Annotated in this window: 53 protein-coding genes and 3 tRNA genes (2 of these 56 running past the window's edge); 19 read left to right on the top strand and 37 right to left on the bottom strand. The window is 64.1% G+C overall.

What is annotated here, in order from left to right:
- The 3 genes in view from AAA989_RS14150 to AAA989_RS14140 are tightly spaced (at most 1 nt apart) and all read right to left on the bottom strand, a layout consistent with a single transcriptional unit that may run on beyond the window.
- A protein-coding gene (locus AAA989_RS14150; RefSeq protein ID WP_338244638.1) for an error-prone DNA polymerase crosses the window boundary here: on the bottom strand, positions 1-1,563 show its start. Its footprint begins 1,959 nt before the window's first position; only the first 1,563 of its 3,522 coding nucleotides appear in the window; the start codon lies at positions 1,561-1,563; its stop codon lies off the left edge, out of view.
- A 1-nt stretch (position 1,564) separates the two neighbouring features.
- Positions 1,565-2,998, bottom strand: a complete 1,434-nt coding sequence (locus AAA989_RS14145; RefSeq protein WP_338244636.1) for a UdgX family uracil-DNA binding protein — start codon at positions 2,996-2,998, stop codon at positions 1,565-1,567.
- The gene (locus tag AAA989_RS14140; protein ID WP_338244635.1) at positions 2,995-4,239 is read right to left on the bottom strand and encodes a putative DNA modification/repair radical SAM protein; all 1,245 of its coding nucleotides are present in this window, start codon (positions 4,237-4,239) and stop codon (positions 2,995-2,997) included. The genes AAA989_RS14145 and AAA989_RS14140 overlap by 4 nt, the downstream gene beginning before the upstream one ends.
- Positions 4,240-4,394: 155 nt before the next feature.
- Between AAA989_RS14140 and AAA989_RS14135 the strand changes: the two genes are divergently transcribed.
- The 4 genes from AAA989_RS14135 (at position 4,395) to AAA989_RS14120 (ending at position 7,614) form a co-directional block, all read left to right on the top strand.
- Positions 4,395-4,793 carry a PilZ domain-containing protein gene (locus AAA989_RS14135; RefSeq protein ID WP_338244633.1) on the top strand — a complete coding sequence of 133 codons (399 nt, stop codon included), beginning with the start codon at positions 4,395-4,397 and terminating at the stop codon, positions 4,791-4,793.
- 99 nt (positions 4,794-4,892) lie between these two features.
- Positions 4,893-6,239: an MFS transporter gene (locus AAA989_RS14130; protein WP_338245558.1), complete on the top strand. Its 1,347-nt coding sequence runs from the start codon at positions 4,893-4,895 to the stop codon at positions 6,237-6,239.
- Positions 6,236-7,129 (top strand): TauD/TfdA dioxygenase family protein, encoded by an 894-nt coding sequence (locus AAA989_RS14125; RefSeq protein ID WP_338244631.1) that lies wholly within the window; start codon positions 6,236-6,238, stop codon positions 7,127-7,129. Before AAA989_RS14130 ends, AAA989_RS14125 begins: the two co-directional genes overlap by 4 nt.
- 98 nt (positions 7,130-7,227) lie before the next feature.
- Positions 7,228-7,614, top strand: coding sequence for a nuclear transport factor 2 family protein (locus AAA989_RS14120; protein WP_338244629.1), 387 nt, complete (start codon positions 7,228-7,230; stop codon positions 7,612-7,614).
- A gap of 64 nt (positions 7,615-7,678) precedes the next feature.
- Here the strand turns inward: AAA989_RS14120 and AAA989_RS14115 are convergent, their stop codons facing one another.
- Together AAA989_RS14115 and AAA989_RS14110 are read right to left on the bottom strand one after the other, a co-directional pair.
- Positions 7,679-9,304, bottom strand: a complete 1,626-nt coding sequence (locus tag AAA989_RS14115; RefSeq protein WP_338244628.1) for a DUF6504 family protein — start codon at positions 9,302-9,304, stop codon at positions 7,679-7,681.
- Complete coding sequence (locus AAA989_RS14110; protein ID WP_338244626.1) at positions 9,192-9,944, bottom strand: recA-like protein; 753 nt, start codon at positions 9,942-9,944, stop codon at positions 9,192-9,194. The genes AAA989_RS14115 and AAA989_RS14110 overlap by 113 nt, the downstream gene beginning before the upstream one ends.
- A gap of 103 nt (positions 9,945-10,047) precedes the next feature.
- Between AAA989_RS14110 and AAA989_RS14105 the strand changes: the two genes are divergently transcribed.
- A complete protein-coding gene (locus AAA989_RS14105) occupies positions 10,048-10,518 on the top strand; it encodes a pyridoxamine 5'-phosphate oxidase family protein (RefSeq protein WP_338244624.1) in 471 nt (156 codons plus the stop codon).
- Between the two features lie 70 nt (positions 10,519-10,588).
- Here the strand turns inward: AAA989_RS14105 and AAA989_RS14100 are convergent, their stop codons facing one another.
- Positions 10,589-12,007: a sodium-dependent transporter gene (locus AAA989_RS14100; protein WP_338244622.1), complete on the bottom strand. Its 1,419-nt coding sequence runs from the start codon at positions 12,005-12,007 to the stop codon at positions 10,589-10,591.
- Between the two features lie 176 nt (positions 12,008-12,183).
- Between AAA989_RS14100 and panB the strand changes: the two genes are divergently transcribed.
- Entirely contained in the window at positions 12,184-13,053 is an 870-nt protein-coding gene (gene panB / locus AAA989_RS14095) for a 3-methyl-2-oxobutanoate hydroxymethyltransferase (RefSeq protein ID WP_338244620.1), read from the top strand.
- A gap of 68 nt (positions 13,054-13,121) precedes the next feature.
- Complete coding sequence (locus AAA989_RS14090; RefSeq protein WP_338244618.1) at positions 13,122-14,198, top strand: DUF475 domain-containing protein; 1,077 nt, start codon at positions 13,122-13,124, stop codon at positions 14,196-14,198.
- Here AAA989_RS14090 and AAA989_RS14085 read toward each other — a convergent pair.
- The 9 genes from AAA989_RS14085 to efp all read right to left on the bottom strand — a co-directional run bounded on the left by AAA989_RS14085 (position 14,173) and on the right by efp (position 24,011).
- Entirely contained in the window at positions 14,173-15,144 is a 972-nt protein-coding gene (locus tag AAA989_RS14085) for a bile acid:sodium symporter family protein (protein ID WP_338244616.1), read from the bottom strand. The genes AAA989_RS14090 and AAA989_RS14085 overlap by 26 nt on opposite strands.
- 25 nt (positions 15,145-15,169) lie before the next feature.
- Positions 15,170-16,534, bottom strand: a complete 1,365-nt coding sequence (gene prsR / locus AAA989_RS14080; RefSeq protein WP_338244615.1) for a PEP-CTERM-box response regulator transcription factor — start codon at positions 16,532-16,534, stop codon at positions 15,170-15,172.
- Entirely contained in the window at positions 16,534-18,651 is a 2,118-nt protein-coding gene (gene prsK / locus AAA989_RS14075) for an XrtA/PEP-CTERM system histidine kinase PrsK (RefSeq protein WP_338244613.1), read from the bottom strand. Before prsK ends, prsR begins: the two co-directional genes overlap by 1 nt.
- The gene (locus tag AAA989_RS14070; RefSeq protein WP_338244610.1) at positions 18,648-20,033 is read right to left on the bottom strand and encodes a TIGR03013 family XrtA/PEP-CTERM system glycosyltransferase; all 1,386 of its coding nucleotides are present in this window, start codon (positions 20,031-20,033) and stop codon (positions 18,648-18,650) included. The genes prsK and AAA989_RS14070 overlap by 4 nt, the downstream gene beginning before the upstream one ends.
- Positions 20,034-20,140: 107 nt before the next feature.
- Positions 20,141-20,437: a hypothetical protein gene (locus AAA989_RS14065; protein WP_338244608.1), complete on the bottom strand. Its 297-nt coding sequence runs from the start codon at positions 20,435-20,437 to the stop codon at positions 20,141-20,143.
- 144 nt (positions 20,438-20,581) lie between these two features.
- Positions 20,582-22,342 (bottom strand): SLC13 family permease, encoded by a 1,761-nt coding sequence (locus tag AAA989_RS14060; RefSeq protein WP_338244606.1) that lies wholly within the window; start codon positions 22,340-22,342, stop codon positions 20,582-20,584.
- A 118-nt stretch (positions 22,343-22,460) separates the two neighbouring features.
- Positions 22,461-22,545, bottom strand: a tRNA-Leu gene (locus AAA989_RS14055).
- A gap of 77 nt (positions 22,546-22,622) precedes the next feature.
- Positions 22,623-23,441 (bottom strand): inositol monophosphatase family protein, encoded by an 819-nt coding sequence (locus tag AAA989_RS14050; RefSeq protein WP_338244604.1) that lies wholly within the window; start codon positions 23,439-23,441, stop codon positions 22,623-22,625.
- Positions 23,442-23,447: 6 nt separating this feature from the next.
- Positions 23,448-24,011 (bottom strand): elongation factor P, encoded by a 564-nt coding sequence (gene efp, locus AAA989_RS14045; RefSeq protein ID WP_338244602.1) that lies wholly within the window; start codon positions 24,009-24,011, stop codon positions 23,448-23,450.
- 132 nt (positions 24,012-24,143) lie between these two features.
- Between efp and AAA989_RS14040 the strand changes: the two genes are divergently transcribed.
- A complete protein-coding gene (locus AAA989_RS14040; protein ID WP_338244600.1) occupies positions 24,144-24,494 on the top strand; it encodes an elongation factor P in 351 nt (116 codons plus the stop codon).
- Here the strand turns inward: AAA989_RS14040 and AAA989_RS14035 are convergent.
- Entirely contained in the window at positions 24,491-25,162 is a 672-nt protein-coding gene (locus tag AAA989_RS14035) for a M23 family metallopeptidase (protein ID WP_338244599.1), read from the bottom strand. The two genes, AAA989_RS14040 and AAA989_RS14035, sit on opposite strands and share 4 nt — an antisense overlap.
- A 45-nt stretch (positions 25,163-25,207) precedes the next feature.
- A complete protein-coding gene (gene thiE, locus AAA989_RS14030; RefSeq protein ID WP_338244597.1) occupies positions 25,208-25,840 on the bottom strand; it encodes a thiamine phosphate synthase in 633 nt (210 codons plus the stop codon).
- 143 nt (positions 25,841-25,983) lie between these two features.
- Between thiE and AAA989_RS14025 the strand changes: the two genes are divergently transcribed.
- The gene (locus AAA989_RS14025) at positions 25,984-26,397 is read left to right on the top strand and encodes a hypothetical protein (RefSeq protein WP_338244595.1); all 414 of its coding nucleotides are present in this window, start codon (positions 25,984-25,986) and stop codon (positions 26,395-26,397) included.
- 4 nt (positions 26,398-26,401) lie between these two features.
- Here the strand turns inward: AAA989_RS14025 and AAA989_RS14020 are convergent, their stop codons facing one another.
- From AAA989_RS14020 to tkt, 6 genes are all read right to left on the bottom strand, one after another.
- Positions 26,402-27,289, bottom strand: coding sequence for a fructose bisphosphate aldolase (locus AAA989_RS14020; RefSeq protein WP_338244593.1), 888 nt, complete (start codon positions 27,287-27,289; stop codon positions 26,402-26,404).
- Positions 27,290-27,545: 256 nt separating this feature from the next.
- A complete protein-coding gene (locus tag AAA989_RS14015) occupies positions 27,546-28,187 on the bottom strand; it encodes a 2OG-Fe(II) oxygenase family protein (protein WP_338244591.1) in 642 nt (213 codons plus the stop codon).
- Positions 28,184-28,681 (bottom strand): GNAT family N-acetyltransferase, encoded by a 498-nt coding sequence (locus AAA989_RS14010; RefSeq protein ID WP_338244590.1) that lies wholly within the window; start codon positions 28,679-28,681, stop codon positions 28,184-28,186. Before AAA989_RS14010 ends, AAA989_RS14015 begins: the two co-directional genes overlap by 4 nt.
- Entirely contained in the window at positions 28,678-29,880 is a 1,203-nt protein-coding gene (locus AAA989_RS14005; RefSeq protein WP_338244589.1) for a phosphoglycerate kinase, read from the bottom strand. The genes AAA989_RS14010 and AAA989_RS14005 overlap by 4 nt, the downstream gene beginning before the upstream one ends.
- Positions 29,881-29,891: 11 nt before the next feature.
- Complete coding sequence (gene gap / locus AAA989_RS14000; RefSeq protein WP_338244587.1) at positions 29,892-30,899, bottom strand: type I glyceraldehyde-3-phosphate dehydrogenase; 1,008 nt, start codon at positions 30,897-30,899, stop codon at positions 29,892-29,894.
- A 15-nt stretch (positions 30,900-30,914) separates the two neighbouring features.
- Entirely contained in the window at positions 30,915-32,909 is a 1,995-nt protein-coding gene (gene tkt / locus AAA989_RS13995; RefSeq protein ID WP_338244586.1) for a transketolase, read from the bottom strand.
- Positions 32,910-33,059: 150 nt separating this feature from the next.
- Here tkt and AAA989_RS13990 point away from each other — a divergent pair, with 150 nt between their 5' ends.
- Both AAA989_RS13990 and AAA989_RS13985 read left to right on the top strand, forming a co-directional pair.
- Complete coding sequence (locus AAA989_RS13990; protein ID WP_338244584.1) at positions 33,060-33,308, top strand: hypothetical protein; 249 nt, start codon at positions 33,060-33,062, stop codon at positions 33,306-33,308.
- Positions 33,305-33,649: a cell division protein ZapA gene (locus AAA989_RS13985; RefSeq protein WP_338244582.1), complete on the top strand. Its 345-nt coding sequence runs from the start codon at positions 33,305-33,307 to the stop codon at positions 33,647-33,649. The genes AAA989_RS13990 and AAA989_RS13985 overlap by 4 nt, the downstream gene beginning before the upstream one ends.
- Before the next feature lie 332 nt (positions 33,650-33,981).
- Here the strand turns inward: AAA989_RS13985 and AAA989_RS13980 are convergent, their stop codons facing one another.
- Both AAA989_RS13980 and AAA989_RS13975 read right to left on the bottom strand, forming a co-directional pair.
- Positions 33,982-35,916 (bottom strand): M10 family metallopeptidase C-terminal domain-containing protein, encoded by a 1,935-nt coding sequence (locus AAA989_RS13980; protein WP_338244580.1) that lies wholly within the window; start codon positions 35,914-35,916, stop codon positions 33,982-33,984.
- 126 nt (positions 35,917-36,042) lie between these two features.
- Positions 36,043-36,285 carry a hypothetical protein gene (locus AAA989_RS13975; RefSeq protein ID WP_338244578.1) on the bottom strand — a complete coding sequence of 81 codons (243 nt, stop codon included), beginning with the start codon at positions 36,283-36,285 and terminating at the stop codon, positions 36,043-36,045.
- A gap of 254 nt (positions 36,286-36,539) precedes the next feature.
- Between AAA989_RS13975 and AAA989_RS13970 the strand changes: the two genes are divergently transcribed.
- From AAA989_RS13970 to AAA989_RS13955, 4 genes are all read left to right on the top strand, one after another.
- Positions 36,540-36,797, top strand: coding sequence for a hypothetical protein (locus AAA989_RS13970; protein ID WP_338244575.1), 258 nt, complete (start codon positions 36,540-36,542; stop codon positions 36,795-36,797).
- A 124-nt stretch (positions 36,798-36,921) separates the two neighbouring features.
- Entirely contained in the window at positions 36,922-37,506 is a 585-nt protein-coding gene (locus AAA989_RS13965; RefSeq protein WP_338244573.1) for a 5-formyltetrahydrofolate cyclo-ligase, read from the top strand.
- Entirely contained in the window at positions 37,506-37,721 is a 216-nt protein-coding gene (locus AAA989_RS13960) for a DUF2842 domain-containing protein (RefSeq protein ID WP_338244571.1), read from the top strand. The genes AAA989_RS13965 and AAA989_RS13960 overlap by 1 nt, the downstream gene beginning before the upstream one ends.
- Positions 37,722-37,734: 13 nt before the next feature.
- Complete coding sequence (locus AAA989_RS13955) at positions 37,735-38,520, top strand: DNA-formamidopyrimidine glycosylase family protein (RefSeq protein ID WP_338244569.1); 786 nt, start codon at positions 37,735-37,737, stop codon at positions 38,518-38,520.
- A gap of 17 nt (positions 38,521-38,537) precedes the next feature.
- On the opposite strand, the gene AAA989_RS13950 is transcribed toward AAA989_RS13955, so the two are convergent.
- The 6 genes from AAA989_RS13950 to AAA989_RS13925 form a co-directional block, all read right to left on the bottom strand.
- Positions 38,538-38,614 (bottom strand) — tRNA-Asp (locus tag AAA989_RS13950).
- A gap of 107 nt (positions 38,615-38,721) precedes the next feature.
- On the bottom strand, positions 38,722-40,053 hold the full coding sequence (locus AAA989_RS13945) for a dihydrolipoamide acetyltransferase family protein (RefSeq protein WP_338244567.1): 1,332 nt from the start codon (positions 40,051-40,053) through the stop codon (positions 38,722-38,724).
- 5 nt (positions 40,054-40,058) lie between these two features.
- A complete protein-coding gene (locus AAA989_RS13940; RefSeq protein WP_338245556.1) occupies positions 40,059-41,117 on the bottom strand; it encodes an alpha-ketoacid dehydrogenase subunit beta in 1,059 nt (352 codons plus the stop codon).
- A gap of 17 nt (positions 41,118-41,134) precedes the next feature.
- Positions 41,135-42,427, bottom strand: coding sequence for a thiamine pyrophosphate-dependent enzyme (locus AAA989_RS13935; protein ID WP_338244565.1), 1,293 nt, complete (start codon positions 42,425-42,427; stop codon positions 41,135-41,137).
- Between the two features lie 95 nt (positions 42,428-42,522).
- On the bottom strand, positions 42,523-43,470 hold the full coding sequence (gene thyA, locus AAA989_RS13930) for a thymidylate synthase (protein ID WP_338244564.1): 948 nt from the start codon (positions 43,468-43,470) through the stop codon (positions 42,523-42,525).
- 39 nt (positions 43,471-43,509) lie between these two features.
- On the bottom strand, positions 43,510-44,505 hold the full coding sequence (locus AAA989_RS13925) for an NAD-dependent epimerase/dehydratase family protein (RefSeq protein ID WP_338244562.1): 996 nt from the start codon (positions 44,503-44,505) through the stop codon (positions 43,510-43,512).
- 192 nt (positions 44,506-44,697) lie between these two features.
- Here AAA989_RS13925 and AAA989_RS13920 point away from each other — a divergent pair.
- From AAA989_RS13920 to AAA989_RS13905, 4 genes are all read left to right on the top strand, one after another.
- Positions 44,698-44,774: transfer RNA gene (locus AAA989_RS13920), tRNA-Pro, on the top strand.
- A gap of 142 nt (positions 44,775-44,916) precedes the next feature.
- The gene (purF, locus tag AAA989_RS13915) at positions 44,917-46,392 is read left to right on the top strand and encodes an amidophosphoribosyltransferase (RefSeq protein WP_338244560.1); all 1,476 of its coding nucleotides are present in this window, start codon (positions 44,917-44,919) and stop codon (positions 46,390-46,392) included.
- Complete coding sequence (locus AAA989_RS13910; RefSeq protein WP_338244558.1) at positions 46,393-47,124, top strand: SDR family NAD(P)-dependent oxidoreductase; 732 nt, start codon at positions 46,393-46,395, stop codon at positions 47,122-47,124.
- A 102-nt stretch (positions 47,125-47,226) separates the two neighbouring features.
- Positions 47,227-47,556 (top strand): PilZ domain-containing protein, encoded by a 330-nt coding sequence (locus AAA989_RS13905; RefSeq protein WP_338244556.1) that lies wholly within the window; start codon positions 47,227-47,229, stop codon positions 47,554-47,556.
- Between the two features lie 81 nt (positions 47,557-47,637).
- Here the strand turns inward: AAA989_RS13905 and AAA989_RS13900 are convergent, their stop codons facing one another.
- The 6 genes from AAA989_RS13900 to AAA989_RS13875 all read right to left on the bottom strand — a co-directional run.
- A complete protein-coding gene (locus AAA989_RS13900; RefSeq protein WP_338244554.1) occupies positions 47,638-50,220 on the bottom strand; it encodes a zinc-dependent metalloprotease in 2,583 nt (860 codons plus the stop codon).
- A gap of 99 nt (positions 50,221-50,319) precedes the next feature.
- Positions 50,320-51,588, bottom strand: a complete 1,269-nt coding sequence (wecC, locus tag AAA989_RS13895; protein WP_338244552.1) for a UDP-N-acetyl-D-mannosamine dehydrogenase — start codon at positions 51,586-51,588, stop codon at positions 50,320-50,322.
- Positions 51,585-52,739, bottom strand: a complete 1,155-nt coding sequence (gene wecB / locus AAA989_RS13890) for a non-hydrolyzing UDP-N-acetylglucosamine 2-epimerase (protein ID WP_338244550.1) — start codon at positions 52,737-52,739, stop codon at positions 51,585-51,587. The genes wecC and wecB overlap by 4 nt, the downstream gene beginning before the upstream one ends.
- A 68-nt stretch (positions 52,740-52,807) precedes the next feature.
- The gene (locus AAA989_RS13885; protein WP_338244548.1) at positions 52,808-54,049 is read right to left on the bottom strand and encodes a serine hydrolase domain-containing protein; all 1,242 of its coding nucleotides are present in this window, start codon (positions 54,047-54,049) and stop codon (positions 52,808-52,810) included.
- Positions 54,046-55,305, bottom strand: coding sequence for a class I SAM-dependent methyltransferase (locus AAA989_RS13880; RefSeq protein WP_338244547.1), 1,260 nt, complete (start codon positions 55,303-55,305; stop codon positions 54,046-54,048). Before AAA989_RS13880 ends, AAA989_RS13885 begins: the two co-directional genes overlap by 4 nt.
- A gap of 21 nt (positions 55,306-55,326) precedes the next feature.
- A protein-coding gene (locus AAA989_RS13875; RefSeq protein ID WP_338245554.1) for a cryptochrome/photolyase family protein crosses the window boundary here: on the bottom strand, positions 55,327-55,595 show its 3' portion. The gene runs 1,132 nt beyond the window's last position; the window shows 269 of its 1,401 coding nt (coding positions 1,133-1,401); its start codon lies beyond the right edge, outside the window; its stop codon occupies positions 55,327-55,329.

Here is a 55,595-nt window from a genome sequence, read left to right as displayed (position 1 = left end):
GAGGACACGCCTGAGGTGTGGATCGGTTACGTCCATACCCGTTTCGGCGGCGTGCTTCTCGCTCACTTCCTTTCCCCACCCGCCCCACACGGTGCGCGCGAGAGCGCTGGTCACGTCTTCCGACAGGCCCATCGCCTTGCCCACTTCGCGGATGGCCATGCGCGGGCGATAGTGGATGACGGTGGCCGTCAGGCCGGCACGATGGCGACCGTATTTCGCATAGATATGCTGGATCACTTCCTCGCGCCGCTCGTGCTCGAAATCGACATCGATATCGGGCGGCTCCTTGCGCTCTTCGGAGATGAAGCGATCGAACAGCAGCTGGTGCTTCGCCGGATCGACGCTGGTGATGCCGAGCACGTAGCACACCGCCGAATTGGCCGCGCTGCCGCGCCCCTGGCACAGGATCGGCGGATCCACCGAGCGGGCGTAGTCGACGATGTCCTTGATGGTGAGAAAATAGCGCGCCAGCTGCAGCTTGCCGATGAGGGCCAGTTCGCGCTCCAGCGTCCTCCTCACCGAATCCGGCAGGCCCTCGGGATAGCGGCGTTTCGCGCCTTTCCACGTCTCGCTTTCCAGGTAGGCCTGCGGGCTCATGCCGTCGGGATAGATTTCCTCCGGGTATTCGTACTTCAGTTCGTCCAGGCTGAAGTCGCAGGCATCGGCCACCTTGCGCGCCGCCGCGATGGCATGGGGCCAGCGCTCGAACAGGCGCTGCATCTCTTCGGGGCCTTTCAGGTGCCGTTCCGCATTGGCGTGCAACAGGTGCCCGGCGCGCGCCACCGTGGTCTTGTGGCGGATCGCCGTCATCACGTCCTGCAGGGGCCGCCGGTCGGGCGCGTGGTAATGCACGTCGTTGGTGGCGAGCAGCGACAGGCCATTCGCCCGTGCCAGCACGTCGAGCCGGTCGATCCGGGCCACGTCGTTCCCGACATAGAGGTAGCTGGCGGCCAGGTGCCCCAGGGTGGGCAGGCCCGTGGCGAGATGGGGCAGGATGGCCGGCAGCGGCCCGTTCACTTCCCCTTCGCGCGGATTGCCGTCCAGCGCGATGACATTGCTGGCCCAGCCGGGCACGGTGAACTGCTCATCGAAGCTGCGCGGGGGAACCAGCACCAGTTGCACGCCCTCGGAATGATCGGCGAGCATGGCAAGGCTGATCTCGCACACGCCCTTGTCCTGCCACTCCCCCTCCAGCGTGGCCATGCGGCCAGCCGATATCAGGGTGCACAGGCGGCCGTAGGCGGCGCGGTCGGTGGGATAGGCGAGGAAGGCCAAGCCTTCGACAGTCTCGATACGGCAGCCGATGACGGGACGCATCTTCAGCGTCTTGGCCTCGGTATGCACGCGCACCACCCCCGCCATCGAGTTGGCATCGGCGATACCGATGGCATCGTAGCCGAGGCTGCGCGCGGTGAGCACGAGGTCCACCGCATCCGACGCACCGCGCAGGAAACTGAAGCAGCTGACAAGGCCCAGCTCGACGAACGCAGCGCGCGGGGGCGCGTCTATGCTGTCAGGATCGAGCTCGATCGTGCGCTTGGGGAGAAGGTCGCTGTCGGGCACGTCAATCCGCCAACTCCGCCAACCGCTCCTTCACCGCCGCAAGGTCGGCCGCGAACAGCCGCTCTTGCTCGGCCTTGGCATCGCCGTCGAGGCGCAGGAGGTAGGAGGGGTGCGCGGTCACCCACAGTTCGCTGCCGTCGTCCAGCGCGATGGGTTCGCCGCGTGCCTTGGAAATGCTCACCGTCTTGCCCAGCATGGCGCGCGCCGCGCTGGCGCCCATGGCGAGCACGATCTTGGGCTTGACGATGGCCCGCTCTGCCTCGTGCCACCAGCGGCACACGTCGATCTCCTTGGCGGTGGGCGACTGGTGCAGGCGGCGCTTGCCGCGCTGGACATATTTGAAATGCTTCACCGCATTGGTGACGTAGGTTTGCTTGCGTTCGATGCCTGCCTGTTCCAGCGCGGCATCCAGCACCTGTCCGGCCGGGCCGACAAAGGGCTTTCCGGCCTGGTCCTCCTGGTCGCCGGGCTGTTCACCCACGATCATCAGGGCCGCGTCATCCGGCCCCTCTCCCATCACCGCCTGGTTATCCAGGGAGCCGATGGGGCACTTGCGACAGGCGTGGATGGCCTTGTCGATCGCCTCCAGCGTTTCCGGCCGGTCCTCGAATTCGAGTGCGCCTGCATCCACCATTTCGCTTTCCCGCTTCTGCGCGCCCGCCACCAGCTGCGGAATGAGGGCGGCTTCGGGCATGTTCTTCCAGTACTTTCGGGGCATTTCCTTCAGCATGGCCCCGACCTTCAAACGCGCGGGGTTGAAGATGGATGCATAATACTTGCGCCACAGATCCTCGGCGGGATCGCCCTGCGGCGCGTCGGACTTTTGCGCCGGACCGCTTTCCCGCAAGGTTTCGCCATCCCAGTGGATGCATCCCCTCGGCGTCAGGATGGACCAGTTCATGTTGGCAAAACGGCGCACGAAGAAACCCGCCTCTCGTCGCACGATGTGATGATCGGGTTCGAACCAGGCGACGTAATGCTCGTCCCCATCTTCCGTCTCGACCATGCGGAAGCGGACGAAGGCGTGCATCTTGTGCGCGTCGCGGCGCACGGCCTTGTCCATGTCTTCCAGCCGCCGGACCTGGCTGTCGGCCTTGTCCTCCATCCCCCGCGGGTTGGACTGAAGCCGCCAGAGCATGGCGTAGAGAAGGGAAAATCTTTCGGGGTCAGAATGATGGACGACATTCTTCGCAAGCGACAGGAAGCGCTTGCTGGCCCGGATTATCCTTGTCGCATCGTCCGGGACGGGCAGGCGGCGGTCGCCGTGGTTGAACAGCGAGCCATTGCCGCCCGGCACCACCCAGGCGACGCGGTCGGGCGGCACGTCGCACTGCACGAGCTGGCGCGCCCGATCCCGCCAGAAAGCGAAATCGTCCGGCTCGGGCATGTGCACCACGTAATAGGTGCCGAGCTTCACGTGTTGCAGCGCGGTCATGCCGCGAATAGCTCAAGCTGCTCCTGCCGAGGTGCCAGAAGGCTGCGCAGGTCGGCGCGGTCGGTGAGCAAGGTGGGGCGCCAGTCGGCCGCGCAGATGAACGGGCGGACCCTGGTGATCGAGACCGTCAGCCTGGCCACATCGTCCAGCCGCAACGTGCGGTGGCGGCGGCTCGCGAGGATCTGTCCTACCGCGCGCGTGCCCAGGCCCGGTACGCGCAACAGGTCCTCCCGCGAGGCGCGGTTCACATCGACCGGGAAACGCTCGCGGAATTTCAGCGCCCAGGCCAGCTTGGGATCGATGTCGAGCGGCAGGTTGCCATCCGCCTCGGTCGCCTGCATCACCTCCTGCGGCGCGAAGCCATAGAACCGCATCAGCCAGTCGGACTGATAGAGCCGGTGCTCGCGCATCAGCGGCGGACGCTTCAGCGGCAGCACCGCACTGGCATCGGGAATGGGCGAGAAGGCCGAATAGTACACGCGGCGCAGGCGGAAGCTGTCGTAGAGGCGGCTGGCCTTGCCCACGATATCGGCATCGGTCGCAGCATCGGCCCCGACGATCATCTGCGTGGACTGCCCGCCCGGCGCGAAGCGGGGGGCGTGCTTGAACCGCTTTCGCTCGTCATTCGACTGGCGGATCGCCATCTTCATGCCGCCCATCGCCCCTTCGATCTGGCGCGAGTTCTTGTCGGGCGCGAGGCGGGTGAGGCCGCTGTCGGTGGGCAGTTCGACATTGATCGACACGCGGTCGGCATAGAGGCCCGCCTGGTGCGCCAGTTCGGGATCAGCCTCCGGAATGGTTTTCAGATGGATGTAACCGCGAAAATCATGCTCCTCGCGAAGGATGCGAGCCGTCTCCACCAGCAGTTCCATCGTGTGGTTGGAGCTCTTGATGATGCCGGAGGAGAGGAACAATCCCTCGATATAGTTACGGCGGTAGAAGGTCAGCGTCAGGTCCGCCACTTCGCGCGGGGTGAACTTTGCGCGGCGCACGTTGCTGCTCTTGCGGTTGATGCAATAGTGGCAATCGAAGATGCAGTGATTGGTCAGCAGGATCTTCAGCAGCGAAATGCAGCGGCCATCGGGCGCATAGGCGTGGCAGATGCCCATCCCCTCCGTCGAGCCGATACCCCTTCCGCCCTTCGAATTGCGCTTGGCCGTGCCGGACGAGGCGCAGGAGGCATCGTATTTTGCCGCATCGGCAAGGATTTCCAGCTTTTGGATGGTATCGAGCGCAGGCATTTGTTCTTTATATGTTCTAACTGGCGATTCGCCAAGGCATCTCTGCCCGCGATTCCGGAGGGACAAAAAACCTCCGAAATTAACCAGGAATCTTGGACTCGCCTTAACCATCGCGGCTCCAAGCGGAATGTTCAGGCATAAAAAGGGGCACAACGATGAAACTGTTCGCGCGCACGAAACCGGCTCCGGTTATCGAGCGACGCGGCGGACCTCGATCGCGCGTGAACTGCCTGGCGACCATGCTGATGCCGAGCGGCAACCGCACCGGGCGCCTGTTCGACATTTCCACCACGGGCGCGCGTCTCCTCATCGACGAACCCCCGCCAATGGGCGTCTCCGCCATCCTGGACTGGACCATGCGCGATGCCTATTGCCACGTGATCTGGACCAAGCCCGGCATGTGCGGCGTGGAATTCGACCGCCCCTTGCCGCAAGGCGTCATCGACGAGCTTGTGAACGAGGCCGGAGCAGGGCCGGGTGCCAACGTGCGCCCTGTCAGCGGAGACCAGACCGGGGGCCTCAACCCGGCCCCGCCCAGACGCTTCGTGGGCTAAACGCAGCAAGCGCATCTGGACGCGCGCGCGGCGGCGTGACAGACATACCCCGGCAACCCCGCAAACGGGGGGCACACTGGGAGAGACCTGTTGCAGCGGATGCCATTCAGCGCGGCGATCGCCGATGCCCCCTTGCGGCCTTTCCAGATCGTCGTCGCGGTCTTCGGCCTGACGCTGCTGGTCATCGACGGCGTCGACCTGCAATCGCTGTCGCTCGTCACGCCGCTGATCCTCGATGAATGGAGCATCGACCGGGCACTGTTCGGCCCTGCCCTTGCAGCCTCACTGTTCGGCATGGGCTTCGGATCGATCCTTGGCGGATTGCTGGGAGACAGGATCGGGCGGCTCAACACCCTATTCATCGCCTCGCTGATCTTCGGGTCCACCACCATCGCCGCCGCCTACACCAACACCGTGTGGGAGATGAGCGTGGTGCGCATGATCGGGGGCCTGGGCTTCGGCGCGGCCTACCCCAACGCCCTGGCGCTGGTGAGCGACTGGGTATCCGCCCGGCACCGTCCCCACGCCATCGCCCTGCTCTCGGTCGGCATCCCGGTCGGCATCACGGTGAGCGCGGAGGTGCTTCCCCTGCTCCTGCCCGATCATGGCTGGCGCGGGGCCTTCGTCATTTTCGGCGTCGGCTCGCTGATATTCGGGGTGATCATGCGACTGGTGCTGCGCGAGCCGCCTGCCTTCCTCCTCGCCAAGGGCAAGCCCGATGCCGCGCACAAGAGCGCCGCGCGCGTGCTGGAAGGAGACTTCGCTCTTGCGCCCGAGCCCGAGGACGAGCTGGCCGAACGCCCCGGCGAGCGGATCGGCATCTTTCACGCGCGCAACAAGCGGCTCAACATCGCCATGGTGGTCAGCTTTTCCGCCGCGACGACGCTGGTCTACGGCCTGCTGAACTGGACGACGGAACTGCTCACCTCCGCCGGCTTCACGCTGGAGCAGGCGCTGCGAGCCACGAGCTGGCAAGGCATCCTCTCGGTTATCGGCGGCGTCTCGGCCGGGCTGCTGGTCCGCACGTTCGGCTCGCGCGCCATGATCCTTGGGGCAGCAACCGGCATCACCGCCACGATCATGGCGCTCGCATGGATGGTGGAAGGACTGTCCGGCCCGCCGTCCGCTTCCCAGATCACGACCATCGTCGCGCTGGAGGGCCTTGCCGTAGGCCTCGTCAGCATGACCATATCCATGTTCTACGTCGTGATGGCACAGGGTTATCCGTCCGCCTGCCGTTCGGGCGGGATCGGTTTCGTCATCACCTCGGGCCGCGTGTTTTCCATCGCCATGGTCTTCGCCGGGGGCTGGCTGCTGAACCTGGGCGGTGACAGCTTCCTCTGGTATTTTGCCGTGCTGTTGGCGGTCGCCCTGCTGGTGTTCCCCGCCGCATGGATCATCGATTGTCACATAGAACCCGTTCGCAGGAAGGAGCAGTTCGCATGACTGTCATTGCAGGTCGCCGTGTCAGCCCGCAGAACCTGGGTGGAGATTACGAGCACATCACGGTCACGCCCTACGCCGGTGCGCTGGGGGCGGTGATCGAGGGAGTGGACCTGTCGCAGGAGCAGGACGACGCCACCATCGCCGAGATCCGCCGGGCACTGATCGAGCACCAGGTGATCTTCTTTCGCGGCCAGGAATTCACGCCCGAACAGCACCTTGCCTTCGCCAGGCGGTTCGGCACGCTGAACCAGCACGATCAGGTGAAGGGGATGGACGAATATCCCGACATCATCGAAGTGCGGCAGGAGCCCACCGACACCCGCAACTTCGGCGGGGCTTGGCATGGCGACGTGACCTATCTGCCGGAGCCGCCGCTCGGCTCCATCCTCTACGCCAAGGAAGTGCCGCCGGTGGGCGGGGACACGCTGTGGTCCAACCTCTACCTTGCCTACGAAGACCTCTCGCCCGGCTACCGCGCGATGATCGATCCACTCACCGTGATCCACACCCCCGCGCTGATCTACGGCACCAAGTCGATGGACTGGAGCAAGGACAGCTCGATGAAGTCATCGCCCACCGAAGCCGCGCATTACGACACCGAGCACCCGCTGGTGCGCACCCACCCCGAAAGCGGGCGCAAGCTGTTCTACGTCAGCGGCGCCTATACCCCGCGCTTCAAGGACCAGACAGAAGAGGAAAGCGCGCCCATCATCGACTACCTGATGTACCAGGCGACCCGCGAACCCTTCACCTGCCGCTGGCGCTGGCAGAAAGGCGACGTGGCCTTCTGGGACAACCGCGCCACGCTGCACTACGCGCTGAACGATTATCATGGGCACCGGCGCATCATGCACCGGGTGACGATCAACGGAGAGCGGCCAGTGGCGTGAGGGATGGCTGCACTTTGGTGGGAAGCGGACTAGCCAATTGACACGTTCGATTGTCAACCGAATCTGATTTCGCCATCCTTTGTCAAAGGGAGGGACAAATGGGCGAAGATGTTGAGCGTTTTGCGAAGGGTTACATCGAAGCGCAAAAGGCCGCTTGGGAACGAAAGGATTTCAGCGGCCTCACGGCACTGGAAGACGCTGCTGTCGTTTTCCAGAATATCAACGGAACCGTCTTTGACGGCAGGGATGCGCATTTCGAGGCAATCCAGGGAATGCAGGAGAGCTTCAATGGAGCACGCATCTCGCAGGATTGGCGTTACCTCCTTGGCAGCGGCGATGTATTTTCGCTCGGATATACTTGGACCATCCACTTCACACCGAAAATTCTACAGATTGCCGGCATTCTTGTTGGCCGCATTCGCGACCACAAACTAATTGAAGAATGGGGCGCCAACTATCCGGTCACTGACGAAGGCGGTGGTTAGTTCGGGAGTTTTGCCAAAAAGTCGGACGTCCGCAATCGGGTCGTTAACAGACTTTGCTCTCCAATCACCCAAACAACCCCTGCAAATACCAGTCCGGCATCCCGCCGCGTCCGTCGGTTGGGAGGCCGTTGCGGTAGATCCAGTAGCGGCGACCGGCCTCGTCCTCCACGCGGTAGTAGTCGCGCAGGCGGGCTGTGCCGCGTTCGCGCCACCATTCGGGCGCGATGCGTTCGGGGCCTTCCACGCGGGCGACTTCGCACACCTCTCCGCGCCAGCTGAAGCGGCGGGGATAGCCTTCGGGCGCGGCGTAGAGGACCGAGATGCGCTCGGGCCTCTCCAGCAGTTTCAGGGGCCGCGTGTGGAAGGCGAGCTGGTGCTGTTCGGCGGGCTCCGGCTCCAGCGGCGGTTGCCACCCTTGCGCGCGTTCGGGGATATGGCTGGCGCGCGGCACCGGGCGCTGCACCGCGCCCTGCCCCAGCCTAGTGGTGAGGCGATCCATGCAGGCGGCGAGCGAGGTGCCGTGCTGCTCCGCCGCCGCCTCCAGGTCCGACTGGTCCAGCCCCAGCGGCTGCGACCAGGCGGCGCGCAGGCGCAGCATCTCTATGCCGAAGCCGGCGTCGATATCGTCCAGCCGGTCTGCGAACAGGCGGACCATGTGATCGGGATCGCGCGTGGCGGCGGCCATTTCCAGTTCGCGGATCAGCACTTCGCCGTCCACCCGCCACAGGCCCAGTTGCAGGCGGCGCGCGCCCTGCCCCTTCGCCTCCAGCGTGCGGGCCATGTCCTGCGCCAGGTCGCTCACCACGGTATCGAGCAATTGCCGATGACGGATGGGTTCGAGCAGGCGGCGCTGCACCATCGGGGCGGTGACGGGGACGACGGGCAGCAGGGGCTCGGGCACGCGGCCCAGCAGCTGGTCCATGCGGACAAGCGGATTGGCGGCAGACGACTTGCGATTGCGAAAGCGTCGCTGAATGGCATCGCGGCCGCTTCCCGCTCGGTCGCGCCCCTCCTCGATGCCCGCAAGATCGCCCAGGCGCTTGAGGCCAAGGCGGCGCAGCACCAGCAGCACGTCGCTGTCCAGCCGCAATGCTGCCACCGGCAGGTCGGCAAGGCGCGCCTGCATGTCGTCCTCCGGGGCCAGGATCGCGCCAGAGGCAGCGAAATGCGCCAGCGCCCAGGCCGCGCCCGCGGTGGGGGCGATGGCAGCGCGAACGGTGAGGCCGCGCGCGGTGCAGCGCGCCTCCACGTCGGCGAGCAGGCGGCGCTCTCCGCCAAAGAGGTGAGCGACGGCGGTAACGTCCACCAGCAGGCCGTCGGGCGCATCCATGGCGCTCCACGGACCCCAGCGCATTGCCCACAGGGCCAGCCGTTCCAGGAAAGCGAGGTCGCCTGCCGGATCGCTTGGGCGCACCTCGATCGACGGACACAGGGTGCGGGCATCGGCCAGCATCATGCCGCGCGCCGCGCCCTTCTCTCGCGCGGCGCGGTTCGCGGCATCGATGCGCGGGCCGTGAGCGGTTTCGGTGATCAGCACGAGCGGGGCGGCATCCGGCCCCTCCCCGCGCTGGCATCCCTCAGAGTGCCGCCAGCGATCGAGAGCCAGGTCCGCGCACCAGATCGCCATGATCCGGCGCGGTGGACGGCCCTGATGCTGGAAGGCGCTCTGCGGTGAGACGTTCTGGCTCATCGCGCAGGATCCATTCTCCGGGTGGGTGGGTACGGGCGCGGAACAGTTCGGCATGCCAGGCCGGGCGGCCGGGCGCGGCGATGTTCCAGCGCGGCGGGGATGACGGCGCGCTGGTCAGTCGCCAGCGCATGCGGGCGGAACTCAGGTCGGCCTCCGCATCCAGGCGCACCAGCAGCAGCGGAACGCCGTGCTTTACCGCAGTGAGGGTAAGGCGGCGCGAAGCGGTGAAATCCAGCGCGCGCGGATTGCCCGCCATCTCCCCAACCACCACGGCAAGATCGCGGCAGCGCAGCCCCTCTTCCATGGCAAACAGAGCATCCTCCGGCGTCTTGGCGGCAACGTGGATCAGGCGATGGCGCAGGCTTTCGGGCAGACCCGCACGGTAGGGGCGGCCACCCAGCCTGATGGCGCGGGCATCCTGCACCCACAGCACGCTGCGCTCTTCCAGCGCGGTGTTTTCGCCGGCCACGCCGCGCAGGACGTGCTGCGCAAAGGCAAGCGCCACCCCTGCCCCGGCGCCTTGCCCGCCGGGGCTGAATATCTCGCTGTGCAGCGGAAGCGCCGCACCCGGCTGCCAGCGCGGGTTGCGGGCAGCGCGTCCGGCCAGCTCCGCCGCCTTTGGCAGTGTGCTGGTGTCCATGACGAATCGACTCCTGTGTTCCTATTATGTTCCACTACGGCCCTTCGGGCAAGGTTGGAACCTCTCCCCCCGCACTTCCGTTGATCAGGCAAAGGAGAAAACCATGACCTCGACACACGACCTCAAACAGAAGTTCTGGAAATCGATGGCGGACAGCCCGTTCGTCTTCCTCGAACTGGATGCCGATCCGAAAACCGCCGTGCCGATGACCGCGCAGCTGGACGAGGATGCCAACAGCGCAATCTGGTTCTTCACCACCAAGGATCACACCTTCGCCAAGGGCGGTCCGGCGACCGCTACCTTTGCCGGCAAGGGCCACGACATGTTCGCCCGCTTCGGCGGCACGCTGCGCGAAGAAACCAGCCGCGAACGCCTGGAAAAGCAGTGGAATCAGGTCATCGAAGCCTGGTTTCCCGGCGGCAAGGACGATCCCAACCTGCTGATGCTGCGCATGGATCTGGGTGAAGCAGAAATCTGGAACAGCGACCTCGGCTTTGTCGACAATGCCAAGATGTTGTTCGGCTTCGACGTGCGCGAGGACGCGCGTGAGGAACATACCGAAACCGTCCTCTGATCCCCCGACGTTTCAAAAGAAAGGGGCCGCTGCTCATATCGAGCAGCGGCCCCTTTTTCGTGTCTGCGGATCAGGCGAACAGGTTGGGGAAGATGCCCACGATCAGAATGCCGACCAGCGCGATGGGGCACAGGAACCGGACCAGGAACAGCCAGAAAAGGTGCAGCGGGCCCCCAAGGCCGTTTTCCATGTCGATCAGCTTGCGGTCGGCGATCCAGCCGACAAAGATCGCGGTCAGGATGGCGCCGATCGGCATGAAGAACTTGGCGGTGAGGCCATCCAGCACGTCGAAGAAGCCCTGCCCTTCGAAAACCGGAATGAAGTCGAGCGGATGCCAGTCCGACAGCACGTTGAACGAAAGGGCGGAAAGAGCACCCAGGACCATGGCCCCCGAAGCGACGATGATCGCACTCAGCGGACGCACGATCCGGAAACGGTCGATCAGCCATGCCGTCGGCACTTCCAGCAGGGCAACCGAGCTCGTGAGCGCGGCAAAGCCGACCATGATGAAGAACATGAACCCGACGACCGAACCGAACGGCATTTCCTGGAAAGCATGCGGCAGCGTCTGGAACATCAGCCCGGGACCGGCCCCCACGGCTAGGCCGGCGGCGAAGACGATGGGGAACAGGCATAGCCCTGCCAGCAGCGCGACAAGGGTATCGGCGCTGGCGATGATGGCGGACGTGCCTGCAAGATTGACGTTGCGCCCGACATAGCCGCCGTAGGTGATCATCCCGGCCACGCCCAGCGACAGCGAGAAGAATGCCTGACCGAGCGCCGCCAGCATGACCGGGCCGGTCAGCTTCTCGGGTTCGAAAGTGAAAAGATAGTCCAGCGTTTCGGAGAAGGCTCCGCCGAAGGCGCCGTAGACCGTGATCAGAACCAGCAGGATGAAGAAGGCCGGCATCATGTAGTTTGCCACGACCTCGATCCCGCCGCTGACGCCGCGTGCGACGAAGTAGAGCGTGATGAGAAGGAAGACCGCATTCATCGCGACCATCCACACGCCGCTGGAGAACAGGCCCGGGAGCAGTCCCTCGATCGCCTCGGCCGACTGTCCTTCGAATGCACCGCCGCTCAGGCCGGAATTGAACATGTCGCCGATGAAAACGCCGATGTAGTAGAGGACCCAGCCCCCAACGACGCAGTAGAAACTGAGGATCAGGAAAGCGGCGATCACCCCTATCCCGGCCAGAATGTCCCACCGGGGGCTGGCGCGCGATGCACTGGCGACACGGCGCACGCTTTCCGGCGCAGAGGCCTGACCGTGGCGACCGATCAGTGTTTCGGAGAGGAGGATCGGGAGGCCGATCAGCAGTACGCAGCCGATATAGAACAGCACGAAAGCCCCGCCGCCATTGGCACCTGCTTCCGCTGGAAAGCGCCAGAGGTTGCCAAGGCCAACGGCGGAACCGATGGCTGCGAGAATGAATGCGCTTCGTGACGACCAGTGGTCTCTGGTCGATCCCGATTGCGATAATGCCATTGCGATTGTCCTCTCGGCCCGAAGTGGGGGCCTAATGCAATGAAATTACGCCCGCGTCGAGGGGCGTTCTCGAAGCGCGCCCGAGCGATACGTTGCAATTCCCCTTTACCAACGGCTATCGGACGCCCAAGTCCAGTACGCCCGGGCCTGTTCACAGACGCTAACCCAGGATTGCCATGTCGACCACCTACAAGCTCGATACGTCCACCAGCCGCGCCAATCCCACCCCGCAGCCCATGCGGCGGCTGACGGTGCCCAAGATCCGGGCCCGCAAAGTGGATGGCGTGACCGAGGAACCGCTGGTGATGCTCACCGCCTATACCGCCCGGCAGGCCCAGTTGCTCGATCCGCATTGCGACCTGCTGCTGGTCGGCGATTCTCTCGGCCAGGTGATCTACGGCCTGCCCTCCACCATTCCGGTGACGATGGAGATGATGGCCAATCACGCTGCCGCCGTCGTGCGCGGCAGCTATCATGCCGTCGTGGTGGTGGACATGCCGTTCGGTGCCTACGAAACCTCTCCCGAGGACGCATTCGACAGTGCGGCCCAGTTGCTGAAGGCCAGCGGCGCGGCAGCGGTGAAGCTGGAAGGCGGCGATGCGATGGCCGAAACCGTCGAATTCCTCGTGAAGCGAGGCATACCGGTTATGGGTCATGTCGGGCTGACGCCCCAGGCGGTGAACGTGCTGGGCGGCTACGCCGCTCGTGGACGCAGCGACGCCGAGGCCGACAAGATCGTCAGCGATGCCAGGGCGCTTGAGGAAGCGGGCGCCTTTGCCATCGTCGTGGAAGGCGTCGTCGAACCCATTGCCATAGCCGTGACCGAGGCGGTTTCGTGCCCCACCATCGGCATCGGCGCCTCCGCCAAATGCGACGGCCAGGTTCTCGTTACCGACGACATGCTGGGCATGTTCGAACGCGTACCACGTTTCGTGAAGCGGTATGAGGACCTTGCAACAACCATCTCGGAAACGGCCGAAAAGTACGCCGAGGAGGTTCGCAGCCGCAGCTTTCCCGGCCCCGACCAGCTCTACCAACCAAAGTAGTTTCCGGACCCATCGCGCCAGCCGCGCGTTGCCACCAGATTCCCTCCAGTAACGGAACGACCACTCGCATGGCGACCCTGCTTCGCTACTACAAGTTCTCGCTCGTCTTCACCGCCGCCTGCTTCGCGCTAGGCCTGTGGTACGGCATCGCCAGCACGGATTCCGTGTCCGGCGTGCTGGAGATCATGTGGATCATCCTCATCCTCTCCATCCTCGAGGTTTCGCTCAGTTTCGACAATGCGGTCGTCAATGCGTCGATACTCAAGGAAATGGATGAGAAATGGCAGGAGCGGTTCCTCATCTGGGGTATCGCCATCGCCGTTTTCGGCACGCGCATCGTGTTCCCCCTCGCGATCGTGGCAATCGCTGCGGGCATCGGGCCCATACAAGCGATCGACCTCTCTCTGAACGATCCGGAGCGCTACGAGGAAATCGTGTCGGGCGCGCATATCGGCATCGCCGGTTTCGGCGGCGCGTTCCTGGCGATGGTCGGTCTCAAGTTCTTCTTCGACGCGGACAAGGAAGTTCACTGGATCCGCGTGGTCGAGGAAAACCTGCAGAAGGTCGCGGTATTGCCGGCTATCGAGATCGGCCTGTTGCTGATCGTGCTGTGGACGATCTCGCTGCAATTGCCGGAGGAGGAAGCGCTGACGTTCCTTACGGCAGGCGTGCTGGGCCTGGTGACCTACATCGCGGTCGACGCCCTGGGCGAATACCTCAACATGCGCGAGGAAACCCGCAAGAACGCGTCCGGCGAAGTCATGCGCTCGGGTCTGGGCGGTTTTCTCTACCTCGAAGTGCTCGACGCGTCCTTCAGTTTCGACGGGGTGATCGGGGCATTCGCGCTTTCGAACAACATGATCATCATCGCGCTCGGCCTGTCGATCGGTGCCATGTTCGTGCGCTCGATGACGATCCATCTCGTTCGCAAGGGCACGCTGTCGGAATATCGCTTCCTCGAACACGGGGCGTTCTGGGCCATCATCGTGCTGGGCGCGATCATGCTGACATCTGCGGTGGTGCATATCCCCGAGACGTTGACCGGGCTGATTGGCGGCGCCCTCATCGGGCTGTCGTTCTGGTGGTCGCTGCGCCACAACCGGCGCGAGGCGTCCGACACTAGTTCGCCTGCAATGTCCGACTGAATCGCCCTGCCAGGGGAGCGGAGATCACCATCTGAATCAGGTGGTATAGCAGGACGGGCAGCAGCACGAGTCCAGCCGTAGCCGGCGGAAACAGGATTGCCGCGAGCGGTGCGCCCATGGCGATGCTCTTCTGCGCGCCCGCGAAAAGGAAGGCTATGCGGTCAGGCAAGTCCAGCCGCAGCAGGCCGCCAACCCACCACGATCCGAAAAATCCGAAAGCCAGCATAGCGCCGACGATTGCGAGAAGAAGGATCCAGTCCGCAATGCCGATCAGCGTCCACAGGCCCTGCTCGACGGCCCCGGAGAAGGCGACATAGACGGCGATCGCGATGGCGATACGATCCATCCAGCTGACGAGTTTGCGGTTATCTGCCACCAACGGTCCGAGCCGGTTCTGAAGCAGCTGCCCCAGGGCGAAAGGGAGCAGCAGGATCAGCCCGATCCGCTCCAGCCCGCCAAGGTCGATGCCCGGCATGTCGCTGCTCGCCATCAGCCCGATAAGGGGCGCGGTGATGAATACCCCCAGGATATTCAGCGTCGCGGCGGCCACGACCGAGGCCGCCACGTTTCCACCGGCAAGCGAACTGTAGGCCGTCGCAGACTGTACCGTGGAGGGCAGCACTCCGAGAAAGACGAATCCAAGTGCCATGCTGGCGGGAAGCGATGCCGCTCCGATCTCGGCCCCCACCAGGCCAGCCAGGCCCATCGCGCCGAAGACCCAAAGGATCAGCGGGATGAGGAAACGCGCGTTTCGCATGCCCCGCAACACCTGCTCGCGCGGAAGACGCAGGCCGTTGAGCAGGAACAGCAGGAAGATGGCCGCGTCGGAAACCAGTTGCGCAATCGCCCGGCTCTCGCCCGACACGGGCAGCACGCTCGCCAGCACGATGGCCAGCAGCAGCAACCGCACGAGCGGATCGAACAGCGATTTCACGCGGGATAGCATCGCCGCGCCGTTTGCCGCTGCCGGATCAGGTCTGCAAGTCGTATTGCTTGATCAGGTCGTAGAGCGTGGGCCGGCTGACCCCCAGCATCTTCGCCGTGCTCGAGATGTTTCCCTCGCTCCGCGCAAGCGCGTGACGAATGACTTTCCGGTCGGATCTCTCGCGTGCGCTCTTCAGGTTGAGGACCTGCGCGTCCTCCTCTTCATCGTCGGAAAGGTCCAGGTCCTCGGCGCTGACCAGTTTGCTGTCGGCCATGATCACCGCACGCTTCACGCGGTTTTCCAGCTCGCGAACGTTGCCCGGCCAGCCCCAGCCATCGATGGCGGCCAGTGCGTCCGTGGCAAAGCCCGTCACCGAGGGATTCATCTCCTGGGCAAAGCGCTTGAGGAAGACCTTGGCCAGCAGCGTCGCATCGCCAGGTCGCTCGGCCAGCGAGGGTATCTTCACGACAACTTCGGCGAGACGGTAGAACAGGTCTTCGCGGAAGCGTCCGTCGGCGATCATGGTCTCCAGATCCTGGTGGGTGGCGCAAACGATGCGGGTATCGACCGGAATCGACTTTCGGCCGCCGATGCGTTCGATCGTGCGTTCCTGGAGGAAGCGCAGCAATTTCACCTGCAGCGGCAAGGGAATGTCACCCACCTCGTCGAGGAACAGGGTTCCGCCGTCGGCAAGTTCGATCTTGCCCTCCGTGGTCTTTACCGCGCCGGTGAATGCGCCCTTCTCGTGACCGAACAGCTCGCTTTCCAGCAGGTTTTCGGGAATGGCCGCGCAATTGATGGCGACGAAGTTGCCCGACTTGCGGTCGCTGGCATCATGCACGCCGCGGGCGAGCAATTCCTTGCCCGTGCCGCTTGCGCCAAGAAGCATGACCGAGACGTTCGTGTTGGCAACCCGCTCGATCGTGCGCGCGACCTTCACCATTTCCGGCGCGGATGTAATCAGCCCGCCAAGCACGGTATTGCCATCCCCCGCCTTGCTGGCGAGGCGGCGGTTTTCCTCCTCGATTCGGCGCAGGTTCAGTGCCCGCCGCACGATCAGGCCGAGATGCTCTATGTCGACAGGCTTCTGATAGAAATCGTAGGCACCCCGCTGGATCGCATTGAGCGCACTTTCGCGAGCTTCGTGGCCGGATGCGACAACCACTTTCGTATCCGGCTTGAGCGCCATGATGGCGTCGAGCACCGCGAACCCTTCCGAGGTGCCGTCGGGGTCCGGCGGAAGGCCGAGGTCCAGCGTCACGACCTGCGGTTCTTCCGAGCGGAGGGCGGCAATCGCGCTGTCGCGGTCGCCGGCGATCACGACGTCGAAATCCTCGTAGGCCCATTTCAGCTGGGCTTGGAGTCCGGCGTCGTCCTCGACGATGAGAAGTTTGGGTTTGTTGTCAGCCATTACGCAACCTCATTGGCCCTTTGATGTTCTTGCATGGTCCGGATCAGATCCGCCGTCTCGTTGAGGGGCAGGCGGACCAGGAAGCGGGTGCCCAGCCCTTCGCGCGATTCCACTTCCAGGCTTCCGCCCATGGTCCGAACGAGTTCGCGGGCTTCGAAAGCACCGATGCCGAAGCCTCCCGGTTTCGATGAATGGAATGGCTTGAACAGCCGCGTCCGGATGAATTCGGGGCTCATTCCATTGCCCGAGTCCACCACCTCGATCACCGCGCTGCCCGGTTCGCGGCGCAACGTGAGAAATACAGGCGCGTCCGCCTCGCTCGCCTCGATGGCATTGTGCACCAGGTGCACCAGGGCCTGTTCCAGCCCTTCGGCGTCGGCCTTGACCTCCGCCTCCTCGCACTGCGCGAGCGTGACCTCGTGCTTGCCCTTGTACTGCGCGACGATCCGGCCAAGCACCTTGGCAAGCTGCACCGGCTCACGTTCCTTCGCTCCGTGCCCACCGTACCGGCCAAGCCGGGCAAGCAGGGCCTGCAGCTTGTCGGTCGAGTTACGCAGCGTGAGGATCATGTCGGCCCGGAATTCGGGCTTGTCCGCGTGCTTTTCAGCATTGCCCGCAAGCAGCGAAAGCTGGCTGGCGAGGTTCTTGATATCGTGCATGACGAAGGCGATGCGCCGGTTGAACTCGTCGAACCGCTGCGCCTCTCCAAGAGCATTCTGGCTGTTGCGCTCGGCCAGGTAGCTGGCCAGCTGGCGCCCAACGACGCGGAGCAGATCGAAGTCTTCCCAGTCCAGTCGCCGGGCGACGCTGGGCCTTGCCAGCACGACCACGCCCACCAGCCGCTCGTAATGGAGCAGCGGCACGAGCGCCCAGGATCGACCGGCCTCCATCAACCAGGCTGGCGTTGCGACAGACGGCACGGTGTTCGCTTCTCCGGCGCGCAGGTCGTCGAGATCGACGATGAACTGGTTGTCAGCCAGGAAGGACGCTCCCAGGGCGTCGATCGCCTCCGCCGGCACGTCGATATCTGGCCACTGCCAGCGTGCCTCGAGCCCAAGGCCACCCTCTTCTCGCGGGGTCAGAAGCAGGCCGGCGGGACTATCCGTGATGTCGGCCACCGCCTGAACGGCGCGTTCCGGCAGCGGAGGGGCCTGAGGGCCGGCTCGGCCGATGGTATCGGTAAAGCGCAACCACTCGGCGCGGTAGTCGTAACGATGCTGGAAAAGGTTCTTGGACAGCGTGACCCGTAGCCACCCTCGCAGCTTCTTCGACGGCAGCAGTGTGAGAGCCACGACGCTGGCCAGCAATACGAACCCGGTCTGCAACATGCGGTCGTAGTCGCTGCCAAGGTAGGCAAGACCCTGCGCAACGACGACCATCACCACCAGGTAGGCACCGATCAGCAGCAGGGAGAAAGACTGGAAGGTAAAACTGCGCGACGGCCGAAACCGCAGTTCGCTCTGGTTACGCACCATGCCCATGGCGAGCAGGAAGATTGCCACTCCCAGCGCAAGACTGCGCAGCTTCAGCAGCAGCGTGGGCAAGGCATCGTCGAGATAGGCGATCGTGTACAGGTTCAGATCGTAGAGCCAGATGACGCCCAGCGCGGCAGCCGGCCAGCGCAAACCTTGCCGGGCCTGGGCGGATGCCCCGGCATAGAGGTTGTGCAGCAGCACGAGCGCCCCGATGCAGAACAGCAGGCGAAAGGTGAATGCGAACCGCATCACCAGCACGGATACGTCGGGCGCTCCGCCATAGCGCAGCGCGAGCGCGATCAGGGTAAGCTGCATCAGTTCGACGAAGCCCAGCGCGAAGACCACGGGACGGATCGGCCCCATGCTCTTGTCGCGTTCGTCATGCGCGAACAGGCGATAGAGCATCCACAGCCATGCCAGGTTGGCCGTAATGGTCAGCACCCCCGTGGCGATGTTGTTGTGACCAAGGCCTATGGTCGAGAACGCCCACAGGGCCGAGCAGAACAGAGCCGCCGAGCAGGCTTTGATCGCAGGACCCTGCGCACGCTGGCTGGTCGCCAGCCACAGGGCCAGGGCCACCGCGCTGCAGGCGGTCGCAAGGAAGGCGAAATAGCCCGCGATGTCCCAGAAGCTCGCCGTCATCGTGCGCCCTCCGGCCAGAGGATGACGCGCAGCGTCTGAAGCATGATCAGCAGGTCGAGAAAGGGCGTATAGTTCTTGGCGTAATACAGATCGTATTCCAGCTTGTGACGCGCGTCCTCTATGCTGGCGCCGTATGGATAGTTGATCTGCGCCCAGCCGGTGATCCCCGGCTTCACCATGTGACGTTCGGCGTAATAGGGCAGCTTGTCCTCAAGGTCCTCGACGAAGGCCGGCACTTCGGGTCGCGGACCGACGAAGCTCATCTGTCCCTTCAGAACGGTCCAGACCTGCGGCAACTCGTCGATCCGCAACTTGCGGATGACAGCGCCCACCCGCGTGATCCGGGGATCGTCGCGCTCCGCCCACTTCGACCCGTCCTTTTCGGCATCGGTTCGCATCGATCGCAGCTTGAGGATTTCGAAGGTTTCCCCGTAGAGCCCGATGCGCTTCTGCCGGAAGAAGGCTGGGCCCTTGCTATCCAGCTTCACCGCAACGGCAAAGAACGCGATCAGGGGAAAGGTGAGCAGCAGCAGCAGGCCGCTGGCCATGATGTCGAACGTGCGCTTTGCTGCCGAGGAAATGACGCGGCCCGACGAAAAGCCATCGGAGAAGATCAACCAGCTGGGATTGAGCGTGTCGAGGTCCACCCGGCCCGTCTCCCGTTCGAGAAAGCTGGAAAATTCGTTCACGTGAACGCCCGCGGTCTTGATGCGCAGCAGGTCCTTGAGCGGCAGGGCGTTGCGCCGTTCCTCCATCGCGAGAACCACTTCGGATGCGCCCAGGCTCGCCACGTGGGCGGACAGGTCCGAGATCGCGGAGCGTTTCACAGCTTGAGTGACGTGCTGCGCAGCGCCGCTCATGCTGATGAACCCGACGACGGTAAAACCGCTTCCCTCCTTCGCCGAAAGCACCTGCAGCCGCTGGGCGCGCAGTCCTGCCCCAAGTACCAGAATGCGCCGGCGGAAGGCCGAAGTCCCCAGCCATGCGCCGACGATCGTGCGGTTGAGCACCAGGAGGAGCAGCGCGAACACGATCGCGTAAAGCAGTGTGGAACGCCAGAACATGCTGCCCGGAAGCAGGAAGTCCACGAGCGCCAGCGCGAGGATGGAGAGGCTCAGCGCCACCAGCAGCCGGGCACAGGCGATCCGTAGCGAACGAAGGGCTTCGGGACCGTAGACCCCCACGGCGATCATCGAGGACAGCGTGATCGCCGCGAGGCTCAGGGATTGCCCTATCCGTGCCCCCAGGCTGCCGGTGTCGGTGCCGATCTGGCTCGCCCTTAGGATGAGGGCCAGATCGGCGGCAACGACCAGCAGGATCAGGTCAATCGCGCCCAGAAACAGGACCGCGTGGGGGATGTAGTGCTTGAAAAGGCGGACCATCACTCACCGGACAGATGCCGGAGGAATTTCCGGCTTCCGCACTCGGTTAACGGCGAGGTATGAAATGTCGGTAAACTTTACAGTCCCTCCTTGCCGAGGGTGTAAGATTATTCAGACAGGTTGTCCGCCGCGTCCTGCGCTGCATCGCCGACATTCTGTGCAGCTTCGCCCACATTGCTGGCCGCATCGCCGACACTGTCAGCCGCGCCTGCGACCGCTTCGTCCTTTGCGATTTCAGCATCGCTCATCTGGGAAAAGACGACGAATGCGACGACAGCCAGCACGAGCAGGCCGATCAGGAGGCCCCACTTCGCGCCGCCCGACTTCTGGTCGTCGTGAATTACCGTCGTCGTATGCGTATCGCCGTCAGGCGTTTTCGTCGTGGTCACGCGTTCTTCGGTCATTGGATTATCCTTTGTTATATCGGCGCTAGAATGCCGACATTTTCGAACCGTTCCCCGGTGGCGAACGATTTATGGATAACCGCGGATTAACCAGAGCACCGCTTCAGAGGATCGAAATCGAGGCGGAATCGCCGCCATGCGCACCTACATGTCGTAGGACGTAACCAGCAGGAAACTGAGCGTTACCACCATGATAAGCACCAGGGGAACGCCCGTTCGCAGATAGTCCGGGAAGGAATAGTTACCTTCGGCCATGATCAGCATGTTCGTCTGGTAGGCAATCGGCGTCGCGTAACACAGGTTGCAGCCGAACAGCACGGCGAGGATCAGCGGCTCCTGCGGCAGGCCGAGTTCGTTCGCGATGCTGAAGGCGATCGGCGTGCCGACGGTGGCAGCCGTGGCGTTCGAGGCGAAGTTCGTCAGCACCGTCACGAAGATCATGATCGCGGCGAGTACCCCTGCCGGTGGCAGGAACTGCAATCCTATCGCTAGCGACTCGCCCAGCCAGCCGGCCGCGCCGCTGTCGAGCACGAAACGACCGATGGCGATACTGGCCGCCACCAGCACTATCACCTGGCCGGAAAGTGCCCTACCCACTCGGTCGAACTTCACGCACCCTGTCAGGAACATCAGGATCGCGCCGCCCAGCGAGGCGATTGCGATCGGCAATGCCCCGATCGATGCCAGACCGACGGAAACGCCCATGATCGTGGCAGCCAGCCATGCCTTGGAGCGGCGGGGCACTTCGCGCTCGCCTTCCAGCTGCAACAGGCTGTCGGCCTGCACGAACTCTGCCAGCGCTTCGTTCAGGCCCATTACAAGCAGCACGTCGCCTTCGTTGAAGCGCAATTCGGCCTGCGTTTCCTCCTGTTCGAACCGCAGCGGTCGATCCGGCCGATGGATGCCCAGCACCGCGACCCCGTAGCGATCGGCTATGCCGGAGGTTGCCAGCGTCCGACCGACGAGACGGGAGTCGCTGGTCACGACCATCTCGACGACCTTCATGTCGGCGCGACGGTCGAGCGATTGCCGCTGGATCTGGTCGACGACCCATCCCGGCGCGATCTGCCCCTCCAGCACGCGCACCGCGTCTTCCAGGGCATCGTGTGTGCCGGAAATGCGGAGGCGCTGGCCCGGTGCGAACGGACCGTCAGGGCGCTCCTCGAAGCGGAAATCCTCGGGCAGCATGTCGACCACCTCGTCGAAATGCTTGCCGATCAGGTTGCTCGTGGGAGGCACCCGCAGACGGGTATGAAACCAGCGGTGACTGTGGCCGGTCTCCGGACTGTTGTCCTTCAGCATCCGCGGCATCACCAGCCAGATGTACGGCAGCGCGATCAGCGAGGCGACAAGCACGATAGGGGTAAAATGGAACACCCCCATGCGCGGCATGCCTAGGTCCACTGCGATGGCGACAACCAGGATGTTGGTGGACGTGCCGATGGTAGTCGCCAGCCCGCCCAGCAGCGAGGATGCGTTGAGCGGCATCAGCGTTTTCGAGGCGGGCATCGCTCCCCGCGCGGCCAGCGTGACGAATATCGGGATCAGCAGGACGAGTACCGGCGTGTTGTTGACGCCCATGGACAGGAAGAATGCCAGCAACAGCGACAGTAGCAGGCCGGTCTGCAGGTTGAACTTGAACACCCGCGCCAGCATCCGCGCCGCCGGCTCCAGCGCGCCGGTCACGACCAGCCCCCTGCCCATCACCATGAGGGCGCAGATCGTTATCAGCGCGTAGTGGCCGAACCCCGCGAAAGCGAGCTGCAGCCCATCGGTGGGCTGGGTATGCGGCATGGGATAGAAATAAAGACCGACCGCGATGATCGCGATCGCCAGCAGCGAGACGATCTCGATGGACATCCGGCCGCGAACGAAGAGGTAGAACACCACGACCGTCAGGGCCATCGCCGCAGTGGCGTGCAAGGAAGGAACTTCGATCACGGTCGCTTCGACAATGCCCAAAGCGGTGCCGTAATATCAAGGAATTTCGCCGAAAAGGCCCTGCCCTTGTCGACTTTTGCCGTGGTACCCCTGGCCGGACTCGAACCGGCACTTCGTAAGAAACTCGATTTTGAGTCGAGCGCGTCTACCAATTCCGCCACAGGGGCATGCCGGGCAGGACAGCGCGCTTAGCTTTACCGGCAATCGCCCGCAAGCCTGCATCGCCCTCGCGCGGCTGTGTGACCTATTTCAGCGCAGCGGCGATCTGCTTGTGCAGGCGGGAATGCATCTGATCGTTGCCCGCGATTACCTGCTTGTCGCAAATCGGCTGCGAGCGTCCGCGATAGTCCGACACGAACCCGCCCGCTTCTCGCACCAACAGGCAGCCGGCGGCGGTATCCCACGGTGAAAGGTCGCTTTCCCAGAAGCCGTCGTATCGTCCGGCCGCGACCCAGGCGAGGTCCAGCGCGGCGGAGCCGAAGCGGCGGATGCCCGCGACGTTTGGCCCGACCGCCCCGAAAATCCGGGACCATTCGGCGAAGTCGCCGTGCCCCTGGTAAGGCGTTCCGGTCGCGATCAGTGCCTCGGACAGCTGGCGACGGCCCGACACGCGCAGGCGCCCGTCATGCAGCCAGGCTCCGCGTGTCTTTTCAGCCCAGAAAGTCTCGTCGGTGATCGGCTGGTAGACCATGCCGGCCACCACGTCGCCCCAGTCGTCGCTGCCCAGCTTGCGCTCCTGCACGGCAATGCTGACCGCGAAATGCGGAATGCCGTGGAGGAAATTGCTGGTGCCGTCGAGCGGGTCGATGATGAAGCGCGGCTGGCCCTCATCGCCCTCGATCTCTCCTGCCTCTTCCAGCAGGAACCCCCATCCCGGACGGGCTACCTTGAGTTCGTCCCACAAGATGCGCTCGGCCGCCTGATCCGCCTTCGACACGAAGTCAGAAGGACCCTTGCGGCTCACCTGCAAGTGCTCGACTTCGCCGAAGTCGCGGCGCAAACGGCCACCCGCCTTGCGGGCAGCCTTTTCCATCACGCGGATAAGACCTGAAATTGCAGCCATGACGGGTCAGCCAGCCTTCCCGACGTAGGCCTGCTCGTAGACGTCCACCACGATGCGCGTGCCGCTCTCGATATGCGGCGGCACCATGATGCGCACGCCATTGTCGAGGATGGCAGGCTTGTAGCTGGAAGAAGCCGTCTGGCCCTTCACCACGGCATCGGCCTCGACGATCTCGGCTTCGATCTGCGACGGCAGCTGCACGCTGATGGGCCGTTCCTCCCACAGTTCCAGCTGCACCTGCATCCCGTCCTGCAGGAAGGGCCGGGCATCGCCCAGCAGATCGCTGGGCAGATTGATCTGCTCGTAGGAATCGGTGTCCATGAACACCAGCATGTCGCCGTCTTCGTACAGGAACTGGTATTCCTGCGTGTCGAGGCGCACCTTCTCCACCGTGTCGGCGCTGCGGAAGCGCACGTTGGTCTTGCGGCCATCCATCAGGTTCTTCATCTCGACCTGCATGTAGGCCCCGCCCTTGCCCGGCTGGGTATGCTGGATCTTGGCGACCTTCCAGATGCCGCCTTCGTATTCGATGATATTGCCGGGACGGATGTCCACGCCGCTGATTTTCATGATCGCTCGCCTTGAGTCTTGTCGGGATTGCGCCGCGCCCTACCCGAGGGCAGGCGTGGCGGCAAGAAAAGAGGCGCAGGGGCAATGCAGATGTTCATGACGCGGCAAGCGAGCAATGCTAGTGCGCGAGCCATGAAAAGGCTTCTGCTTTCATTCGCGCTCGTCGGTGCTCTGCCGGCCACCCCCGTATTCGCCCAGGGCGAGATCGGCACGATAGAACGCGGCTTCTACCAGTGCGAGCTGCCCGGCGATGCCGGCGGTGCCGCGGGCGTGCCGCAGCCGCAGGAAAGCTTCTCCATCGAGAGCGCCTCGCGCTATTCCTCTCCGCAGGGAAACGGCACCTACCTGCGCCGGGGTAATCAGGTGATCATGACCAGCGGGCCGCGTAATGGCGACACTTACCAGATCATCGGCAACGGCTTCCTGCGCAAGATCGAGCAAGGCCAGCCCGGCCGACTCCGCTGCGTGCGGCAAGGCCGCTAGCGACCAACCAGCAACGGATAGGGATTGACCGACGTCGCTGGTTCCCACCACTCGGCGCTCGGCGTGGTGCGCATGACCTCGAAGTGGAGATGCGGCGCGTCGGGCTCGGCATTGCCGGTCGATCCTACCGTTCCCAGCCGCTGCCCTCGCCGAACGCGCTGCCCTTCGTTCAGGCCCGGCGCGTATTCGTCGAGGTGGGCGTAGTAGTAGATCGTCTGCCGATCCTCGGACCGAACGTAAACCGTATTGCCGCCCGCATCCGATCGGAACAGCCTCTCGATCGTGCCAGGCGCAGCGGCGATCACCGATGTTCCCTCCGGTGCCGGAATGTCGAGCGCCTCGTGCAGACGCGTGCCGCCGCCGCGCTCGTCGGAAAAAGTGTCGGAAAGGTCGGTGGCAGCGACGTTCAGGACCGGAATCATCAGCGTCGATGTCTCGGTCTCAGGCGGGGTGGAGGCCATTTCGCCGCTTTCCGCGACCTCTACATCGCCGCCTGCGCCTGCTGCGGGTTCAGCCGGTTCGGACGCCTGCTTCGTGGCGATCTCCTGTTCGATCTCCGCAGCCTCCTCCCGGTCGAGGAGGAACGCCCCCGCCAGGATCCATCCTGCGGATACCAGCGTCGCCGCAACGGCCGCGACCTGTGCCTTTTCTGCGAAAGAAGATGCCATGTGACGAGTATACCTAAGTCTGCGCCACGATCAAAAACGTGGCAATTACAAGCTTTTCGACAAGATGCGTGCAAAGGCCTTCACCGCCTCGGTCTCGTCGCCGCTCCAAACGGAGTGAGAGACGGCCAGGAAATCGGCGCCGGCTTCCACCAGCGGCAGGCAGTTGGCCGGGGTGATCCCGCCGATCGCAACGCAGGGAATTTCGAACAGCGCGCTCCACCACGCGAGCATTTTCGCGTCGGGGCGGTGGTCGCTTGCCTTGGTTTCGCTGGAAAAGAAGCTGCCAAACGCCACGTAATCGGCCCCAGCGTCGCCCGCTTCCATCGCGAGATGCCGGCTGGCATGACAGGTGACGCCGATCTGCACGTCCCGCCCCAGTTCCTCACGCGCCTCTCGCACGTCGCCGTCCGCCTGGCCCAGGTGTACGCCGTCGGCCCGCAGGCGCTTTGCCAGCGGAACGGAGTCGTTGACGATGAAGGCAACATCGTGCGCCCGGCATATTTCCTGCAACGGCGCGGCCAGCCGCGCCGCCTGGTGCTGATCGACACCCTTCACGCGAAACTGGAACGCCGTGGCGAGACCCTTGCCCGCCAGCAGCGCACGGTCCAGCCGCTGTGGAAATTCCCCGCCGACATCGGCGGGAGAGATCAGATAAAGCTGGCAACCGGGCGTCGTCATGCCAGCCCATTAGCAAGCGGGCTCACAACCACAAATCCTAATCCTCCGGTCCGACATGGTTTGCCGGCACTTTTGGACCGCGCTAACAAGGTGTTGGTCGATTTTCTCATGCGAGTATTTCCGCGTCGCGGTAAGTCGCGGCCATGAAATCGTTACCGCCGATCCGGCCTATCCTAGCCGCAGTCGTCCTCGCTCTGTCTGCGGCGTGTACTGCCATTCCCGATTCTCCCATCGTCGACAACGGCCCCGCGCAGGCATCCGGCACGCCGGTCCCCTTGCGGCAGCCGGTCCAGGCCGGCGCCGTTGTCGTCACGCCGATGGAATTGCGGGAAGACAGCCGGTGTCCGATGAACGCGCGTTGCATCCAGGCTGGAACCGTCATCGTTCTCACCCGCATCGACGGCGCGGGCTGGCGCGAAACCGTCGAACTCACCCTTGGCGAGCCGTATGAAAGCCACGGCGTGGCGTTGTCGCTATCCGCGGTCCTGCCCGATCGCGAAGTCGGCGAGGAGATCGCCCCTGCCGACTATCGCTTCGCGTTCGAGGCAGCACCCTGAACGATCAGGCGACCGAGGCCGCGCAGATCGAATCGATTGCGCGTTTCAGCGTCGCATCGAATTCCTCGTCGCTCTGCTGCGCCCGCAGATCCTGCAGCATCGCTCGGCTGAAGCTTGCGATCATGCCGTGGTTCTTCGCCAGTTCCTCGCATGCCTCGCTGGTGGAGTAACCGCCAGACAGCGCCACCACGGCCAGCACCTTGGGGTGCTGCACCAGTTCGCGGTAGTGATCGGCCACGACCGGGATCGACAGCTTCAGCATCACCTGCCGCCCTTCGGGCAGGTCTTCGAGCTGCTTCAGGATTTCCGCCTTGAGAATCTCCTCACCCTCGGCCCGGTCCTGTGCCGTGATGTCGTATTCCGGTTCCAGGATCGGCATCAGGCCGGCGTCCAGGACGCGGTTGCCCACTTCGAACTGCTGGGCGACGATCGCAGCGATGCCTTCCGGGTTCGCCGACTTGATGACGGAACGTTCCTTGGTGCCGAACATGCCCTTGGCTACCGACTTCTCCAGCAGCGCGTCGAGCTTGGTCAGCGGCTTCATCAGCTGTACGCCGTTCTCTTCGTCGGCCAGGCCCTGGTCGATCTTGATGAACGGCACCACTCCCCGCTCCTTGAGCGCCTCTGCCGTGGGCTTGCCGTCGACTTCACCGTCCATCGTCTTCTCGAACAGGATCGCGCCGATCACCTTGCCGCTGGCAAAGCTGGGCGAGGTGATGACGCGGCTGCGCATTTCATGGATCTTGTCGAACATCTCGTCGTCGCCCGACCATTCGCTGTCGTCTACGCCATAGCCGCGCAGGGCCTTGGGCGTGGACCCTCCCGACTGGTCCAGCGCGGCGATGAAACCGTTACCTTCGGCGATCTTGGCGGACATTTCACGAGTGTTCATGCGGAAGCTCCTCAACTCCGGATTGGTTATGCGAGGCTCCTATTCGGCGTGCGTGGGTTGTGCAAGTTGATGAAACAGTTGCAGGAGGAGGCGTCCCACGCTGCGCCACTGAGAGCACGGATCGAGCACGACACCTCGTCCCTCTCTTGCCACCGGGCGAACCCGGAGACTCGCCTGGCCGATCAGCCGGACCAGCCGATTGGCAAGCATCTGGAGGGCCTCGCCGGAACCACCCTGCGCCTTAGGTAGCGCGCAGTCAGCCTTGCTTCTTCAGCGCCGCCGTAAGGTTGATGGCGATGGAGATACGAGTGCCCTCGCCATGAAACATGCGCACGGAGTGTTGCAGCCAGCTGGGGAACATCACCACCATGCCGGTTTTCGGCCGAATGGTGATCTCTGGAGGCTGCGGCCGTCCATCCGCGCCCAGCAGTCTGAGGTCGGGCGCGGCCATCTGGGGCGTGGGCGCGCGAGGATCGAGCAATTGGAGTTCACCGCCAAGTTCCGGATCTTCGCTGCCGACATAGCCATCGTCGACATAGGCGACGACGGACCAATAGCTGCCCGGGTGGGTGTGATACTGGTTGGCGTGTCCCTTGCGGTTGACGTTGGCCCACAGCTCCGGGATCCAGCCAAACCGGCTTTCCTGCGGCGATTTCGCATCCAGGGTCGCCGCATCTGCCATGGTCATTGCCTTGTAGACCAGCGCTTTCGCCGCCTCCCCGCCCCAGTCCAGCATCTGCGTGTTGGAATGCCAGCCGCCAAGATTGGATATGTCCAGGCCCTTCGGATCGCGCGCCATCTCGGCCTCGATGGCTTCGCGCAGCATGGCAATGCCTGCCTCGCTCTGCAGCGTATCGACGACGAATGGAGTGGAGAAGAGATGGTGGGACTGCGTCATGCCGCAGCGATGATAGCCCGAAGGTCGGGGAAGTCGATACGCAGGTTGGGCAGCATGACGCCGCCTACCTCCTTGGCCTTCACCGCGCCGGGAATGCCGCCCAGGCGTTGGTAGAGAGCAATGGCCCGGTGGTTCGTGGTCAGCACGTCGAGATAGGCCCCGGTGCTTCCCGCATCGAGAAAGCGCCTTGCCGCTTCGGCCATCAGCCGCGCGCCGATACCTTGCGAACGCTGGCCCGGCAGCACGTGAAGCGAATTGATGAAGGCAGGATCGCCGCCGCGGGCGAACAGGAAGCCCGCGATTTGGTCGGTTTCGGCCACCAGCAGCAGATCGTCCGCGCCGATCGCCTTCTCTTCCCACTGTAGCGCCATGCGACGGTCTATGTCGGCAAGGTAGCCGGGATCGATAAGGTCACGATAGCTGTCGCGCCAGCTTGCCGTGTGCACGGCGGCCACCGCCTGGCGCTCTGTTGCGAGCGCAGGTCGCAGCTTCACGCAGAGAGCGCCGCGACGCCCGGCAGTTCCTTGCCTTCCATCCACTCCAGGAAAGCACCGCCCGCCGTCGAGACATAGGTAACCTCGTCCGCCACGCCCGCATGGGCCAGCGCGGCGACCGTGTCGCCTCCGCCCGCAACCGAGGTCAGCGATCCGTCCTGCGTCAGCGCGGCGGCGGTCTTGGCGAGAGCCACTGTTGCCTCGTCGAACGGCGGAGTCTCGAACGCGCCCAGCGGGCCATTCCACACCAGCGTCGCGCAGGTCTTCAGGACGTCAGCCAGCGCCTCGCTCGCCTGCGGGCCGATATCGAGGATCATCTCGTCCTCGGCCACTTCGTGAACGTTGCAGGTGCGCAGACTTGGCGGGTTGGGAGCGAACTCCTTCGCCACCACGACGTCGTAGGGAAGATGGATCGTGCAACCGGCCTCGTCGGCGGCATCCATGATCTTGCGGACGGTGTCGGTCAGGTCGTGCTCGCACAGGCTCTTGCCCACGTCCACGCCGTTGGCGGCGAGGAAGGTGTTGGCCATGCCCCCGCCGATGATCAGGTGCTGCACCTTGCGGCTGAGGTTTTCCAGCACTGCCAGCTTGGTGGAAACCTTCGCCCCGCCAACGACGGCAGCAACCGGCGGCGTGGGGTTGCCGAGCGCCGCGTCGAGCGCCTCCAGTTCCTTCTGCATCGCGCGTCCGGCATAGGCCGGCAGCACGTGGGCCAGCCCCTCGGTCGTCGCATGAGCGCGGTGCGCGGCGGAGAAAGCATCGTTGACGTAGAAATCGGCGTTGGCGGCGATGGCAGTGGCGAACTGCGGATCGTTGGCTTCCTCGCCCGGCCAGAAACGGGTGTTCTCGAGGATGCCGATATCGCCGTCGCTCAGAATGTCGAGCGACTGCGCCACTACGGGGCCCTGAACTTCCGAGATGAACATCACCTCGCGGTCCAGGACCTCTTCCACCGCGCCCTGCACGTAGCTGAGCGACATGGTGGAGTGGCGTTCACCCTTGGGCCGCCCGAAGTGGGCGAGCAGCAGCACTTTCGCACCCCGCCCGCTCAGTTCCAGGATGGTCGGCGCGACGGCCTTCACGCGGGTGAGATCGGTGGCCCTGCCTTCCTTCATCGGCAGGTTCAGGTCCACACGCACCAGCGCGCGCTGGCCCGAAAGGTCTTCGGGCAGATCGTCGAGGGTCTTGAACGCGGCCATGGCGGTCTTTCCTAAAGGAACTTCGCCATCACGCCCGCAGTGTCGATCATGCGGTTCGAGAAGCCCCATTCGTTGTCATACCAGCTGACCACGCGCGCCAGCTTGCCTTCGAGGACGGCGGTTTCCAGCGAGTCCACGGTGGACGATGCCGGGTGGTGGTTGAAATCCTGGCTGACGAGCGGCTTCTCAGTATAGTCGAGCACGCCCTTCATCGGACCGGTGGCTGCGGCCAGCAGGGCCTTGTTCAGTTCTTCCGCACTCGTATCGCGGCTGGGCGTGAAGACCAGGTCGATCAGCGAGACGTTGGGCGTGGGTACGCGCACGCTGGAGCCGTCGAGCTTGCCTGCCAGTTCGGGCAGCACCAGACCCACCGCGCGGGCCGCGCCGGTGGTGGTGGGGATCATGTTCTGTGCCCCGCCGCGCGCCCGGCGCATGTCGGAATGCATCTGGTCGAGCATGCGCTGGTCGTTGGTGTAGCTGTGGATCGTGGTCATGAAACCGCGCTCGATACCCACCGTCTCGTGCAGCACCTTGGCCACCGGAGAGAGGCAGTTGGTGGTGCAGCTGGCGTTGGATACGATCACGTCGTCCGCCGTCAGCACGTCGTGGTTCACGCCGTAGACCACGGTGGCCGAGACGTTCTTCGCCGGAGCCGAGATCAGCACGCGCTTGGCACCAGCCTTCAGGTGCGGTTCGGCGGCCTCGTGGCTCTGGAAGAAGCCCGTGCACTCCAGCACGATGTCGACGCCCATGTCCTTGTGCGGCAGGTTGCCGGGATCGCGCTCGCTGGTGACGGCGATGGTCTTGCCGTTGATCACCAGGTTGCTGCCGTCGACTTCCACCGTGCCGGGGAAACGGCCGTGGGTGCTGTCGAAGCCGAACAGCAGGGCATTGGCATCGGTATCGGCCAGGTCGTTAATCGCGACCAGTTCGAAGTCGTGGTCGTCCCGCTCCAGCAGGGCGCGCGCAACGAGGCGCCCGATGCGTCCGAAACCGTTGATTGCAACCTTGGTCGCCATGGTAATTACTCCTGCTTAGTCGTTCAGTTTGTTCTTGATTTCGGGCACGATGGCGTCGGCGGTGAGGCCGAACTTTTCGAACAGGTCGGGTGCCGGGGCGGACGCGCCGAAGCGATCGATCCCGAAGTTGAGGCCGTTCGACATGGTGTAGCGTTCCCAGCCGAACGTCGTGCCGGCCTCGATCGATACGCGCATGATCTCCGACGGCGGAACATTGGGCAGAATGTCCTCGCGGTAGGCGGCGTCCTGCTCGTCGAACAGTTCGGCGCAGACCATCGAGACGACGTCGCAGCCCACTCCGTCCTTCTCCAGTCGCGCGGCGCATTCCAGCGCCAGGTGAACCTCGGACCCGGTGGCGATCAGGATCACGCGGCGCTTGTTGCCGGCCCGCTTCAGGCGGTAGGCGCCCTTGCGGCTCATGTCCTTCTCGTCGGGCGAGTTACGGACCTGCGGCAGGCCCTGGCGGCTGAGCGCGATGACGGAGGGGCGATCCTTCTGCTCCAGCGCGATCTGCCAGCACTCGGCGGTTTCCACCCGGTCGGCCGGGCGCATCACCAGCAGATTGGGCATGGCGCGCAGCGATTGCAGGTGCTCGATCGGCTGGTGCGTGGGGCCGTCCTCGCCCAGCCCGATGCTGTCGTGCGTCATCACGTAGATCACGCGCACCTGCTGCAGGGCCGAGAGGCGGATGGCGCCGCGGGCATAGTCGGTGAAGATCAGGAAGGTGCCGCCGTAGGGGATGATCCCCCCGTGCAGCGCCATGCCGTTCATCGCCGCCGACATGCCGAATTCGCGGATGCCGTAGTAGACGTAGCGGCCCGAGTAATCGTCCGCCGTGAACGCGGTAATGCCGCCCGCCTTGGTGTTATTGGAGCCGGTCAGGTCGGCGCTGCCGCCAACCATCTCGGGCACCAGCGGATTCAGCACGTCGAGCGCGTTCTCGCTGGCCTTGCGGGTAGCGAGCTTTTCCGCGCTCTCCAGCCACTTGCCGAAGGTGCGCGCAGCCTGTTCGCCGTCCGGCAGATCGCCCGCCATGCGGCGCAGGAATTCGCTCTTGTGATCCGAGCCATTGCAACGGCCCTGCCATTCGCGATGTGCCTCGCCGCCGCGCTTGCCGGTGGCGAGCCAGTCCTCGCGAATATCGTCGGGCACCACGAAGGGCGAATGATCCCAGCCCAGTTCCTTTCGCGCGGCGGCCACTTCGTCGTCGCCCAGCGGCGAGCCGTGGGTGGCGCTGGTGCCCTGCTTGTTGGGGGCGCCCTTGCCGATGACGGTGGTGCAGCGCACCAGGGTGGGATACTCGGTCTCGGCCACGGCAGCATCCAGCGCACGGCGGATCGAAGCATGATCGTGCCCATCGCATTCCACCACGTGCCAACCGGTGGCACGATAGCGGGCGGGAATATCCTCCGACGAGGACAGGTCGACGCGACCGTCGATGGTGATGTTGTTGTCGTCCCACAGCACGATAAGCCGGCCCAGCTTCAGATGTCCGGCAAGGCCGATCGCCTCGTGGTTGATGCCTTCCATCAGGCAGCCGTCGCCGGCGATCACCCAGGTGCGGTGATCGACCAGGTCGTCGCCGAATTCGGCGTTGAGGTGGCGCTCGGCCATCGCCATGCCCACGGCCATGGCCAGACCCTGCCCCAGCGGACCGGTGGTGGCTTCAACGCCGTCGAGCAGGAAGTTTTCCGGGTGCCCGGCGCACGGGCTGTTCAGCTGGCGGAAGTTCTTGATGTCTTCCAGCGTGGGGGCATCGTAGCCGGAAAGGTGCAGCAGCGAGTAGATCAGCATCGAACCGTGCCCGGCGGACAGCACGAAGCGGTCGCGGTCGGGCCAGTGCGGGTCCTTCGGATCGAACTTCAGGTAGTCGTCCCACAACACGGTCGCCACGTCGGCCATGCCCATCGGCATGCCGGGATGGCCCGAGTTGGCCGCCTGCACGGCATCCATCGACAGGGCGCGGATGGCGTTGGCCATGTTGGTAAGGCGGGCGGTATCGTCGCTCATGCAAGTGCCTCCTTGCGAGTGCCGCGCAAACTGCGGCGATTCGGTTGTGGGCTGTGTGGTGGGGGCGGCGTTGAAGGTCAAGCAAGACCCCCTTGTCATTTGATAAGCCGCCATTGCCAGGCACTCCGCTGGCCGAGAGTTATTCACAGCTTGCCGGTGCAACTCTTTGCCGCCGCGCCATTAGGGGGTAATTCCCTGCAGATGGAAGGCGACCGCATCTCTAGGGCGCTGGCCCGGATCGACGCGGCCTCGGCTCGGATCGAGGCTGCCGTGGCGCGTCGCCAGCCCGCATCAGCCCCTTCCGACCCCGATCTGCAGGCGCGCTACGATCGCCTGCGAGACGAGGCGAAGGGCGCGCTTGCCGAAGTCGACGCGCTTATTGAGTCGCTGTCGTCATGAGCACCAGCAACGTCACACTGGATATCGCCGGGCGCAAATACACGATCGCCTGCGCGCCCGGAGAGGAACGGCATATCGAGGAACTTGGTGCCTCGATCAGCCGGAAGCTTAGCGAACTCGACATGCTGAAGGGCCAGTCGCCCGACCGCGTCCTGCTCTACGCCGCACTGCTGCTGGCCGACGAGCTGCACGAGGCGAAAAGCGGCGCTGCAAAGGCGGACGAGACGGCTCCTTCCGCCGATACCGGCCATGACACTGTTCGGGCCGAAGCGCTGGAAAATCAGGCCGAACGGCTTGAGGCGCTCGCATCGCGTCTTGAGAGTGAGGCTGCGACCTCCTAAATAGGTCGTGGCGGGACTGCCCGGCACGAGCCGTTTGCGAAAATCCCTGAGGCTATAAGCAATCCAAGGGAGCTGTCCCTGCCCGGCCCACCGGTTCGGCCGTGGGGTCGGTGCATACGGCGCCCACCTGACGTTGAGGCGTCAGAGGATTTCCCGGAAAACGACCCATGGTGGTTCCGCCACTCCCACCCGAATGATGACGTGATGCGGCTGTCCTGCCCGGACAGCCAGCGCGGATGCCGTGAAGCCATCGGAAACGTCTTGCCCGAAAAGAAAACGGGCCGGGGGATTGAAATCCCCCGGCCCGCGAATGGCGCATATTGCCTTTATTATCAGGCCATGTGCTCGCTCATGAGTTGCATTTCCGAAGGCGCAACCGCGAAGTTCGAGAACGTGGCAGCGTCGAAGTCGAGAACGTCCGACCCGGCCACTTCGCCCAGCATGTCGTCTACCTTGGCACCGCTGAACTTGGCAACCAACTGTCCGTCGACATAGAGTTCGGCACCGCCCTTGGCGTCCAGCCAGGCGACATCGCCATCGCTGTCGATCTCGATGCTGTCCTTCTTGGCATTGTAGCCCTTCACCTGGTCGACCGAGCCGTCGAAGGTGTCGAAGACGAAGGTGTTGCTCCCTCCGCCGCCAACCAGCATGTCGTTGCCGGCACCGCCATTGAGGATGTCGTTGCCGCCACCGCCGGAGAGGTGATCGTCGCCGGCGCCGCCATCGAGCATGTCGTTGCCGTCGCCGCCCTGGAGGAGGTCATCGCCGTCACGACCCATCAGAGCGTCATCGCCTTCGTTACCGAACAGCTTGTTGGCGTATTCGTTGCCGATCAGGACGTCGTCGCCCGCACCGCCGGAAGCGTTTTCGATCACGACAGAGTTGGCGATGGTGTAGCCGCCGTAGATTCCATCCACGAAGGACACGACACCGCCACCTGTCGGCGTGTAGTCGAGCGTCGCTGCAAGCAGGTCGATACGCACGTCGGCATCACCGTCGTAACGGATTTCGTCCGTGCCGCCGGTATCCCAGATCGTCATGTAGGAAGCGTCTTCCTGCACATCGACCAGCGTATAGACGTCATCGCCGGTGTTGTGCTCGTGAACGCCATAGCGATCCTGCAGCACAGCGATGTCGAAGGCTCCCAGCGTCTCGCTCCAGCCGTCACCGCGGGTTGCGGCCGAATAGGTCCGCTCGCCGTCCGGATGGGTAATCCAGGCATCGTTGTAGGACATCACAGTGTAGACACCCTGGTTCAGATCGTAGATGCCGAGCGAGGCGCTGTTGCCCACGCCGAGCATGATTTCCGAACCGCCGCCCCGGTCATGCGGGTGTGCAACGCCGTGCGCGTGGCCGAACTCGTGCAGCACCACGGCATAGGAGAAGCCGCCCGGATCGAGGCTGGCCGGATCCGACCCGAAACCGCCGCTGCGCAGGTTGAAGGTGCCGACGCCGGAAAGGTCGCCGTATGCCACGTCATCCTGCGGGTAGAAGCGTGCACCGAAGACCAGGTTCTCGGTCGTCGCCAGGCGGAACTGGGCGATATCCTGGTCATCTGTCTGCACGTAGGTGAGACCGGTGATCGGTGTGTAGTGCGTCTGCAGCGAATGCATCACGGCGTCGATCTGGTACTGCTGCCAGCCGAAGGTTTCCATTTCCAGCGTCTCGTCCGACGGATCGGCCTGACCGAAATTCTCGCCAGCTTCGCCGAAGTAGACGTAGTTCGTCGGCACGCCGTTGACCTCGATCGGCTCGACGTTGGCTGCGCTATCCCAGTCGAGGGACTCGAGCGGATCGTACTCGTTCGGATCAAGAATGTTCACGTCGAGCGTGTAGCCACCCGTTCCGTCAAAAGGAATTGTCGCGACGTAGAGAGTGGTGTCCTCTTCGGCGAAGTAGCTGAGTGCGCTCTCGTAATTGAGGTTCTGGGCAATCAGGACGCCCGAGCTGTCATACAGCTGCAGGCGGCCGATATTCTCACCGGGCTCGCCGTCCCAATCGGCAGCCCCACTAATGCCGCCGGCATAGGTCAGCGAGTAGAGCTGCCCCGCGGAAACATCGAGGGTGTAGACGTCCACATCGCCAGGCGTGTCGATGTAGGCGTAATTGGTGCCTTCGTTCAGGGAGAACGTGGTCGCGAACGAGTTCGGCGCATCGTGCGCGATGTCCTGCGTCCATTCCACGATCGTGTAGTCGCCGGTATCGAAGCCGGAAATTCCGACCGTTTCGTACCAGGAGGTGGCAGCGAGGTAGTAGGTGCCGCTCACGGCCGCGGTGAAGGTGATCTGCGAGGTGACGCCGATACCGCCGTCGTCATCGATCTGAAGAACGTTCAGGTCGCCATCGAGCAGCGCCAGGTACGGATCGATGATGCCGCCAACATCGGTGCCGCGCTACGACCAGGAATAGGTCGTGCCAGCAGTCAGTTCGATGGCGATCAGGTCCTCGCCGCCGCCAGCATCACCAAGGGTTCCGCCGTAGGTCATGCCATTGGGATGGGTATCGATTACACCGGGAACCTGGGCGGCCAGCGCCGACCAGTCGAAATTGAAAATGTAGCTCTGGTCATCGACGGGCCGAGAGATTTCGTCGCCAAAGAATTCGTCCCAACCGGAACGCAGATAAGTTTCAGCCATGCCAAGGAGTCCCCGTGATCCACCCTCCCCATGAAGGCGGTGATTCTGTTAAGTCAGCACAGTTTGGTTTCAACTGCAATTGACTTTAGGATTATCTTCAGTAACTTTATTATAGAAATTGCGTAATAACTGACGCTTGGCGCCCATTTCCGGAGAGAGGTCTGTTTATGCCCAGATTCGGGTCCTTTCTGCTTCTGCTGGCCCCTGTCGCTTGCGCGAATGCAGACCAGCAGAACGGGAAATTCGAGAGCACCATGCACCAGTCAGAAGACCATCCGGCCGGCGAAGGAATCGCCAATCTGCCTTTTTCGCGCGGGCGCACATTCGCGACGCTCGATGCCTATCTCGCCTACCTCGAGCAGTATAACGGTCCGATCGACATGCCTTGGTGGCGCGAAATCTCGCCTGGGGTCTACCGGCAGCAGCTCTACATCGCGAACCTGGATGTCGAACCGGAAACCGCGACGCGGGCCGAGCTCGAAGAGCGATTTGGATTTACCGACTCGCGCTGAGATCGACGGTGGGTCCTTGGGTTCGCAAGGCGGGCAGTTCGAGGCACCTCTCATTGGAGCTGACGGCGCCGCCCAGAAAGGCCGAAGTCTCGACTTTGCACATTCCGGACGGCAAAGGGGCGCAATGAACGATATTGCCGAACAGAAAGCCGCCTTGCGGAAGCTGATGCGCAAAGCGCGGCGCGAACATGCCGCCGCATTGCCCAAGGAAGTGAGCGCGCTGGTGTTTCGCCAGCCGCCCGCCCCGGTGCAGGAGCTGGTTCCCGCAGGCGCGACTATCGGTCTCTACCGCGCCGGTACGGGGGAAGCCCCGGCAGGCGGCTATGCGCGTTACTTCATGGAAGCCGGGCACCGCATCGCCCTGCCCCGCATCGGCAAGCTGGACGACCCGATGACCTTCCACGTCCACACCGATCCCTATGGCGAGAGCGATCTCGAGGAAGGCCGCATGGGCCTCATGCAGCCAGCCGCGTCGGCACAGGTCGTGGAGCCGGAGGTGCTGTTCATGCCGCTGGTGGGCTTTACCGAGCGAGGGGACCGGATCGGCCAGGGCGGCGGGTTTTACGACCGCTGGCTGGCCGCCCATCCCGATACGCTGGCCATCGGCATGGCGTGGGACGTGCAGCGCGTGGACGAGTTGCCGACCGAGGAGCATGACATGCCGCTGGCCGCGATCATCACCCCTACCCGCATCTACGGCCCGTTCTGATGCGCACCGAGCCCACCTGGAGGATACCCGTAGGGATCCTGGCGCTGCTGGCGGGACTCGGCATTTACGCCCTGCTCGTGGCGCTGGTCGCGCCGCCACTGATCGGCGACTGGCCGACCGGGGCGCAGACGCTGGTGTACATCGTGCTGGGGGTGATCTGGGTAAGGCCCCTGCGCCGTTTCCTGATCTGGATGGAAACGGGCCGCTGGGGTTGAGCGTTCCGGCGTCATGCCCGAACTTCCCGAAGCCGAAGCCAATCGCCGCCGCATCGCCGACAAGTGCCTGAACCGCACGATCGAGGAAGCGGTTCTGGGCGATAACGTAACCTACATCGAACTGCCCGGCGACAACGAGCGGGGCCGGCTTGCCGGTCGCCAGTTCACCGAAACGCATCGACACGGCAAGCTGATCTTTGCCGGATCGCAAACAGGCCCCTGGATCTGCGTTCACCTGGGCATGACCGGAAGCCTGATACCTTTTGACGAGGGAAAGGACGAACAGCCGAGCGCGACCAAGTTCCTCGTCCGATTCGAGGGCGAACGGCGGCTGGCCTTTCGTTGTCCACGCAAGCTCGGATGGGTTCGCGTGATCGATTCCCCGGAGGAGGAGATCGCGCGGATCGGTTTCGGTCCCGATGCGATGGAGATCGACGAGGATGCCTTCGTCGAGGTTATCGGCGAAACGAACGGGGCGGTGAAATCTGCGCTGATCGAGCAGAAGAAGATCGCCGGGATCGGCAACCTGTGGTCGGACGAAATCCTTTTCGAAGTGGGCGTGATGCCCGATCGCAAGGCAAGTGAGCTGGACGAGAAAATCCTGCACAAGATGCACGGCGTCATGCGCGACAAGCTGAGCGCGGTGCTGAAGACCAATGCAGACTATTCGCAGCTGCCCGATGCCTGGCTCGTCCGGCACCGCGAGAAAGGCGCCGAGTGCCGCAAGTGCGGCGGCACGATCCGCAACAAGACCGTGGGCGGCCGCAGTGCATACTACTGCGACAGCCATCAGGAATGAAGGAATAAGGTCCCAAGTGGCGCGAGTGACGGGACTTGAACCCGCGACCTTCGGCGTGACAGGCCGACACTCTAACCAACTGAGCTACACCCGCGCATATTGAGCGGCTAGCGCCTCTTGGGAGCCGCGCATCTAGTAGAGGGTCCTCACCCTGTCAACACACCAGAAGCGGCTTTTTGGACTATCTTCAGATAACCCCGGTCATCCGGCCAGAATCGTGGCCGGCGCCTCCAGTTTCTTCTTCAATTCCTGCACGAAAGCAGCCGCATTGTAGCCATCCACGACGCGGTGATCGCAGCTGATCGAAATGTTCATCAGCTTGCGCTTCGCAATCGTTTCGCCGCCGTTTCCATCGGGCACGAACATGGGTCTCTCGACTATGCGATTCGGACCGATGATGGCCACTTCCGGCCGGTTGATGACCGGTGTCGTCGCCACCCCGCCCAGCGGGCCGAGCGAGGTTATCGTAAGCGTGGAGCCGGACAGCTCTTCCGACTTGGCGGAGCCGTTTCGCGCTGCCTCGGCAAGTCGCGTGATCTCCTGCGCAAGCTGCCACAGGTTCATGCCCTGCGCGTTGCGGATGACGGGCACCATCAGGCCATTGTCGGTCATCGTCGCCATGCCGAGGTGCACCGCCCCGTGGCGGGTGACCACGCGCGCCTCGTCGTCGAAACGGGCGTTTATCATGGGAAAATCGGGCAGCGTCTTGCAGATCGCGGTGATCAGCAGCGGCAGCATGGTGAGCTTGGGACGCTCGCCCCGGTTCGCATTCAACTGCGCGCGGGTTTCCTCCAGCGCAGTAACGTCGGTTTCCTCGACGTAAGTGAAGTGCGGGATATTGCGCTTGGACGCCGCCATGTTCTCGGCGATGCGCTTCCGGAGGCCGATAACCCTGATCTCCTCGTCCGCGCGTGCGGGGCCGGCGCCGGAATAGCCGCCGGAATAGGAGATGAAGGCGTCGAGGTCGGCGTGGCGTATGCGGCCGTCCTCGTGCGGCTTTACCTGCGCCAGATCGATGCCCAGGTCCTTCGCCCGCTTGCGCACTGCCGGGCTGGCAAGCACCTTTGTCTCGGCAGCGGCCGGAGCCGGTGCGGGGGTCGGAGCAGGCGCCGGTTCGGGTGCCGGCGGAGGCGTGGGCTTGCCCTCCACCGCCTTCGCGGCATCTTCCTGGTCGGAAGGATCGGGATTTTCCACCTCGATCCGCTCCTCGACCTCGTCGTCCTTCGGTGCCGGCGCGCCGTCAGCATCCGCCGCGGCCTCGTTCTCTTCCAGAACGTCGTCGGGGATTTCGCCCTCGACCTCGATAACCACCAGCATTCCGCCGATGGCCACCGTGTCGCCTACCTCGCCCGCGACTTCCAGGACCTTGCCCGCGACCGGGCTTTCCATCTCGACCGTCGCCTTGTCGGTCATCATGTCGGCCAGCTGGCCGTCTTCCTCGATCGTGTCGCCGGGCTTCACGTGCCAGGCGACGATCTCGGCCTCGGCAATGCCTTCGCCGATGTCGGGCAGGTTGAAGGTGAACTTGGGCATGTGCGTCAGTCCTGCAAAAGCTTGTCGATGGCCTCGCCGATGCGGACGGGACCGGGAAAGTAAGCCCATTCCAGGCTGTGCGGATAGGGCGTGTCGAAACCCGTCACCCGCTCGATGGGCGCTTCGAGGTGGTAGAAACAGCGTTCCTGCACCAGCGCGCTCAGCTCCGAGCCGAAGCCCGAGGTACGCGTGGCCTCGTGCACGATCATGCAGCGGCCGGTCTTGCGCACCGACTCCTCGATCGCCTCGATATCCAGCGGCACCAGGGTGCGCAGGTCGAGGATCTCGGCGTTCACGCCCTTCTCGCGCGTGACGCTTTCCACCACGTGCACCATCGTGCCGTAGGCAAGGATGGTCATGGCGTCGCCCTCGCGCACAGTGCGCGCCTTGCCGAGCGGAATGCGGTAATGCCCCTCGGGCACCTGCGCCTCGGCAAAGCCCTTCCAGCTCTTGGCGGGCTTGTCGTAATAGCCGTCGAAGGGGCCGTTGTAGATGCGCTTGGGCTCGAAGAAGATGACCGGGTCGTTATCCTCGATGCAGCTGATCAGCAGGCCTTTCGCATCGTAGGGCGTGGATGGGATCACCGTCTTCAGGCCGGAGACGTGTGTGAAGATCGATTCCGGCGACTGCGAGTGAGTCTGTCCGCCGAAGATGCCGCCGCCAAACGGGCTGCGCACCGTCATCGGCGCGATGAATTCCGCCGCAGAGCGATAGCGCAGGCGGGCGGCTTCCGAGATCAGCTGGTCGAGACCGGGATAGATGTAATCGGCGAACTGGATTTCCGGCACCGGGCGCAGGCCATAGGCGCCCATGCCCACGGCGACGCCGATGATCCCGCATTCGGAGATCGGCGTGTCGAACACGCGGGTCTTGCCGTATTTCTCCTGCAGGCCGGCGGTGCAGCGGAACACGCCGCCGAAATAGCCGATATCCTCACCCAGCAGGATCACGTCGTCATCGCGTTCCAGCATGTTGTCGAGCGCGGAATTGATCGCCTCGATCATGTTCATCTCGCGCGTTTCGCCGGCGTGCTTCGCCTCGCCGGTCTGGCGCTCCTGATCCATCGTTTCGGCGGGAGGCGTCATTCGGGTCGTCCTTCGGGAAACTTGATCTTGCGCTCGCGGATCGCCTGGTCGGCCTGCTCTTCCAGGTGCCAGGGAAGCTCCTCGAACACGTCCTCGAACATGGTGTGGAACGGGTGGTGCAGTCCGTGGCCCAGGATGCCGTTCTTCTCGGCCTGCTTCATCGCGGCGCGAACGTGCTCGTCGAGCTCCTTGTCCATCGCCTCCTGCTGCTCCTCGGTCCACTCGCCCAGGTGGATCAGGTGGTTCTTCAACCGCATGACCGGATCGCCGAGCGGCCATTCCTCACGCTCCTCGGCGCTGCGGTAGGCGCTTGGATCGTCCGAGGTCGAGTGCCCCTCGGCGCGGTAGGTGAAGTGCTCGATCAGCGTCGGTCCGCCATTGGCGCGGGCGCGGTCGGCGGCCCAGCGTTCGGCGGCGAACACCGCCAGCGGATCGTTGCCGTCCACGCGCAGACCCGCCATGCCGTAGCCGATGGCGCGAGCGGCGAAAGTCGCCCGCTCTGACCCGGCAAAGCCCGAGAAACTGGAAATAGCCCACTGGTTGTTGATCACGTTGAAGATCACCGGCGCGTTGTAGACCGTGGCGAAAGTGAGCGCGGAGTGGAAGTCGCCCTCCGCGGTGCTGCCCTCGCCCACCCAGGTCGCGGCGATGCGGGAATCGCCCTTGCTGGCGCTGGCCATGGCAAAGCCCGTCGCCTGCGGCAGCTGCGTGGCGAGGTTGCCGGAAATCGAGAAGAAGCTGTGCTCGCGCGAGCAATACATGATCGGCAGCTGGCGGCCCTTCAGCTTGTCGGCCCTGTTCGAGTAGATCTGGTTGATCATCTCGGTCAGCTCATAGCCGCGGGCGATCAGGCAGCCCTGCTGGCGATAGCTGGGAAAGATCATGTCGTCGCCTGCCAGCGCGTGAGTGGCGCACACGCTGGTCGCCTCCTCGCCGGTACACTTCATGTAGAAGCTGGTCTTGCCCTGCCGCTGGGCGCGATACATGCGATTGTCGAAGGCGCGCACCAGCGCCATTTCGCGCAACATGGAGCGGAGGGTGTCGGCATCGAGACGCGGATCCCAGGGGCCATGCGCCTGGTTGTCGTCGCCCAGCACGCGCACGAGATCGTTGCACAGCGGGAAGGTTTCCTTCGCCTCGCACGATTCGTCAGGGCGCGGCTGCTTGCCGGCCTCCCCCACGTCGAGATGGCCGTAATCCACCGTGTCGCCGGGGCGATAGCGCGGTTCGGGCACGTGAAGGGCAAGCTTCGGGCGGTTGCTCCCCTCGATATTGCCGCTCTTTGCCATTGTCGTCTCCCGGACAGGTACCTTGGACATCAAGGCCCGGCCTTTATTGGTTTCACCTGAAACCGTCAACGCGCGAGAGAACGCTCGCGAACGGCCTATACCGCCACGGGGGCCTTCAGCGCGCCCTGCGGCTGATAATCGCGCACCTCGAAATCCTCGAACCGGTAGTCGAAAATCGTCTCGGGCTGCCTTGTAATGGCAAGCTTCGGCGTCCCGTCGGGTTCCCGCTGCAACTGCGCCTCCACCAGATCGGCGTGATTGAGGTAAAGGTGCGTGTCGCCGCCGGTCCATACCAGTTCGCCGGGAAGAAGGCCGGTCTGCGCCGCCATCATCCGGGTCAGCAGCGCGGCGCCGAAGAGGTTGAACGGAAGCCCCAGCGCCACGTCGCAGCTGCGCTGGTAGAGCAGGCAGTTGAGGCGAGCCCCCTCACCCTCCCCCGCGACATGGAACTGATAGGTCTTGTGGCACGGCGGTAGAGCCATCCGGTCCAGCTCGGCCACGTTCCAGCCCTCGATGATATGGCGGCGGCTGCCGGGATTGGTCTTCAGGCTTTGCACCACCTGCGCCACCTGATTGATGCCGGGTCCCTTCTCGTAGCGACCGTCGGGCCCGTACTGGAACGTCGGCCAGTCCACCCACTGCTTGCCGTAGACGGGGCCGAGGTCGCCCCAGTTCTTCGCAAAGGCCTCGTCCGCCACGATGCGCGCTTCGAACTCGGCCTGATCGATATCCTCGCCGCTCGCCTGTCTGTACTTCGCCAGCGGCCAGTCGCTCCAGATGGTGACGCCCTGCTGCAGCAGCGGGCGGATGTTGGTCTCCCCGGTGAGGAACCACAACATCTCCTTCGCCGCCGCCTTCCAGTAAACGCGCTTGGTGGTGAGCAGCGGAACGCGATCCTCGCCGAGATCGAACCGCAGCATGGTGCCGAAGATCGAGCGTGTGCCCACGCCCGTGCGATCCATCCGCTCGTCGCCGTGCTCCCAGATATGGCGCATCAGCTCGAGGTATTGCCATTCGGGGTGGCGGCGCGGAGTCGAAGTCATGTCCGGCTCGCTACCATCAGCAGGGGCGCAAGGCCAAGGTCACACCCGGTGATAATCGCGGTACCATTCCACGAAGCGGGGAAGACCTTCGGCAATGTCGGTGGTGGGCTTGTAGCCCAGGTCGCCGCTGATCGCATCGATATCGGCATAGGTCCGCACGACATCGCCGGGCTGCATCGGCTGCCAGTCGATCTCGGCCTTCTTGCCGCAGGCATCTTCTAGGATGGAAATCAGGTCCAGCAGCTTTTCCGACCGGTTGTTGCCGATGTTGTAGATGGCGTGCGGCTTGGTGGAACCGCCCGCCTTGGCCGCGCCGTCATCGGCCGGGGCATTGTCCAGCACCGCCTGAACGCCGGCCACGATATCGTCGACATGGGTGAAATCGCGCCACATCTCGCCCTCGCGGAAGACCGGGATCGGCTCTCCGGCCAGGATCTTCCGGGTGAATATCCAGTAGGCCATGTCGGGCCGGCCCCAAGGGCCGTAGACGGTGAAGAAGCGCAGGCCGGTCAGCGGTATGCGATAGAGATGGGCGTAGGTCTCGCTCATCAGTTCGTCCGCTTTCTTCGTGGCGGCATATAGCGACACGGGGTGGTCCGTCCGGTCGTCAACGCTGAAGGGCACCTTGTCGTTGCCGCCGTAGACGCTGGAGGAACTGGCATAGACCATGTGCTCCACATCGCGGTGGCGGGCCAGTTCCAGCATGTTGGCATGCCCTACCAGGTTGGACTGCACGTAGGCGGCCGGGTTCTCCAGCGAATAGCGGACACCAGCCTGCGCGCCGAGGTGCACGATGCGGTCGATCGTCTTTCCTTCCAGCGCCCTCGTCACCGCATCCATGTCGGCGAAATCGAGCTTCTCGAAGGTGAAATCGCCGCCCTTTTCCTGCAGCCGGGCCAGCCGGGCGTGTTTCAGCGCGGGGTCGTAATAGTCGTTCAGATTGTCGAACCCGATCACGTTGTCGCCGCGCGCCAGAAGGCGTTCCGCCAGCGCCGCGCCGATGAAACCCGCCGCACCCGTTAGCAAGACCTGCATGCCTCAAATCTCCTTTGGGCACGATCGCCCCCCTGATGACGCCGCGGTTGCCATTCGCGCCGTCCGATGCCCCTGCCTAGTGACAGGGCGAGGCGCGTTGCGCAATGCGTGAAACAGGCCTTGCCAGCACGAAGCGCCAACCCTATAGGGCCGCCTCTGCCTCGCGGGGGTCCGTCCCTCGCACGCACCGGTCGGGGAGTAGCTCAGCCTGGTAGAGCACTGTCTTCGGGAGGCAGGGGCCGGAGGTTCGAATCCTCTCTCCCCGACCAACTTTCGTCAGCAAGGCCATAAGAAGCACGAATGGCGGAGGCGGAATTCCGCCCTTGTGTGCCCCGTTCCGGCGCGTCACCCCTTGTAATCGAACCGCAACATCGCCATTGGGGCAGCGCTGCTGGTCATAAACGGAAATCGATGAACTTCACCCATCCCTTCCTTGACGGAGACGGTGACGACAAGCTGCACGAAGAGTGCGGCGTGTTCGGCATCATTGGCGCGTCCGATGCTTCCGCCGCCTGTGCGCTGGGGCTGCACGCCCTGCAGCACCGCGGGCAGGAAGCCGTCGGCATCACCAGTTTCGACGGCGCGGAGTTCTTTACCCGCCGCGGGCTGGGCCATGTCGCCGACAATTTCTCGTCCGAAGAATCGATCGCCGAACTGCCCGGCCACATGGCCGGCGGTCACGTGCGCTATTCCACCACCGGCGGATCGGGCATGCGCAACGTGCAGCCGCTGTATGCGGACCTTGCGAGCGGCGGCTTTGCCGTCGCGCACAACGGCAACATCTCGAACGCCATGAAGCTGCGCCAGGAACTGGTCAGCAAGGGCGCGATCTTCCAGTCCACATCCGATACGGAAGTAATCATCCACCTGGTCGCCACCAGCCGCTATCCCACCATGCGCGACAAGCTGGTGGACGCGCTGCGCCTGGTGGAAGGTGCCTATGCGCTGATCGTGATGACACCCAAGGGCATGGCAGCCTGCCGCGACCCGATGGGCATCCGGCCGCTGGTGATGGGCAAGCTCGGCGATGCCACGGTGTTCGCCAGCGAGACCGTCGCACTCGACGTCGTCGGCGCCGAATTCACCCGCCAGGTGGACCCCGGTGAATTCATCGAGGTGGATTTCGACGGCACGATCCGTTCGCACCGGCCTTTCGGCGAGACCCGCCCGCGTCCGTGCATATTCGAGCACGTCTATTTCAGCCGGCCCGATTCCATCTTCAACAAGCGAAGCGTCTACGAAAGCCGCAAGAACATCGGTGCCGAACTGGCGCGCGAGGCTCCTTGCGATGCTGACCTGGTCGTGCCCGTGCCCGACAGCGGCGTTCCCGCCGCCATCGGCTACGCGCAGGAAAGCGGCATCCCGTTCGAGCTCGGCATCATCCGCTCGCACTATGTCGGGCGCACCTTCATCCAGCCCAGCGATGGCGCGCGTCACGCCGGCGTGAAGCGCAAGCACAACGCCAACCGCCTGCTGGTGGAAGGCAAGCGTATCGTGCTGATCGACGATTCCATCGTGCGCGGCACCACCAGCCTTAAGATTGTGCAGATGATGCGCGATGCGGGCGCTGCGGAAGTGCATTTCCGCGTCGCCAGTCCGCCCACCGGACACGGTTGCTATTATGGCGTCGACACGCCGGAGCGATCGAAACTTCTGGCGGGCCGGATGGATCTGAACGCCATGAAGGAGTTCATCCAGGCCGACAGTCTGGCCTTCGTTTCCATCGACGGGCTCTACCGCGCCGTCGGGCTGACGGGCCGCGACAGCGCCTGCCCGCAATACTGCGATGCCTGCTTTACCGGCGAATACCCCACTCCGCTGACCGATCTTTCGGCCCGGCAGGATGCGGAAGCGCAGCTATCCCTCCCGGTCCACAAGGTCGCCTGAATGTCCGATAATGCCGAGACGAAGCCGCTTGCGGGCAAGATCGCGCTTGTCACCGGCGCCAGTCGCGGCATTGGCGCAGCCACTGCCCGCGCGCTGGCCGCCAAGGGCGCGCATGTCGTACTGACGGCGCGCAAGGTGAAGGACCTGGAGGCGGTGGAAGACGATATCCACGACGCCGGCGGCACCTCCACCATCGCCCCGCTGGACCTTACCGATGGCGAGAGCATCGGGCGACTGGCCCAGGCCATCGCCGAGCGGTGGGACAAGCTGGATATCCTGGTGATCTGCGCCGCGCAGATGCCCACCTTGACGCCAGTCACTCAGATCGACGGCAAGCAGTTCAACCAGGCGTTGACGCTGAACGTGCTGGCGACGCAGGCGCTGCTTGCGGGTTTCGATCCGCTGCTCAAGCGCTCGAAGAACGGGCGGATCATCGGCCTCACCAGCTCCGTAGGTGCGAACCCGCGTCCGTTCTGGGCTGCCTACGGCGCCAGCAAGGCGGCGTTCGACAACCTGCTTGAATCGCACGGCCAGGAAGTGGAGCGCATTTCCGAGACCCGTGTCGCCATCGTCGATCCAGGTGCGACTCGCACCGACATGCGCGCCCGCGCCTACCCTGGCGAAGATCCCGAAACGGTGAAGCCTCCGCAGGTCGTGGGAGAGCGGATCGCGGAAATGCTGGTGGAAGATTTCCCCAATCTCCACCGCGAACGAGTGGAAACGTCGCATTAACCACGCATTTTAGGTCCTGTTTAACGCTGCTGGGACATTGTGCGCAAAGGACGCCCCGAAGGGCGGGTTTGACGATACTCCAGCAAACGGGATTTTGCCGCGATGAGCATGCAGAACACCATGGGCCGCTACGATATCGCCGCGCAGGAAGATCGCAGCGCGCCGCGTACCAGGATCATGATCCCCGCCCAGCTGCGCGGATCGGGCATGCGCGCCTTCCAGACGGTCGTGAACGACCTGTCGCTGTCGGGCTTTTCCGCGACGGCGCTGAACCGCATGCATCCCGGCTCCGTCTGCTGGCTGACCCTGCCCGGCCTCGAATCGCTGCAGGCCGAGGTGGTGTGGTGGGAAAACGGCCAGTGCGGCTGTGCCTTCACCAACCTGCTGTCGCCCATCGTCCACGACAATATCCTGGCCCGCTACCGCGGCTAGGATCGCCGGCAGAGGTGACGTGAAAAAAGGGGCGCCGAGGCGCCCCTTTTCTCGTTCCTGATAGCCGTCTTTCGAAGCGCCTCAGCGACGCTCGAATTCCTCGATCAGAGATGTGAGGTGCGCACGGTGCGCCTGCGTTTCCGCGTTGGCGATCGGCGCAGCGGCCAGGGTCTTGATGCGATCGATCCCCGCAAGCGCAGCCGAACGGGCGACATAGTCGTATCCCGGCTGCGATTGAATCCCGCTGGGCGTGGTCTCCGACCCGCCGCCTGCACCCGATGCGATACCGATCAGGCGGGTGAGATATTCAATCTGCAGGTTCTGGCGATAGGTGTTCACCGGCGTCGTGGCGTCGGCATCGAACATGACGCCAGTCAGTTCGCTGACGTAGGTGCTTGCCGGGTAGTCGCCGCCATAGCGCCGCGAATCGGTAAGCCTGGTCAGCACGTTGGGATGCAGCAGGTGGTTCAGCAGCGATCGCTGGATATTCAGCGCCCTGGCATGCGGCTTGGGGTCAACGTTGACGCCGTAGGAATCGAAGCTGCGCCGCTCTACCTGCAGCCGGTTGAGGAAGTTCTCGCCGCCGCTGAAGGCATCCGGCCCGAAGGCGATTCGGTCAAGCACGGCCAGCGCCCGGCGCTGCTCCTGTGCAGGCACGGGAACGAATGGCTCTTCGGCACCCGGCTGACCCACCGCCGCACGGTTGTTGTAGACACCGGCAATCCAGCGCGAGGCCACGTTCGCGGCCACGGCCTTGGCCCCGGTCAGGATCATGTAGCTGTTGTACAGCGCCTGATAGCTATCGCCGGATTCCAGCATTCGATCGGGAAGCACCGCCAGCGTCTGATCGACCAGCATGGCCTGCTGCCCTGCCCAGCCGATGGGATCGTCCGAAAGATCGTCGATCATCACGCGCGGATCGATATGTTGGCCCGGAGCCCGCATGTCGTCCGCATCGTTGCCGAAGGCCAGCGCAGGCTCGGTCGAGCGGGCCAGAATTGCATCGCGCGAATCTTCGCCAGGACGGTAGCCGAACTCGATCGCCCAAAGGTCGTAGGCACCTGGACGAGTGATCGCGAACTGGCCCTGCGTCTGCCCCGGTCGGGCCACGTTGATCGCCGGATACTCCATCACCGAGTTTGTCGGCGGCGTGGCGGTGGAGCCCAGTGCCTGCAAGGACACCGAGTTCGACGAGCGCATGTTGTGATTGAGGCCCAGGGTGTGACCGATTTCGTGCAGCACCAGATAGTAGAGCTCCTGCTCGACCAGCTGGCCCATGACCTCCGGCCCGGCACCTTGCGCCATCAGCACCGCACGCGCGGTCATCATCTTGGCCTGGATGTGGCTGCCCAGCGTGCAGGCCGGTCCGAAATGACCCTGTAGCGGCAGGACACTCGATGCCTCTCCGGCGCCCTGCCACCCTGCGGGAAGACCGGTGGTGTCGAAAATCTCTTCATATTTCAGCCGGTTCGTCAGGTAGACGTATTCCAGCATGATGTCCGCGCCGATGATTTCGCCGGTGCGCGGATTGATGAAGCTGGGCCCGTAACCGCCGAATGGCGGATTGGGCGAGGACGTCCAGCGCAGGACGTTGTAGCGCACGTCGCCCGCGTCCCATTCGGCATCGTCCGGCTGGGTTTCCACGCGGATAGCATTGGTGAAGCCGGCCGCCTCGAAAGCCTCGTTCCAGGCCAGGGCCGCATCGCGGATGGTATCGCGCAATTCGTGCGGCGTGGTGTTTTCGATCCAGAATGTGATCGGCTCCACCGGATCGGACAGAGCCGCGCGAGGGTTCTTCTTTTCCAGCCGCCAGCGAGTGATGACGTCACGATAGGGTGTGAAGGAAGTCGAGGTCAGGTCCGTCGTCTGACTGGTGAAGAAGCCGACCCGGTAATCGTCCATCCGCGGTTCGAACCCGGGTTCCGGCATCTCGAGAAAGGAGTGCTGAACCAGGATGGCGACCGAACGGGGATCGGTAATGTCGGCATTGCCGTAGTTCACCGGTGCCGGATTATCGAACACGTATTCGACGCGAATATCGGTATTTTCGGGAAAGCTGGCGAATTCGGTGATCTGGGACTTGCTGTCCGAAAGCTCGCCCAGGGCAAAGCTGGCGCCGGGTTTCGCATCGGGAGACTGCCAGGGCGTTAGCCTGTGCATGGCCTGGCCTTCCAGCAGCGCATCGGCGGATATCAGCACGCGGCTGCCGTCCTCGCTCTCGGCCTTGATCTCGACATTGCCGATGGGCGCGCGCGAGATGTTGGCATCTGCCGCGCGCGACAGGGCGTTGTCGGGATCGAAGTAGTAACTGGTGTTTACCGCGGCGATCTCGACACGGTCGAACCTGCGGTTGAAGGTTATGATGCGGTTGTCACGAAAATTGCCGCGGAAATGGCCCGCTTCTACCGGGCCGTTCTCCGTGTAGACGAAGTAAATGAACTCGTCGCCGAAGCGGTCGGCGGGGATTTCCAGGAAGACTTCGCCCGTCTCGGTGTTGCGGTAGAGTGGAAACAGGCCGTCGCTCTTTTCGAAGTCCGCGACGAAATCGGAAAGGGTTTCGACCTCCTCCTCTTCGGTCTCGTCCTCATTCTCGCTTTCCTGCGCGTTGGCGCTCGTCGCGGCGATCAGCGCGGCACCCCAAACGGCAAAGCATTTCTTCTTCATGAATTCCCCCAAGAGTGGAACGTCCCGGGGGGAATACTCTTCGCATTTCGCCAGTTATTGCAAGGCGCAAGTGGATGCGAGAGACGAAAGTCGGTTCCTTCAGTCCCGTTCGACGGCCTTCGCCTTGCGGGTGAAAAACATGCCGGTGGTATCCACCACGGCCTTCGACAGGTAGCTGTCACCCTCCAGGCGCTTGAACTGCCGATGTCCGACCAGGAACGTGACGATATCGGCCTGTTCGCGCGCTTCATCCGAAGTTGCGAGGCGCACGTTGTCGAACGCGGCCAGCGAGGCGGGCAAACTGTCGAGATTGGGCTCCACCACCAGCACCTGCGCACCTTCTATCCGGGCAACCTCCTCCACGATTTCCAGCGCCGGGCTTTCGCGCACGTCGTCGACATCGGGCTTGTAGGTGATGCCGTAGCAGGCGATCTTGGGTATCTTGAAGCGGTCCGCCAGCGCGCGGATCTGCGCCACCACGCGGTGCGGCTTGTCGTCGTTCACGAGCCGCGCCGTGCGGATCAGGCGGGCCTCGTCCGGCGCGCTGGAGACGATGAACCAGGGATCGACCGCGATGCAGTGGCCGCCCACACCCGCGCCCGGCATCAGGATGTTCACACGCGGATGCTGGTTGGCCAGCTCGCGCACCTGCCAGATATCGGTGCCCAGCTTCTCGCAGATGATGGACAGTTCGTTGGCGAAGGCGATGTTGACGTCGCGGTAGGCGTTCTCCGACAGCTTGCAGAGTTCGGCGACGCGGCTGTCGGTAACGTAGCAGGTGCCCATGACGAAGCTCTGGTAGAGCCGCGCGGCCTTGTTGGCGCAGGCCATGGTCATGCCGCCAATGATCCGGTCGTTGGAAACGAGCTCACGCAGCATCTGGCCGGGCAGGATGCGCTCGGGGCAATGGCACAGCGCCACGTCAGCCTCGCGGTCCTCGTCGCGGTAGCGCGGGAACGTGAGGTCGGGCCGCTCCTCGGCGAAGATCTCTGCCAGCCGCTCGGTGGAGCCGACGGGAGAGGTGCTCTCGAGGATCACCACGTTGCCCTTTTCCAGCACCGGCGCGATGGTGCGCGCGGCGCGCTCCACGAACGTCATGTCGGGGCCTTCGTCCACCATGGGCGTAGGCACGGCGATCAGGAAGAACTCGGCAGGCTCGGGCCTGGTCGTGGCGCGCAGGCGACCCGTATCCACGGCGGCGGACAGCAGCATCTGCAGGTCCGGCTCCTGGAAATGGGCGCGACCTTCGTTCACGGCCGCGACGACGCCCTCGTTCACGTCGAGGCCTATCACCTCATGACCGCGGCTCGCCAGCATGGCGGCAGTGGGCAGGCCGATATAGCCGAGACCGACGGTGCAGACCTTCATCGGGCTGACGCTTTCACGAAAGCGGCGACGCTGGCGGCAATCTTTTCAGCCGCGGTGCCATCACCGTAGGGGAACACGGGGCGGGCGCGACTGGCGTAAAGGGCATCGTCGGACAGCAACTGGCAGACGCCGCGCACGATGGCATCGACATCCGTGCCGACCAGCGTGGCGACACCTGTCTCCACCGCCTCGGGCCTCTCGGTCACATCGCGCATCACCAGCACCGGCTTGCCCAGCGCTGGCGCCTCTTCCTGAATGCCGCCGCTATCGGTCAGCACCAGGTGCGCGGCCTTCATCAGCGCCACCATCTGCAGGTAATCGACCGGCGCGATCAGGTGCACGTCGGCGCAATCGCCCAGCCGCGCTTCAACCACGTCCTTCACCTGCGGGTTGAGGTGGACTGGATAGACGATCTGCGCGTCGCCGCGCGCGGCAATGGCCTTCAGCGCCTCGCAGATCCGGCCAAAACCCTCGCCGAAGCTTTCGCGCCGGTGGCCGGTGACGAGCACCAGCTTCTTCGCCGGATCGAGATTGACAGGCAGCCCAGCCAATTCGTCGCCCGTCAGCCGTTCGGCAACATGCAGCAGCGCATCGATGCCGGTGTTGCCGGTAACTTCGATACGGCGTTCGCAATCGCGCTCGTTACGGAGATTCTGCGCCGCGCCTGCGGTGGGTGCCCACAGCAATTCGGCCACGGCGTCGATGGAAACGCGGTTATATTCCTCGGGCCATGGCCGCATGATGTCATGACTGCGCAGGCCCGCCTCGACATGCCCGACGGGCACCCTGGCATAGAAAGCGGCCAGCGCAGCCGCCATCGCGCTCGTGGTGTCGCCGTGGACCAGCACCAGGCCTGGCCGGTGCTGCGCGATCAGGCCTTCCATCTCGCGCATCACGCGGGCGGTGATGTCGGACAGGGTCTGTCCCGGCGTCATGAGGTCGAGATCGATGTCGGCCCGTTCGTCGAACACGGCGAAGACCTGGTCCAGCATCTGCCGGTGCTGGCCCGTCGTCACCACCTTCAGGTCGACTTCCGGCACATGGCGCAAGGCGCGAACCACGGGCAGCATCTTGATCGCCTCGGGACGGGTCCCGATGACGAGAAGCACGGGCGTCACCGGATGGGCGCCGACGAGGGGGTCTGGGGACATCTCAACCACGCCCCGGCCCTAGCGAATCCGGGTAAAAACATTGCTACCGGCGCGTTCACCTTCCGGCTTTAGCGGACCATCGGTTCTGCCGGTTCGCCAACCCGCTCGCCCTGCTCCCCGCGCCGCGCATCAACGGCGACCTGCACGGCTTCGTAGAAACGGTTACGCTCCGCCCCTGCCCCGTCGTCGCCGGTGGACTGTCGCCAGTTGGAATTGGTCGCGATCACCAGATTGCGTGCCGGATCGACGAAGATGCCCTGGCCGAAAAGGCCGCTGGCGGCGTAGGCACCGCCGGGATAGGTCCACCACTGGTAGGCATAGCCGCGACCGAAGCGTCCGGTTTCGAACACCGGCGTGGTCGCTTCCTCGAACCAGCCCTCTGGCACCACGCGCTCTCCGCCCGCCATGCCACCGCCCAGGGTGAACAGGCCGAAGCGGGCGAAATCGCGCGTGCTTGCCTGGATGCAGCAACCGGAAATCTCGCTGTCCGTGCTGGAGAGAAGCCATGTCGCGTCCTGCTCCATCCCGAACGGCTGCCACACCTTTTCCGAAAGGTAGTCCGCCAGGGGCTTGCCGGTCGCTTCGCGCACCAGCACGCCAATCAGGTTCGTCTCGCCGGTGTTGTACTGCCAGCGCGTGCCGGGCTCCACCTCACGCGGCAACTGGCGCATGTAGTCCACCAGGGCATCGACGCCTTCCTCGGTCGGCTCGTGCTCGCTGAAGCGGGCGACGTCGCTCTCGGGATCGGAATAGTCCTCGCTCCAGCGCACGCCGCTGCTCATCGTCATCAGCTGGCGAATGGTGACATCGTCGTAGGCGGAGCCCCGCATGTCGGGCAGGTACTTGCTGACGGGATCGTCGAGGCTTTCGATATAGCCGTCCGCCAGCGCCGCACCGACCAGCGTGGACGTAAAGCTCTTGGCGACGGAAAAGCTGGTCCACTTGCCATCGGCACTGAAATCCAGGCCGTAGCGCTCCAGCACGACCTCGCCGTCGTGGACTACCACCACTCCGGCTGCGTTCTGCCCCTGCATGAAGGCATCCATGTCGAAGCCGGGCAAGTCCAGCGGCTCCCCGTCAGGCAGCGGATAGGCGCTGCCCCCTGCCTCGATCACCCGCGCCTGCGCCAGGGCGGGAAATGCATCGAGTGCGCGGAACGCGGCGGTGCGGGTATCCTCCGGCCAGAACAGCACGTCGCGGTTCGTCGGCATGTTGGCGAGAACGGCGCGCTGGTCCCGGTCGAGCGAGAACCACACGGCCCCGCCCGCCACCACCAGCAGGGCAAGGACGCCGACAATCCATTTCTTCATTCCGTATCCTTCACAAGGGTGACCTGGTGCACATCGATGCCCTTCCCGCAAAATCCACCCTCGCAATACATCAGGTAATACCGCCACAAGTCGCTGAATCGTTTGTCGAAATCGGCAGGCAGGCGCCCCGCCTGACAGGCGTTGTCGAAGCGTTCGCGCCAGGCTTTCAGCGTCTCGGCATAGTCCAGGCCGAAATCGCGCTGGTCGGTCCAGCGCAGGCCCCGCTGCTCGGCCAGTTGGCGGAATTCGCTGGTGCGGATCAGCATGCCGCCCGGAAATACGTAGGCCTGGATGAAATCGGCGCTGGCGGCGTAAGCATCGAAGATCGGTTCCACGATCGAGATGTACTGGATCGCCGCGCGCCCGCCCGGCTTCAGGTTGCGCGCCAGGCAATCCATGAAGGCGGGCCAGTATTCGCGGCCCAGCGCCTCCACCATTTCCACGCTGACGATGGCATCGAACCGCCCATCCATGTCGCGATAGTCGCGCTTGAGGAACTGCGGTCCGGCATTCTCGCGGCGTGCCCAGGCCAGCTGGCTCTCGGAAATGCTGATGGCGGTAACGTCGCGTCCCTGCCCGGCCAGGTGCGCGGACAGCGAGCCCCATCCGCAACCAATTTCCAGCACGCTCCGCGCCTCTCCGATGCGCTCGGAAAGCGCCTGCCATTTGCGCCTTTGCGCTGCTTCCAGCCCGTCAGTTCCGTAATCCAGCGCGCTGGAATAGGTCATCGTGGGATCGAGCCAGGCGGCGTAGAAATCGTTGCCGAGATCGTAGTGCGCGTGGATGTTCTTCGCCGCCCCTTCGCGGGTGTTGCGCTTTAGGGCGTGCATGGCGCGCGCCGCCAGTCGCCACGGCCCCTTGGCCCGCGCGGCATCGCCCAGCGATACGGCGTTCGCCATGAACAGCGCGAACAGCGGCACCGGGTCGGGGCTGGACCATTCGCCCGCCTCCCACGCCTGGTACCAGCCGACCGATCCGCCGGTCGCCAGCCGCAGGAGGCCGCGCCAGTCGTGCAGCGCCACCTCGCATTCGAAGCCGGGAGCGTTGCCGCCCAGCGTGCGGCGGGTGCCGTCGGGAAGCGTCGCGTGAATGGCGCCGCTGGCCAGGCCGGCATCGATCCTGTCCAGGATGCGGGCAACGGCCGGGGCGAACAGACGCGCCAGCAGGCCGGGTTCCACCCCATAGCGCCGCCCTTCCGCGAGCAGCGTCTCACCTCTTGCGCCGGCCTCCTCCATGCGGGCCTTATGACGCCGCATGGTCGGGTTCTCAAGCCGCGATCAGTCCTTGTTCCGGTGGTAATTTTCCAGCGCCCGTTCGCGCGCTTCCCTGTGCCCGATCAGCTTGGCCGGATAGTCGTCGGGACGGCGCTTGTCGGAAGGATCATGAATATCCTCGTCCGACAGGTCGGCCAGTTCGGGCACGTATTCGCGAATGTAGTCGCCTGCATCGAACTTCTCGCTCTGGCTGAGAGGAGCCATGATTCGCACGAACATGTTGCTGTCCACGCCCGTGCCGCTGACCCACTGCCAGTTGGTGCCGTTGCTGG

Origin of the sequence: Aurantiacibacter hainanensis (assembly GCF_036321025.1) — a bacterium.
Classification (GTDB): Bacteria; Pseudomonadota; Alphaproteobacteria; order Sphingomonadales; family Sphingomonadaceae; genus Alteraurantiacibacter; species Alteraurantiacibacter hainanensis.
The sequence above is the reverse complement of the archived record's forward strand: the minus strand, read 5'-3'. Positions and strand labels throughout refer to the sequence as shown.

What these genes read in the sequence shown, in the direction of transcription:
- AAA989_RS14145 (WP_338244636.1), bottom strand. Translation starts at nt 2,998, where the DNA reads ATGACCGCGCTGCAACACGTGAAGCTCGGCACCTATTACGTGGTGCAC.
- AAA989_RS14140 (WP_338244635.1), bottom strand. Translation starts at nt 4,239, where the DNA reads ATGCCTGCGCTCGATACCATCCAAAAGCTGGAAATCCTTGCCGATGCG.
- AAA989_RS14135 (WP_338244633.1), top strand. Translation starts at nt 4,395, where the DNA reads ATGAAACTGTTCGCGCGCACGAAACCGGCTCCGGTTATCGAGCGACGC.
- AAA989_RS14130 (WP_338245558.1), top strand. Translation starts at nt 4,893, where the DNA reads ATGCCATTCAGCGCGGCGATCGCCGATGCCCCCTTGCGGCCTTTCCAG.
- AAA989_RS14125 (WP_338244631.1), top strand. Translation starts at nt 6,236, where the DNA reads ATGACTGTCATTGCAGGTCGCCGTGTCAGCCCGCAGAACCTGGGTGGA.
- AAA989_RS14120 (WP_338244629.1), top strand. Translation starts at nt 7,228, where the DNA reads ATGGGCGAAGATGTTGAGCGTTTTGCGAAGGGTTACATCGAAGCGCAA.
- AAA989_RS14115 (WP_338244628.1), bottom strand. Translation starts at nt 9,304, where the DNA reads ATGAGCCAGAACGTCTCACCGCAGAGCGCCTTCCAGCATCAGGGCCGT.
- AAA989_RS14110 (WP_338244626.1), bottom strand. Translation starts at nt 9,944, where the DNA reads ATGGACACCAGCACACTGCCAAAGGCGGCGGAGCTGGCCGGACGCGCT.
- AAA989_RS14105 (WP_338244624.1), top strand. Translation starts at nt 10,048, where the DNA reads ATGACCTCGACACACGACCTCAAACAGAAGTTCTGGAAATCGATGGCG.
- AAA989_RS14100 (WP_338244622.1), bottom strand. Translation starts at nt 12,007, where the DNA reads ATGGCATTATCGCAATCGGGATCGACCAGAGACCACTGGTCGTCACGA.
- panB (WP_338244620.1), top strand. Translation starts at nt 12,184, where the DNA reads ATGTCGACCACCTACAAGCTCGATACGTCCACCAGCCGCGCCAATCCC.
- AAA989_RS14090 (WP_338244618.1), top strand. Translation starts at nt 13,122, where the DNA reads ATGGCGACCCTGCTTCGCTACTACAAGTTCTCGCTCGTCTTCACCGCC.
- AAA989_RS14085 (WP_338244616.1), bottom strand. Translation starts at nt 15,144, where the DNA reads ATGCTATCCCGCGTGAAATCGCTGTTCGATCCGCTCGTGCGGTTGCTG.
- prsR (WP_338244615.1), bottom strand. Translation starts at nt 16,534, where the DNA reads ATGGCTGACAACAAACCCAAACTTCTCATCGTCGAGGACGACGCCGGA.
- prsK (WP_338244613.1), bottom strand. Translation starts at nt 18,651, where the DNA reads ATGACGGCGAGCTTCTGGGACATCGCGGGCTATTTCGCCTTCCTTGCG.
- AAA989_RS14070 (WP_338244610.1), bottom strand. Translation starts at nt 20,033, where the DNA reads ATGGTCCGCCTTTTCAAGCACTACATCCCCCACGCGGTCCTGTTTCTG.
- AAA989_RS14065 (WP_338244608.1), bottom strand. Translation starts at nt 20,437, where the DNA reads ATGACCGAAGAACGCGTGACCACGACGAAAACGCCTGACGGCGATACG.
- AAA989_RS14060 (WP_338244606.1), bottom strand. Translation starts at nt 22,342, where the DNA reads ATGGCCCTGACGGTCGTGGTGTTCTACCTCTTCGTTCGCGGCCGGATG.
- AAA989_RS14050 (WP_338244604.1), bottom strand. Translation starts at nt 23,441, where the DNA reads ATGGCTGCAATTTCAGGTCTTATCCGCGTGATGGAAAAGGCTGCCCGC.
- efp (WP_338244602.1), bottom strand. Translation starts at nt 24,011, where the DNA reads ATGAAAATCAGCGGCGTGGACATCCGTCCCGGCAATATCATCGAATAC.
- AAA989_RS14040 (WP_338244600.1), top strand. Translation starts at nt 24,144, where the DNA reads ATGAAAAGGCTTCTGCTTTCATTCGCGCTCGTCGGTGCTCTGCCGGCC.
- AAA989_RS14035 (WP_338244599.1), bottom strand. Translation starts at nt 25,162, where the DNA reads ATGGCATCTTCTTTCGCAGAAAAGGCACAGGTCGCGGCCGTTGCGGCG.
- thiE (WP_338244597.1), bottom strand. Translation starts at nt 25,840, where the DNA reads ATGACGACGCCCGGTTGCCAGCTTTATCTGATCTCTCCCGCCGATGTC.
- AAA989_RS14025 (WP_338244595.1), top strand. Translation starts at nt 25,984, where the DNA reads ATGAAATCGTTACCGCCGATCCGGCCTATCCTAGCCGCAGTCGTCCTC.
- AAA989_RS14020 (WP_338244593.1), bottom strand. Translation starts at nt 27,289, where the DNA reads ATGAACACTCGTGAAATGTCCGCCAAGATCGCCGAAGGTAACGGTTTC.
- AAA989_RS14015 (WP_338244591.1), bottom strand. Translation starts at nt 28,187, where the DNA reads ATGACGCAGTCCCACCATCTCTTCTCCACTCCATTCGTCGTCGATACG.
- AAA989_RS14005 (WP_338244589.1), bottom strand. Translation starts at nt 29,880, where the DNA reads ATGGCCGCGTTCAAGACCCTCGACGATCTGCCCGAAGACCTTTCGGGC.
- gap (WP_338244587.1), bottom strand. Translation starts at nt 30,899, where the DNA reads ATGGCGACCAAGGTTGCAATCAACGGTTTCGGACGCATCGGGCGCCTC.
- tkt (WP_338244586.1), bottom strand. Translation starts at nt 32,909, where the DNA reads ATGAGCGACGATACCGCCCGCCTTACCAACATGGCCAACGCCATCCGC.
- AAA989_RS13985 (WP_338244582.1), top strand. Translation starts at nt 33,305, where the DNA reads ATGAGCACCAGCAACGTCACACTGGATATCGCCGGGCGCAAATACACG.
- AAA989_RS13975 (WP_338244578.1), bottom strand. Translation starts at nt 36,285, where the DNA reads ATGGCTGAAACTTATCTGCGTTCCGGTTGGGACGAATTCTTTGGCGAC.
- AAA989_RS13970 (WP_338244575.1), top strand. Translation starts at nt 36,540, where the DNA reads ATGCACCAGTCAGAAGACCATCCGGCCGGCGAAGGAATCGCCAATCTG.
- AAA989_RS13965 (WP_338244573.1), top strand. Translation starts at nt 36,922, where the DNA reads ATGAACGATATTGCCGAACAGAAAGCCGCCTTGCGGAAGCTGATGCGC.
- AAA989_RS13960 (WP_338244571.1), top strand. Translation starts at nt 37,506, where the DNA reads ATGCGCACCGAGCCCACCTGGAGGATACCCGTAGGGATCCTGGCGCTG.
- AAA989_RS13955 (WP_338244569.1), top strand. Translation starts at nt 37,735, where the DNA reads ATGCCCGAACTTCCCGAAGCCGAAGCCAATCGCCGCCGCATCGCCGAC.
- AAA989_RS13945 (WP_338244567.1), bottom strand. Translation starts at nt 40,053, where the DNA reads ATGCCCAAGTTCACCTTCAACCTGCCCGACATCGGCGAAGGCATTGCC.
- AAA989_RS13940 (WP_338245556.1), bottom strand. Translation starts at nt 41,117, where the DNA reads ATGGATCAGGAGCGCCAGACCGGCGAGGCGAAGCACGCCGGCGAAACG.
- AAA989_RS13935 (WP_338244565.1), bottom strand. Translation starts at nt 42,427, where the DNA reads ATGGCAAAGAGCGGCAATATCGAGGGGAGCAACCGCCCGAAGCTTGCC.
- thyA (WP_338244564.1), bottom strand. Translation starts at nt 43,470, where the DNA reads ATGACTTCGACTCCGCGCCGCCACCCCGAATGGCAATACCTCGAGCTG.
- AAA989_RS13925 (WP_338244562.1), bottom strand. Translation starts at nt 44,505, where the DNA reads ATGCAGGTCTTGCTAACGGGTGCGGCGGGTTTCATCGGCGCGGCGCTG.
- purF (WP_338244560.1), top strand. Translation starts at nt 44,917, where the DNA reads ATGAACTTCACCCATCCCTTCCTTGACGGAGACGGTGACGACAAGCTG.
- AAA989_RS13910 (WP_338244558.1), top strand. Translation starts at nt 46,393, where the DNA reads ATGTCCGATAATGCCGAGACGAAGCCGCTTGCGGGCAAGATCGCGCTT.
- AAA989_RS13905 (WP_338244556.1), top strand. Translation starts at nt 47,227, where the DNA reads ATGAGCATGCAGAACACCATGGGCCGCTACGATATCGCCGCGCAGGAA.
- AAA989_RS13900 (WP_338244554.1), bottom strand. Translation starts at nt 50,220, where the DNA reads ATGAAGAAGAAATGCTTTGCCGTTTGGGGTGCCGCGCTGATCGCCGCG.
- wecC (WP_338244552.1), bottom strand. Translation starts at nt 51,588, where the DNA reads ATGAAGGTCTGCACCGTCGGTCTCGGCTATATCGGCCTGCCCACTGCC.
- wecB (WP_338244550.1), bottom strand. Translation starts at nt 52,739, where the DNA reads ATGTCCCCAGACCCCCTCGTCGGCGCCCATCCGGTGACGCCCGTGCTT.
- AAA989_RS13885 (WP_338244548.1), bottom strand. Translation starts at nt 54,049, where the DNA reads ATGAAGAAATGGATTGTCGGCGTCCTTGCCCTGCTGGTGGTGGCGGGC.
- AAA989_RS13880 (WP_338244547.1), bottom strand. Translation starts at nt 55,305, where the DNA reads ATGCGGCGTCATAAGGCCCGCATGGAGGAGGCCGGCGCAAGAGGTGAG.